Origin of the sequence: Rhodanobacter sp. OR92 (assembly GCF_000427545.1) — a bacterium.
Classification (GTDB): Bacteria; Pseudomonadota; Gammaproteobacteria; order Xanthomonadales; family Rhodanobacteraceae; genus Rhodanobacter; species Rhodanobacter denitrificans.
Genome location: NZ_KE386558.1, coordinates 317,544 through 373,033, shown reverse-complemented (window position 1 = coordinate 373,033; position 55,490 = coordinate 317,544). Strand labels below are relative to the sequence as shown.

The following is a 55,490-nucleotide window of genomic DNA, read 5'->3' as shown; positions in this document are numbered from 1 at the left end:
TCGCGGTGGTGGCGCTGGTGATCGGCCTGTGCACGTTCGGCATGGTCACGCTGGGCATCATGCTCGGCCACGTGCTGAGCGCGATGGTCGGCCGGCGCGCGGAGATCATCGGCGGCGTCATCCTGGTCGGGGTAGGCGCGGTGATCCTGTACGAGCATCTTTCCGCCTGACGGACGCCCATGAAAAACCCGGGGATCGCTCCCCGGGTTCCATGGTCCTGCCGTGTTGCCGGACGGCCTACAGCTTGTAGTTCACTCCGAGCATCACCGTGCGGCCCCAGGTGTCGTACTCCAGCGGGCGTGTTACCTGCACGCCATTGGGCAGGCCGGAGATCTGCACGCTCTTGTCCGCCGTGTTGCTGAGGTTGCTGACCTGAAGCAGCAGCGACAGGCCGTTCAGGCTGCCCTCGGAGAACGCATAGCCGAGCTGCAGGTCGGTCTGCCGGTTGGCCAGGATCTTGGTGTAGCCGAGCTGGTCGAACAGCGCCACCGCCTCGCCGGTGAAGGACGAGCGGTAGCGTTCGGCCACGCGCACCGACCAGCCGTACTTCTCATAGTACAGCGCCAGGTTGGCGACCTTGCGCGACAGGCCGGGCAAGGTCGAGGGACCGCCGGGGATCGACGAGATCGAATTCTTCGGAATGTTGCTGTTGGTCAGCGAGAAGTTGGCCTGCACGCCGAAGCCGTCCAGCGCCTGCGCCAGCAGGCCGCCTTCCAGCGCACCGGACAACTCCAGGCCCTGCATCTTGCCGCCGGTGCCGTTCAGCGGCATGGTGAACGAGCCCTTGTCGCTGGTCGCCGTCAGCGTGGGGTCGTTGTTGATGTAGTTCTTGAAATCGTGGTCCAGTACCGTCTGGTTGTAGATGTAGTTCAGCAGGTTCTTGTTGAACACCGCCGCGGCGAAGTAGCTGGACTTGCCAAAGTAGAACTCGTAGGAGAGGTCGGTGCCCACCGCCACGTACGGCTTCAGCTTCGGGTTGCCGCCGCTGCCGGACCACAGCACCTGGCCGGCGGCCGGGCCGTTCTGCACCTTCGACAGGCCGGCCGAGGTGGCGACCTTCTCGTCGTCGATGCGCCCGCGCGCCATGGTCTTGGCGAAGCCGAAGCGCAGGTACTGGCGGTCGGTAAGGTGCGCCACCAGGTTCAGGCTGGGCAGCACGTTGTTGTACTTCGTGCCGTCGTTGATGCTGCCGACCAGCGTGTCGCCATTGGTCTGCAGCGCGGTGGAGGACTGGTCGGTGCGCACGAACTGCACGCCCACGTTGCCGGTCAGCGGCACGCTGCCCAGCGTGGTCTCGATGTTGAACTTGGCGTAGGCCACCGGGACCTTCTCTTCCACCGTGTAGTTGCGGCTCCAGTCGCCCTGGCCGTTGCGCTCGGTCAGGTAGAACTGGTTCGCCAGCGCGCCCAGCACGTCGTAGCTGAGTATGCCGGGAATGCCGCCGTAGCCGAGCGAGGTCGGCGCCCACAGGAAGGCCGGGTTCACCGGCGCGCTGAAGTGGTTGTCGTAGGTGTCCCTGGTGGAGCCGTTGCCGTTCAACCAGGCGAACTGCACGTCGGCCTGCTTGGTCTTGGTGCGGTCGGAGTAGTTCACGCCCAGGTTCATGCTGCTGAAGATCCAGCCCAGCGGGTGGCTCACTTCCAGCCGCACCGCCTTGATGGTGTCCTTCTGGGTATCGAACTCCTGGCGGCCGTTGTAGCCGTAGCCATCCGGGTCGGTGAACACCACCTTGGACGGGTCGGCCAGGTTCACCGCCGGCGAGAAGTACGGGTAGCCGTTGCCGGCCGGGGTGCGGAAGTCGACGCTGGTGAACGCGCCGCCGGCCAGGCCGGTGAACAGGTAGGCGTCGTGCAGCTTCTTCTTCGCGCTGGAGTACGACAGGTCGGCGGTGGCGGTCCAGCCGTTGTCGAAGTCGTACTGGTTGTTCCAGCCGGCGGAGAACAGCTTGTCGTGTTCCTTGGTGTACTGGTTCTGCAGGATCGGCGCGATGCCGCTGATGGTGCCGGAGGTGACGATCGGGTAGGGCTGCGCCGGCGTGACGCCGACGTTAGAGTAGCTGACGTTGTCCCACGGGTTGCTCGACCACTGCGCGCCGTTGGTGAACTTCTTCTCGCCGAAGATGGAGTGGTACAGGTCCAGGGTGGAGTGGTAGTGGTCGCCCGGCGCCCACTCCAGCACGGCCATCAGGCCGCTGCGTTTCTGGTTCAGCGACTGCGCGCGCAGCTGCATGCCTTCCTGCGAGATCACGCCGTCGGGCATGCCGGGCGTGTGCGGCGCGCCCCAGTTGTCCTCGGCGCTGCCTGGGCCGTTGTTCATGCTCCACCACCAGGCCTGGTACTGCTTTTCCTGGATCGGCGAGTCGAGGTGGGCGAAGCCCACCGCCAGGCCCAGGGTGTGGTCGAAGAACTGGTTGATGTAGGAGATGCTGGCGCGGTGGCCCATGTCGCCGACGCCGCTGCCCGGGTTGAGCTTGCCGTTGGTGGTGTGCTCGCCGCGCAGGTTGACCGCGAAGGCGGGACCGGGCAGGTCCAGCGGCTTGATCGTGTGCAGGTCGACGGTGCCGGACAGGCCCTGGCCGATCAGGCTGGCATCGGGCGTCTTGTAGATCGCCACGCCGCTGATCAGCTCGGACGGGTACTGGTCGTACTCGACGCCGCGGTTTTCGCCGATGGTCGCCTGCTCGCGCCCGTTCAGCGTGGTGCCGGCAAAACCGGGGTCCAGGCCGCGGATCGAGATCATGTTGGCGCGACCGTTCAGGCGCTGCGTGGCCAGGCCCGGCACGCGCGACAGGCTTTCGGCGATGCTGGCGTCCGGCAGCTTGCCGATGTCCTCGGCGGAGATCGCCTCGATGATGTTGTCCGAGTTCCGCTTGGCCTTCAGCGAGTTCTCGATGCTGGCGCGGATGCCGGTAACGATGACCGCGTCGAGGTTGCTGACCGTGTTCTCGGATTTCTTGTTCTTCTTGTCGGCGACCTTGGCGTTGGGACTGGCCGGTGCGGCCTGGCTGTCGGTCGGCTGCGGCGCCGGCTGCGGCGGCACCTGCTGGGCCGAGGCCGGAGCGCTCAGTGCCAGGCCGAGCAGCACGGCGGCGCAGGAGGCGGCCAACGGCCGCTGACGGAAACGGACGAACGGCGCACGCGGCGCCTGCGACATGCGGCAAGAATTCATGGAGTCCCTCGATCGAGATGGCGAGTGCCCCACCCGGCACTCGGGTGCCCGCGGAGGCGGATCTACGGGCAGGCTTATGCTACCGCTCGATCGTGCCCGGGTGTGCGTGCCTGTTTTTCCTGCATACATGTTCGAGGGAGTAGGCGGCGGGCGCTGCGATGCAGCATTGCGCGGCCGCCTTGGCGCATTCCGCGGCGCGGAACGTGCCAAGGCGTGAAGCGCTATTTCGCTTCCTTCTCCATCAGTTTCTCCACCATGCCGGCCGGTACCTCCTGGTAGTGGTCGAACTCCATGCTGAAGGTGCCGCGGCCGCGGGTGGCCGAGCGCAGGAAGTTGATGTAGCCGAACATCTCGGCCAGCGGCACGAAGCCCTGCACGAAGGCGGAGCTGCCTTTCTGGCCCTGGTCGCTGACCGTGCCGCGGCGGCGATTGATGTCGCCGATGACGTCGCCGAGGTAGTCCGCTTCCATCACCACTTCCAGGTGCATGATCGGTTCCAGCAGCTTCGGCTTGCTGAGTTTCTGCGCCTCGCGGAAGCACTGCCGCGAGGCGATCTCGAACGCCAGCGCGGAGGAGTCGACGTCGTGGTACTTGCCGTCGATCAGACGCGCCTTGAAGTCGACCACCTCGTAGCCGGCGACCTGGCCTTCCTGCGATTCGGCCTTGACCGAGTGCTCGACCGCGGGGATGTACTCGCGCGGCACGCGGCCGCCGACCACTTCGTCGGAAAACACCACGCCCGAGCCCGGTTCGCCCGGCTCGAAGATCATCGTCACTTCGGCGAACTGGCCGGAGCCGCCGGTCTGCTTCTTGTGCGTGTAGGTGTGCTCGACGGTCTTGCCGAACGCTTCGCGGAAGCTGACCTTGGGCTTGCCCATGTTCGCCTCCACGCCGAGTTCAGTGCGCATGCGGTCGATGGTCACCTCCAGGTGCAGCTCGCCCATGCCCTTGAGCACGGTCTGGCCGGTTTCCTGATCCACCTCGAGCTTCAGCGACGGGTCGGCCTTGACCATCTTGTAGAGCGCGCTGGACAACTTGTCGACGTCGTTGCGGTTCTTCGGCTCCACCGACACGCTGATCACCGGGTCGGGGAAGCGCATGCGCTCCAGCAGCGCCGGGTGCGCCGGGTCGGCCAGCGAGTCGCCGGTCTCGGTGTCCTTCATCGAAACGAAGGCGCAGATGTCGCCGGCGCGCACCTCGTCGATCTCCCGGGTGTCGTCGGCCTGCACCTCGACGATGCGGCCCACGCGCTCCTTCCTGCCGCGGGTCACGTTGAGCAGGGTGTCGCCCTTCCTGATCACGCCGGAATAGATGCGGCAGAAGGTGAGCGTGCCGAACTGGTCGTTGATCACCTTGAACGCCAGCGCGCGCGCCGGCGCGTCGTCGGTGACGGCCTGCTCGCCGATGACATGGCCGTCCTCGTCGACCAGCGCGATGCCGCCGTTCTCGCCCGGGTAGGGCAGGTAGTCGACCACCGCGTCCAGCAGCTGCTGCACGCCCTTGTTCTTGTACGACGAGCCGCACAGCACCGGCACCAGCGCGCCGGTGACGGTGCCCTGGCGGATGCAGCGCTTCAGCACGGCCGGGTCGAACTCGCCGGTGTTCAGCAGCCGCTCGAAGGCGTCGTCGTCCAGCGCCAGCGCGGTTTCCAGCAGGTCCTGGCGCAGCTTCGGCAGGTCAGCGATCCACGCGGTGTCGGCGCTGGCGCCGAACGTCAGCCGGGCCTTGAGCTGCTCCAGCGGCACGCTTTCCCACACGCTGTCCTTGTCGTCGGAGGCCCACAGATAGCCCACGCCGGCGACCAGGTCGGCCATGCCGACGAATTCGTCGCTGCTGCCCAGGGGGATTTGGCACAGCAGCGCGTTGGCGCCCAGGCGCTCGCGGATGCCCTTCACGCAATGCGCGAAATTCGCGCCGATGCGGTCCATCTTGTTGACGTAGCAGATCCGCGGCACCTTGTACTGGTCGGCCAGGCGCCAGTTGGTCTCGGTCTGCGGCTCCACTCCGGCGACGCCGTCGAACACCACCACCGCGCCGTCGAGCACGCGCAGCGAGCGGTTCACCTCGATGGTGAAGTCGACGTGTCCGGGCGTGTCGATCACGTTGATCTGGTGGCCCTTCCACTCGGCGGTCACCGCTGCCGACTGGATCGTGATGCCGCGCTTGCGCTCCTGCTCCATGTAGTCGGTGGTGGTGGAGCCCTTGCCGTCCTTGGTGTCGTGCACGTCGACGATCTGGTGCTTGCGCCCGGTGTAGTAGAGGATGCGCTCGGTGGTCGTGGTCTTGCCCGCGTCGATGTGCGCGATGATGCCGATGTTGCGGTAGAGCGGTAGGGGTTTCTTGCGGGCCACGATCAGATTTCCGGAGAGTGCTGCGGCAAGCGCAGGGTGGGGGACTGCTCAGGTGCTTCCTGTCGACGGCGTTTTCAATGGGCGACGGGTGCAGGCGATCAGCTGCGGTCGGATGGATCAGTATGCAGCGGAACGACCCGGACGTGTTCCGTCTTGTTGCCGCCGAAGGCGTCGAAGATGTGCCGGTGACGGCAATACGACCAGTCGTCGTCGCGCTCGTAATAGCCGCTCACCCATGCCTGCAGATTTGTCAGCATGGCGTCTTGTGCTTCCGGCGACGCGTACTTGTGCGGTTCCCACGGGCGACGCTTATTGTTGGCAAGACAGGCATCGCGTCCGGGATTGAGGAATACCAACTCGCTGCAATGCGGCGCGGCGGCTTCCACCAGCTCTCCGTAGCAGCCTTCGATCACCCAGGCAGCGTGACTGTCGAGGAATTCGTGCAGCGACGCAGCGATGGCCTCGGCGGGACGGAGCACGGCGATCTGTCCCGGCGCCCACACGATGGTGTCGAGATCCAGGTGGGCCAGCGCGTGTCGTTTGGCCAGCCGCATGGCGAGTGTGCTCTTGCCGGAGCCGGAGTTGCCGTAGACGAGGATCTTCATGCGACGAGCAGATCCTCGTGGAACGCGCCGAACGGCTCGGTCGGATGCGCGATCTGGATTTCCAGTATCCACAAACCGCTCGATGGCGATGCTTCCAGGTCGCCGAGATCGCCGCCCTGGTGGATCGCGTGCGGGAAGTCACCGACGCGGTGGCCCTTGATCGCGTGGTTGAGCCGCCAGCCCATCGCCTCGGCGCGCTCGCCGGCAAACGCGTACAGCGCCTGCCCGCTCAGCCCCCGCGAGCGCCATGCCGTGGCCACTTCGCCGAACAGCGCACGCGCCGCCTCCGCGCAGGCCTGCCGCTCGGGCGCGTGGCCGACCACAAAGGTGTCGCCCACGTCGCCCTCGTGGCCGTCGAACACCAGGCCGAGGTCGATGAAGTAGCTGTCGTTCTCGCCCAGCCGCACACCGGGGTCGGACGCCTGCCGGTAGGTTTTCACGGTGTTGGCGCCGATGCGGATGATCACCGGATGCCACAGCCGCTCGCAGCCCAGCGCGCCGAGCACCTCGCGCGCGGCAGCTTTCGCCTCGATCTCGCTGATGCCCGGATGCATGCGCGCGCGGATGCCGTGCAGCGCGGCCCAGCTCTTCTCGCGGGCGCGCTGCATCAGGGCGGGGTCGAAGCGTGCGCCGACGGTTTCGCGCGGTAGGGAAGTCATCGGCCGGCGAGCCGTCAGGCGAGGTGGATCAGCACCAGGGCGATCGCCGCGGGCAGGGCCTGGAACAGCAGGATCTTCCGTGCCGCGGTCAGTCCGCCGTAGATGCCGGCGAGCAGCACGCAGCCGAGGAAGAACAGCTTGACGCTGAAGCCGGCTCCGCCGTTGCCGAGCAGCAGTCCCCACACCAGGCCGGCGGCGAGGAAGCCGTTGTACAGGCCCTGGTTCGCGGCCAGCGCCTTCGACTGTTCGGCGAACTCCGCCGTGGTGCCGAACGCGCGGCGGCCGGAGGGCCGCGTCCACAGGAACATCTCCAGGATCAGGAACCAGACGTGCAGCAGCGCGATCAGGCCGATCACGAGGTTGGCGGCGACGGACATGCGGTCTCCAGGGTGGTCGAGGCACGTGCCAGCGTAGCGCAGCTCGGAGCCGGTTCCCTATCTCCACGGGTCACGCGGAGACGGGGAGGGCTCAAGCGGCCTTGAACGTCACTACCAGCACGTCGCGATGGGCCGGCCGGGTGGGGTCGAGCGGCGTGACCGGGGTGACCCCGTGGAACACGCGGCGGTCGTCCACCAGCGCCGCGTCGAAGGCGTGGGCGAGGGTGAAGCTGCCCAGCTCGCGGCCGTCCGACGCGTGGATGGTGGTGGTGCCGCGCTCGATGTTCTCGCGCTCGATCAGCAGCACCAGCACGTAGTCGACGCCGTCGCGATGCACGCCTTCGGGGGTGGGCTCGCCGGCCTCGCCGGCACGCGCCTCGATGCGGAACTGGTGCACCTCGACGTGCCAGCGGAGCACGGCCGGCGCCAGCGCGCCGAAGCAGTCGCGGCAGAAGCCGAGGATGCGGCGCAGGCTGGCGCCGTCGGCGAACGCCGGCAGCACCGGTTCGAACCAGCGCTGGATGTCGCCCTGCAGCGGGTTGTACCTGAGGCTCTGGTAGTGCGGCTGATGCGCTTCGCGCCGGATGCCGCCGTCGGCATCGGCGGAGAACGTGGCATGCCGGCGCCGCCGGTGGCGGCCGCTGGCGGCGAGATAGGTGTCCGGCGCCAGCTCGTTCCAGCTGGCGGCGAACGCGGGCCAATCGGTCAGGGCCTGCGCTTGCAGCAGGTCGCGCATGATGTCGGCGGTGACGAAGGCAAAGCCGTCGCGCTGCAGCCGGGCATGCAGCGCTGACGTGTCGGGGTGGGGAGTCATCCGATCACGTTAGCAGGACGCGCATGAAGCGGCGATGGCTGCGTGCTTGCAGGATTCGCTTGTGTGGGAGGCGTTCGGGTGCAACAACAGCACGCGTAGGTTGGGGTGAGCGCAGCGAACCCCAACGACCCACCCGTGAAGGTACGCGTTGGGGTTCGCTGCGCTCACCCCAACCTACGGCGCTGGAAACGCCCGCGCCAGCCAGTCCGGCACCGGGATGCCTTTCCCGCGCAGGAAGGCCGGGTTGAACAGCTTCGCCTGGTAGCGCGTGCCGGCGTCGGCGAGCACGGTGACGATGGTGTGGCCGGGGCCGAGTTCGCGCGCCAGCCGGATCGCGCCGGCCAGGTTGACGCCGCTGGAGCCGCCGGTGCACCAGCCTTCCTCGGCCAGCAGGCGATGCAGCAGTGGCACCGACTCGTCGTCGGCAATCGACCAGGCCAGGTCGATCGGCGCGCCGTCGAAATTCGCGGTGACCCGGCTGGAGCCGATGCCCTCGCTGATCGAGTTGCCGCTGGCGATGAGCTCGCCGGTGTTGACGTAGCTGGCCAGCGCCGAGCCGGCCGGGTCGGCCAGCGCGATGCGCACGCGTGGGTTACGCGCCTTCAGCGCGCGGCCCACGCCGGCCAGGGTGCCGCCGGTGCCGGCGGCGCAGACGAAGCCGTCGACGCGGCCGCCCGCGTCCTGCCAGATCTCCACCCCGGTGGTGGCCTCGTGCCAGTCGCGGTTGGCGGTGTTGTCGAACTGGTTGGCGAACCACGCGCTGCCCGGGTCGGCCGCATTCGCCGCCTCGGCATGGGCGCGGGCCTGGTGCGCGTAGTGGTTCGGGTCCTTGTGCGGCACCGCGGGCACCAGCCGCACTTCGGCGCCGGCGATGCGCAGCGCGTCGATCTTCTCGCGGCTTTGCGTCTCCGGCATGAAGATCACCGTGCGATAGCCGCGGCTGGCGCCGAGCAGGGCCAGCCCGATCCCGGTATTGCCGGCGGTGCCCTCGACGATGCTGCCGCCGGGGCGGATCCGGCCGCGCCGCTCGGCATCCAGCAGCAGGCCCAGCGCGGTGCGGTCCTTGATCGAGCCGCCGGGATTGAGGAACTCGGCCTTGCCCAGGATCTCGCAGCCGGTCAGCGCGGAGGCATGGCGCAGGTGCAGCAGCGGGGTGTGGCCGATGGCGGCGGAGAGGTCGGGCTGGATGCTCATGGATGAAGGTTTGGCGGAGGAGTGCCGATTCTGCTCCCTTCCTGCCGCATTCCAAAGGGATTTCCTTGGGTCTCAGGGTCGCCGCGGCGGATGAAACGATCGAATAAACATATATACGCCTAGACGTTTAGACGTCTATTGACACGGCCACGTGAAGCCATCACTATCCGCTCCACTCATCGAGACCGGCTGAGGGACAGGCCCTTTGAAGCCGGGGCAACCTGCGGAGCGTTTCCGCCACGGTGCCAACTCCTGCGGAGGTGCTTCGGCATCCACCGGAAGATGGGCGTCATCCGGCTCGCGGCGGTCTGCCGCCGAATCCGCGGTTGGCGACCTCTCCGGTACTTCGCAGGGCGATGTCGACCGGAGAGAGTTCCATGACGTTCCTGCCCGAAACCCGCCGTACCGAAGCCAGCCAGGCCGCCTTTCCCGTTCTTCCCGAGCCGCGCGTGCGGCTGACCGCCCAGCGCAGCACGCGCCGGCTGCGGCTCAGCCCGAAGTACGGCAGCGGTCCGCGCGAGGTCGAGGTGAGCTACCTGTGGTGCGGCGCGGCGGGTGCGCCCACCGTGATCGTGCAGGGCGGCATCTCGGCCGACCGCGACGTCACCGCGCTGGACGGCGACGCCGCGCCGGGCTGGTGGCAGGCGCTGGTCGGCCGCGGCGCGGCGGTCGACCTCGAGCGCTGGCGCGTGCTGGCGATCGACTGGCTGACCCCCGACCAGCTCGGCGCCGGTTCGGTCTCCAGCGAGGACCAGGCCGACGCGCTGGCCGCGCTGCTGCGCGAGCTGGGCATCGCGCAGGCACACGCTTTCATCGGTTCGTCCTATGGCGCGATGGTGGCGCTGGCGTTCGCGGCGCGGCATCCGCGCAGCGTGGAGCGCCTGCTGCTGCTGGCCGGCGCGCACCGGCCACACCCGCTCAGCACCGCGCAGCGCAGCGTGCAGCGCGGCATCGTGCGGCTGGGCCAGGCCAGCGGCCAGGCCGACGAGGCGTTGGCATTGGCGCGCCAGCTGGCGATCACCACCTATCGCGGCAGCGCCGAGTTCGGCCGGCGTTTCGCCGGCGGCCCGGAGTGGCGCGAGGAGCGTTTCCATTTCCCGGTCGAGGACTACCTGGCGCACCAGGGCCGCCGCTTCGTCGAACGCTTCGACGCGGACCGCTTCCTCGCCCTGTCCGAGTCGATCGACCTGCACGACATCAAGCCCGAGCAGATTCCCACCCCGGCCACGCTGATCGGTTTCCCCTCCGACCGGCTGGTGCCGCTGGCCGACCTGTGCGAGCTGCAGCGCCGCCTGCATGGGCCGGCCACGCTGGAGGTGGTCGAGTCGCCGTACGGCCACGACGCCTTCCTGAAAGAACCCGAACAGCTCGCGCCGCTGCTGCGCGAAGCGCTGGCCTGATTCCCCGTCCCCGCACAACAAGCACTGGAGATCTCCCGATGACCGAGCCCGCCCCCTGTACCCGCGCCGTGCGCGCCGGGATCGAGAGCGACACCCAGCACGGCGCCGTGGTGCCCGCGCTGCACCTGTCGACCAACTACAGCTTCGCCGGCTTCGGCCGCAAGCGCGCGTACGACTACTCGCGCAGCGGCAACCCGACCCGCGACCTGCTCGGCGACGCACTGGCGGAACTGGAGCAGGGCGCCGGCGCGGTGGTGACCTCCAGCGGCATGTCGGCGGTGGCGCTGGCGCTGGAACTGGTGCCGGCCGGGGCCACCGTGCTGGCCGCGCACGACTGCTACGGCGGCACCTGGCGGCTGCTCGATGCGTGGGCGAAGAAGGGCCGCTTCCAGGTCGAGTTCGCCGACCTCACCGACAGCGTGGCGCTGGCTGCCGGCCTGGCACGCAAGCCCGCGCTGGTGTGGGTGGAGACGCCGTCGAACCCGCTGCTGCGGATCACCGACATTCGCCACGTGGCGCAGGCCGCGCACGCGGTGGGCGCCTTGCTGGTGGTCGACAACACCTTCCTGTCGCCGGCGCTGCAGCAGCCGTTGCTGCTCGGCGCCGACGTGGTGGTGCACTCCACCACCAAGTACATCAACGGCCACAGCGACGTGGTCGGCGGCGCGGCGGTGGCGCGCGACGCGGCGGTATTCGAGCAGCTGAAGTGGTGGGCCAACTGCAACGGCCTCACCGGCGCGCCGTTCGACAGCTACCTCACCCTGCGCGGCCTGCGCACGCTTGGCGTGCGCTTGCGCCAGCACCAGGAGAACGCTGCGCGCATCGCCGAACAGCTGGACGCGCACGCGGCCGTGCGCAAGGTGTATTACCCCGGCCTGGCCGCCCACCCCGGGCATGCGCTGGCGGCGCGCCAGCAACAGGGTTTCGGCGCCATGCTGAGCTTCGAACTGGACGGCGACGTGGCGCAGATCGAGGCGTTCGTCGACGGCCTCGAATACTTCTCGCTGGCCGAATCGCTGGGCGGGGTGGAAAGCCTGATCGCACACCCGGCCAGCATGACCCACGCGTCGATGGCGCCGGAGGCGCGCCGCACCGCCGGCATCGCCGACAGCCTGCTGCGCCTGTCGGTGGGCATCGAGGATGGCGACGACCTGCTGCGCGACCTCGACGCGGCGCTGGTCCGAGCAGTAGCTGTACAGACGTCCAAACGCCGGGTGCTCGCATGAGTGCGGTACTGGCCGAACGCGCGGCGAGCGCCAGGAGCGAAGCGTCCTCCGCCATCGCGATCGTGCTGCTCGGCACCGGGGTGGTCGGCGGCGCGCTGCTGAAGCTGCTCAACACCTCCGCCGCGGGTTCGCTGCGACTGGTCGGCGCGGCGAACTCGCGCCGCCAGCAGACCGATCCGCTCAGCCTGGCCCAGCGCAACCTGCGCGAACAGCTGAACCAGCACGGTGCGCCGCGCGACAACGCCAGCCTGCTCGCGGCGCTGGACGGCAGCGCCGCGGCGGTGAAGGTGATCGTCGACGCCACCGCCAGCACGGTGCTGGCGGCGCGTCATGCGGAGTGGCTGGCGCGCGGCTACCACGTGGTCACCGCGAACAAGGCGCTGGCCGGCGGCGAACTGTCCGGCTGGCGTGCGCTGCAGGCGGCGCTGGCGAATGGCGGCCGCTACGGCGATTCGGCCACCGTCGGTGCCGGCCTGCCGGTGCTGTCCACCTTGCGTCGCCTGCGCCGCTGCGGCGACGGCCTGCTCACGCTGGAAGGCGTGTTCTCCGGTTCGCTGTCGTGGCTGTTCAACCAGTACGACGGCAGCCGCCCTTTCTCCGAACTGCTGCGCGAGGCACGCCAGCTCGGTTACACCGAGCCCGACCCGCGCTCGGACCTGTCCGGCGAGGACGTGGCGCGCAAGCTGCTGATCATCGCCCGTAACGCCGGTTTCGCGCTGGGCACCGACGAGGTGCAGGTGGATGGCCTGGTGCCCGAGGCGCTGCGCGGGCTGAGCACCGAAGCGTTCCTGACGCGGCTGGAGGAGCTCGACGCGCCGCTGGCCGCGCGCCATGCCGCCGCCAGCTCACGCGGCTGCGTGCTGCGTTTCCTGGCGCGCCTCAACCAGCGCGGGCATGCCCGCGTCGGGCTGGCCGAAGTGCCGCTCACCCATCCCGCTGCGCGGCTGTACGGCACCGACAACCAGTTCGCGCTCACCACCACCCGTTACCACGCCCAGCCGCTGGTGATCCAGGGGCCGGGCGCGGGACCGGAGGTGACCGCGCAGGCGCTGCTGGGGGACGTGCTGGCGCTGGCCTGAGCGCTGCTCGATTCCCGTAGGTTGGGGTGAGCGCAGCGAACCCCAACACATCGCGGCGACGTTAAGCGTTGGGGTTCGCTGCGCTCACCCCAACCTACGCGTGTCCGCTCAAGCGGAGGGTTCGGCGATCGCCTCGACCTGGATGCGCAGCGTCACCGCCATGCTGAAGCCGTAGGGCTTGCCGGCGTCCATGCCGAACGCGTCGCGCTGGAACGTGGCCAGCGCATCGGCGCCGCACACTTCGCGTTTCAGCATCGGGTGCGGCACGCACTTGAAGCTGTCGATCTTCAGCGTCAGCGGACGGGTCACGCCGTGCAGGGTGAGCGTGCCGATCACACGGGTCGGCTTGCCGCCGACGAAACTGGCGAGCCGGCCCTTGTAGACGGCCTGCGGGTACTTCGCGGTGTCGAACAGCTCTGCACCCTGTGCCTTTTCATTGAGCTGGTCCTGGCCGAAGTCAGCGCTCTTCATGTCCACCACGACCTCGACCGTACCGCTGCCGGCCGTCTTGTCCAGCGTTGCCGTGCCGCGGCTGTGGTTGAACTTGCCGCGCCACACCGACAGCCCGCCGAAATGGTCGGCCTCGAAGCTGGGGTAGGTGTGGTCCGGGTCCAGCTGGTACTTCACCTCGGCGGCGTTGGCGGCGGCCAGCGACAACAGGGCGAGCAGGCCGAAGGCGTGGATGGCGGTGCGGAGCGTGGACGGCATGGGCGGTTTCCTTGGGTGGCGTGAGGGAGGTTGTGCGGGAGCGACGAACCAGGCGCCGCGATTTCGACAAGGCTACCTCGGGCGGTGGCAATGGTTCCGCGTTGCGCCGCCGGGCGGTTGCCGCCAATACTGCGGCGCATCCGGATTCCCGGACGCAGAGGAACACGACACGATGAATTTTCGTTCACCGGCCGCGCCGGCATGCCTGCCCGGCGGCCGCGCGGTCCACCCCCGCGAGCCTCGCGCATGAACATCCCGGCCAATCGCTGGTTCGCCCCCGGCGACCTCAACGGCTTCCTCGGCCTGGTGGTGGACAACCTGTCCATCATGGGCTTCCTCGCCGCGGCGCTGATCGGCTTGTTCGGATTTCCCGCGGACATCGTGTTCCTGCGCATGTTCCCCGGCACCGCGCTGGGCGTGCTGCTGGGCAACCTCGCCTATACCGTGATGGCGCGCCGGCTGGCCCGGCGCCGCGGCAGCAACACGGTTACCGCCATGCCGCTGGGGCTGGATGCGCCCACCAGCATCGGCATGGCGCTGCTGGTGCTCGGGCCGGCCTTCCTCGGCTTCAGGCAGGGCGGCATGGACGAACACGCTGCGGCGATCGCCACCTGGCAGCTGGGCATGGCTGCGTTGGTAGTGATGGGCGTGCTGAAGTTCGTGCTGTCGTTCTTCGGCGCGATGGTGCAGCGACACGTGCCGCGCGCCGGCCTGCTCGGTTCGATCGCCGGCATCGCGCTGGTGCTGATGGGCTTCCTGCCGCTGGTGGAAATCCTGAAGCTGCCGGTGGTCGGCTTTGCCGGTCTCGGCGTGGTGCTGTACGCACTGGTGGCGCACGGGCGGATGCCGTTCGGACTGCCGGGCGTGCTGGTGGCGTTCGTGCTCGGCGCGCTGCTGTACTACGGGCTCGGCCCGCTGGGCTGGCTGGGCGCGGGCTACCACGCGCCGGCGGCGTGGCAATGGCGTTTCGCGTTGCCGTGGCCGACCCTGCAGTGGGTGCAGGGGCTTGCGTACATCGTGCCGTACCTGCCGCTGATCCTGCCGTTCGGCCTGCTGATGGTGGTCGGCGGCATCAACGTCACCGAGAGCGCACGCGCCGCCGGCGACGACTACTCCACCCGCGACATCCTGCTGGTCGAGGCGCTGGCCACGCTGGCGGCCGGCTTCTGCGGCGGCGTGGCGCAGACCACGCCGTACATCGGCCAGCCGTCGTACAAGGCGATGGGTGCGCGCAGCGGCTACACCCTGCTCACCGGCATCGTGATCGGGTTGGGCGGCGTGTTCGGCTATCTGTCGAACCTGGTCGAGCTGCTGCCGCTGCCGGTGCTGGCGCCGATCCTGGTGTTCGTGGCGATCGGCATCACCGTGCAGGCGTTCGAGGCGACGCCGATGCGCTACGCGGCCGCGGTGGTGTTCAGCTTTTTTCCGGCGATCGCGCGGATGCTCACGATCAAGCTGAGCGACCCGGCCTACGTCTCGCCCGAACACTTCGCGCAGCTGTTCAACGACGGCACGCACGGCATCTCCGAGCTGGCGGTGATCACCGTGCTGGGCAACGGCTTCATCATCACCGCGATGGTCTGGGCCAGCTTCGTGGTGGCGCTGATCGACCGGCGCCCGTTGCGCGCCGCGCTGATCCTGCTGCTCGGCGGGGCGCTGAGCCTGTTCGGGGTGATCCACTCGGTGGAGCTTTCCGGTGGCATCTACCTGCCGTGGCTGCTCGATGCGGCCTCGCGCAGCATCGTGTGGCAGTTCGCTGGGGCCTACGCGGTGCTGGCGATCGTGCTGGTGTTGCTGTCGCTGGGCGGCCGCGGGCGGGCGGCCGTTCGCTGAAAACAAAAACGCGCGGCTGGTCGCCGCGCGTTCGGGTCGAACGGATGGCCGGGCTCAGTGCCCGGTGATGCGTTCCGCGGTCGCTTCATCCGGCGGTACCAGCGGCGCGTTCGGGTCGACCTTCGCCTCCAGTTCCGCCGCTTCCACCGACGGCGTGCGCCAGCCGGACTTCACGCCCCACAGGTAGAACACCAGGCCGATCGCCGCGACCACGGCCAGATCCCAGCCGTAGGACAGGTAGCCCTGGCCGCCGAAGGTGGTGCTGCCGGCCCAGGAGACGAAGGCAAGTACCGGCAAGTAACACACCAGCCACCACGCGCCACGAAGGTGATGCTTGAAACTATCCATCGCCGAGGCATCGCTGCGCATGCGAAAGACCGGTATCACAACAGCGAACATTACCCACGAATAAGCCAGCCCGGCGAGGAACAGGGGAGTGGCAATGGGTGAATCGGATGAATAGAGATAGAAAGCACCTGCAAGCATGCTCAGCAAAACAGCAGGCGCGATGCTGCTCACCAGCAGAATCATTCTTTCCAATGGCTTGAAGAAGTCATCGGCCATTGTCTGAAAATAAAAATACACCGGCAGCGCGACCACCATCAGCAGGATGATTTCGCCGGTCAGCGGCCACTTGGCCCAGTACAGCAACTCGGTGGACATGATGAAGGCGATCCCGGCCAGCACCGACAGGCCGCCCAGCCGCAGCGGACGGTGCAGCCCCGGCGCGGTGCGACGCAGCGTCATCACGCTGACCGGGCCGGTGAGGTAGGAAATGATCGTGGCGACCGAGATCACCGCCGCCAGCGAACCCCAGCCGCGGAAGAAGAACAGGAACAGGAACGACACCGCCAGGTTCACCCACATCGCCGGGCGCGGGATGCCCCACTTCGGGTGCACGCGGCCGAGGATCTTCGGCAGCGTGCCGTTGCGCTCCATGCCGTAGAGCATCCGCGCGGTGGTGGCGGTGTAGGTCATACCGGTGCCGCTGGGGCTGATCACCGCATCGATGAACAGCAGCGTGGCCAGCCACTGCAGGCCCAGGATGATCGCCAGGTCGGCGAACGGCGAGCTGAAGTTGATCCCGTGCCAGCCGACGTTGGCCAGCATTTCCCGCGGCACCGCGCCAATGAACGCCACCTGCAGCAACACGTAGACCACCGTGGCCAGCAAGATCGAGCAGACGATCGCGAACGGGATGCTCTTGCCCGGGTTGCGCGCTTCGCCGGCCAGGTTCACCGGGCTCTGGAATCCGTTGAAGCTGAACACGATCCCGGCGATCGCCACGGCCGTGAGGATCGAGGGGAAGTCGGTCTTGTGCAGTTCACCGTGGATGCCGACGCTGAAATTCTCGGCATGGAAGCCGCTGGCGATCAGCAGCACCGCGGTGAGCGCGGGGATGATCAGCTTGAACAGGGTGATCGCGGTGTTCGAGCGCGCAAACAGCTTGACGCTCCAGAAGTTGAACAGGAAATACATCACCACCAGCACCGCGGCGATCAGCAGGCCGTTGGTGCTCAGCTCGCCGTGCCCGCCGGGCATCTGGTGATACAGGTCCTTCGCCCACTGCCACTTCCACGACGACATGTACTGCGCCGAGGCCTCGGCTTCCACCGAGATCACCGAGACGATCGCGATCCAGTTCGCCCATGCCGCGATGAAGCCGACCAGCGAGCCGTGCGAGTAGTGGCCGTAGCGCACCATGCCGCCGGATTCGGGAAACATCGCCCCCAGTTCGGCATAGGTCAGCGCCACCGTCATGATGATCGCCGCGCCGATCACCCACGCCCAGATCGCCCCCGGGCCGGCGATCTGCGCGGCGCGCCACGCGCCGAACAACCAGCCGGAACCGATGATCGAGCCCAGGCCGGTGAGCATCAGGGCGAACGGGCCGACGTCGCGGCGGATCTGGCTGGCTTGGGACATGGAATCTCCTGCGGAGGCGTCGGAGGCGCGAAAAGAGGGTGATGGTTGCAGAATTCGCTGCTCTATGTCACCCCGCAAAGGTCATGCGGGCTATCGAGGGCTCCGGGTTTTCCCTCTGCTGCAGGCGACGCAGGAAGCCTTTGCTCCTCCCCCTGCTTGCAGGGGGAGGCAGGGAGGGGGTGGGCTTTTCGCTCTGCTGCTTCAAGATCAAGAGCGACCCCTCCCCAACCCTCCCCTGCAAGCAGGGGAGGGAGCAACCTCCCCGGGAGAACGCCGTCAGAGGGCCAGGCCACCTTGCGACTGCGCCGTCGGCGCGGCCCGTGCACGCGAGAACGCCAGCAGCTCGCCCAGCCTGGCGCCTTTTTCCCGCCAGTCGTAAAACAGCGATTCGCCGACCAGCGCGTAGTGCCACACGCGGCCGCCGCGCTGCTCCGCGTCCAGCGCGTTGATCCGCTCGCACCAGGTGGTGGCCGCCTTCAGCTTGCGCTGCACGTTCGGATGGCTGACCTGCTGCTGTGCCTTGGTCTCGACCAGGTAGATCGCCTCGGCCGTGCGCACCAGGAAATCCGGGATGTAGAACGCGGGCAGGCCGTCGTCCTTGATGTAGCGCAGCCGCGCGAAGTCGTGGCGGTTCTCGCTGATCTTGCAGAACGCCTCGATGCCGGCGTCCGCCTGCGCCCACTCGATGAAGGCGCGCTCCAACCCGCCGCTGCGGGTCGGGTACGGCAGGCGCGTGTAGATGCACTTGGACACCTCCAGCGAAGCGCTTTCGCGCACCATCAGCTTCGTCACTTCCGAAAGACGGCGATGGTGCACCTCGGTGCTGCCGCGCACGGTGTGCTCCTCGGCGCGCACCAGCGCCAGGGCGAAGATCTTCACGATATGGTCGAGCACCGGCTGCAGCAGCAATAGCCGCCAGCCCTCACCCTCGAACGGCTCGAAGACTTCGCCGAACAGTCGCTCGCGGATGTAGTCGTCCAGCGCCGTGGCCAGCGCCGCGGTGTTCATTTGCAGATAGGGGCGGTCCAGGTGCGGGGAAACCTTGTTGCCCTTCGGCAGCGGGTGGCTCAGCGCCTGGCTCACCCGCCGGGTCAGCCTTGAGAGCAGCTCGTTGTAGCCGCTGACGTCCATCGCCACGCCGTCGACGCGGTAGTCGCCGAACAGCGTGCTGCTCTGCAGGTCCTGCGAGGTGAAGGTGTCGCCCTTGCCCAGCAGCTCGGCCAGCTTCGCGCGGCTCATCGCGCTGAAGCTCGGCAGCGCGGCGACGTCGATCGGCAGGTGTTCGACGCTGTCGTCCGCCTCGCGCAGGATGAACGGGATGGCGAAGTCATACTGCTCGTAGCCTTCGCGCAGCTCGGCGGCGACCAGGTCGCCGATGCTGCTGCCCTCGTCGTCGTCGCCGGTGCTGCCGACCAGGCCTTCGCGCATCAGCTCGTCGTAGAAGCTCTGGAACGCCGGGTGCTCGACGATGGAGAGGATGTCGATCAGCGAGCCCGGCTCCTCGCCGCGGTTGATCCGCTCGCGGTTCTCGCGCTTGATGTCGGCGTACTCCGGGTCGCGCCACATCAGGCGCAGGCCGCGGCCGATGGTCTGCTCCAGCAGGATCTGCGCCTGGCTGGAACGCAGCGGCACGATCACGCAGATGTTGTTGACGTCGAAACCCTCGCGCAGCATCAGCACGCTGACGATCACCCGCGGCTGCGCGTGCCGGTCCACGTTGAACAGGCGCTGGCGCAGCGGCGCCCAGTCCTTCTCGCCCAGTTCGGCCTTCCTGCCGGAATCGACGGTGAGCACGTCGTCGTCATGCAGCCCTTCTTCGCACAGGAACCGTGCCACCAGCGGCGACACCGTGGTGTCCTCGCACACCACCAGCATCTTCGGGTGGCGGCCGGGATCGAGCCGGGCGAAATCCGCCTCCAGCTTGCGCAGCTTCTGCAGGCCGGCGCGCAGCATCACGCGCTGACCCTCGGCAAGCGCCACGTTGCCGTCGCCGTCGCGCTCGGCCTTGAACTCCAGCGGCAGCGCGCCGAGTTCCTTCCGCTTGTCCAGCACCAGCGACTTCACCAGGCCCAGCCGCATCGCCGCCTTCAGGTCGAAGTCCACCACGATGTGCGGAAAGTACAGCTTGGCCTTCTTCCTGCCGCTGCCGACGTCGTTGTACGGCGTGGCCGAGAAATCCATCTGCACGAAGCGGCGGCCCTTGCCCGCGGCGATGACCGACAGGCTCTTCTGCCATTCGACCTCGCTGGTCTCGCCGCCCGATTTCAATTCATGGATGTGGTGCGCCTCGTCGTTGAACACCATCAGGTCGGGCAGGTCGGCGAGGTAGCTCAGCACGTTGCCACGCGCCCAGCGCCGGTCCAGCACAGCGAGGCTGTTGCCGGTGGCGCGGCCCGGGGTCAGCGGCAGCACGTCGTAGGCCACGCGGGCGGCATCGGCGACCATGCCGGGCGTGTCGACCCGTGCGGCTTCCTCCTGCTCCGCTTCCTCCTCGGCCTCGCTGAGCAGGTGCCAGTTGGTGATCGCGATCATGCCGTTGCCGGTGGCCTTCAGGCCGATCTCCTGCTTCTGGCACACGTTGCCGCGCACGAACTGCGCAATGCGCTCGCGCCGCGCCGGTGGGGTGAACAGCTCGGCGTAACTGGCGATGTCGGAGCTGGCGAAGTCGCGGCTCTTGTCCTCGTTCTCCTTGCCGAGGAACGCATCGAGCAGGCGCTCGTACACGATCAGCCCCGGCGCCACGATCAGGAAGCGGCGGGTGAAGCGCGGGTCGTCGCGCCCTTCGTCCAGCGCCGCGGTCTTGTTCAGCAGTTGCCACACCAGCAGCGCCTGCAGCACCCAGGTCTTGCCGGTACCGGTGGCCATCTTCAGGCAGTACTTCGGGTGGCCGTGCTTGTCTTGCGCCACGTCGGCGAGCCGCGTGCCTTCGAGCAGCGCGTCGGCGCACACCTGCTGGTACAGGTCCTTCAGGTTCGGACTGGCCAGCACTTCGTGCGCCACGATCACGTTGAGGATCGCCTGCTTCTGGCCGGGGTGGAAATTGAACGTGCGCGACTGGCACGCGTCCTCCCCGAACCACCAGCGCAGCAGCGCGGCGGTCACCGGCGTCACCAGCTCGTAGAGGTCGGCGATGCCCTGTTCCAGGCCGATGCACAGTTGCTCGGTGCGGCGGGTGAGCGCGGCCGCCAGCGCCAGCGGTTGAATCGGGTCAGCCATGATCTGGCTCCTTGTGCTTGCGAGCCATAAACATTTTGTTTATGGTTGGTGAGCAAATATCGACCGTGCCGACAGGAGTCACCGGGTGATAAGGAGCTTCGCTGACAAGGAAACCGCGCGACTGTCCGCGACCGGAACAAGCCGGCGGTTTCCGCCGGACATCGTGCGGCGGGCGCTGAGTCGTCTGAAATATTTGCATCTCGCCACCTGCCCCGAAGATCTGCGCGAGCCGTTTTCCAATCGCCTGGAAATGTTGAGCGGCAATCGCGCAGGTCAATGGAGTATCCGCATCAACGATCAGTGGCGGCTGTGCTTCCGTTTCGAGGGCGGCGATGCCTTCGACGTCGAGATCGTCGACTACCATTGAGGAATCAGAACCATGTCCATCCCCGCCACCACGAACGGCCTGCCGCCCATTCATCCGGGGGAACTCCTGGAAGAAATCCTGTCCGACCACGGCATGAGCCAGGCGGCATTTGCCCGGGCGATCGGCGTTTCGCCGATGCGTATTTCGCATGTCATCCGCGAGGAGCGCCCCGTCACGGCCGAACTTGCCCTGCGCTTTGGCCGCGCCTTCGGCCAGAGCCCGCAGTTCTGGATGAACATGCAGACCGACTACGACCTCAAGATCGCCGAGCGTGAACTGAAGGCGAGTTTGCGGAAAGTTCTGCCATTGGCGGCCTGAGTGCTTTTTGCCTTCATTCCCGCGGCTCTCAACAGCCGAATGGCTGGTCAAGTGGGAATCCAGTGACACCCAGCGGCCCAAGACGCTGGATTCCCGCCTTCGCGGGAATGACGAGGATTGGGGCGTCCCGCGGGTAATCACTTCCCACCCTCCCTCACCACCTGCACCACTTCGGCCTCGAAGCCGAACACGTCGACCACGCGCACGCAGACGCGCCGTTCTCCCTTCTTGTGCGGCACGCTGAAGCTCGCGGCGGTCACCACACGCAGCGGGTCGTCGTCGTTGGCGGTGTTGCCGCGATAGTCCTGCCACACCGAACGGAACACCGCGCCGTCGTAGTCCGGGTCCACCGCCCAGTACTCGATCAGCGCCAGCGGCTCGGCGTTGGCTACCTTGAGCAGCTTCTTCCGGTTGTCCTCGTCCAGGTTGATCGCCTCGGGCGAGAGCAGCACGTAGTTGTCCAGCGTGACCTGCAACTGCTCCTCGTCGCCACTGCGCTGGCGGCGCACCGGTTTGATCGTGAGGTACTGCAGGCTGGAGAAACGCACCTGCCCGCGCAGCTTCTCGATGCCGCCCTTCTTGCGCAGGCGGTCGAGCAGGTCGGGCGGGATCACCAGCACTTCCAGCCGCGGGTCGTTGAGCGCGGTGATGCTCTGGCCGATCGACGGCTCGAAATTCCAGCCGAGCACCACCACCCGGTCCCAGCCGCCGAGCAGGTGCTCGCGCTGGGCGATCGCCTTGCGCAACGTCGCGTCGCCGGTGAGCTTGTTCGGCGAATCCACCAGCACCAGGGTCTTCTTGCCGCCGTAGACCACCGCGCCGAGATTGCGCAGCGGGTTGTCCTCCGGCTGCAGCGGCAGCGCGCCGTACAGCGACAGCACGATCCCCGACAGGTCGCCCACGCGGAAGCTGCGCCCCAGCGAACTCTTCGCCGCCTCGACCTGGTAGTCGCCGATCGCCTGGTACAGGAACGGCTTGGCGCCCTGGTCGATCAGCCGCTTGCGCATGATCATGCAGGCCGGCTTGCCGAGGTCGGTGGTGATCCAGCGGCGGCCAAGCTTTTCGGCGACGGCGGCGGTGGTGCCGGAGCCGCCATTGAAGTCGGCAACCAGTCCATCTTCTGGGCATGAGCTGCGAATGATTCGTTCCAACAGAGCCTCTGGCTTCTGTGTCGCGTAGTTCAGTCTTTCCGCACCGGACTTCGTCATCTTTATATCGGTCCATACTGACTGGACGGGCCTTCCGGGGCTTTCGTCGAGATACTGCTTGACGTAAGGCATACCAGTTTTGGAAAAGACAATTTTTCCCCTGCTGATCAGTTCATCAATAGTTTCCTGGCTGTATCGCCAATGGGTGCCCTGTGGCGGAGTTCTTGGCTCTCCGTTGAAGAAGCGGGCAGGCCCAGGTCCGGCCGCAGTTGCGGTGTTGAGCCAATAGCGCCGGCCTGTTTCTTCTTCTGCATTTCTGAAACGCTCTTGTATGTATTCGTCGTCGTATGGGGTATGCGTTTGAAAGAATGGGCGAGAGTTGGTCTTGCCGTAAAAAAATATAATGTCGTGGACGTTGCCAAATCTGTTGGAGTCGTTATGAGCGCCGGTGCGTTGCCATACGATTTCGTTGGCAAAAAAATCTTTGCCAAAAATTTCGTCCATCACGACCTTGACGTAATGCCCTACGTGCCAATCCAGATGTGCATACATCGAGCCGGTGTCGGCGAGTAGCTCCCGCATCAGAATCAACCGCGGTGTGATCATCGCCAGATACGACGCCGTGCCATCCGACCAGGTATCGGAATACGCGAACTGCTCGATCACCGTCGGCTTCTGCTCCAGCTCGACGCCAGGCAGCGACACCTTGGTGCGGTAGTCGGCCTTGGAGTCGAACGGCGGGTCGATGTAGATCAGGTCGACCTTGCCGCGCAGGCTGGGCGTGTGTTCGTCGCCGGCCAGCAGGGCGGCCATTGCCAGCAGGTTGTCGCCGTAGATCAGCCGGTTGGTCCAGTCGGCCGTGCCTTCGTCGCCCAGGTGCGCCTGCCGGTTCGCTGCGGCGATCCAGTCGCTGTCGCGCGTGTCCTTCGACGGCAGCACCCACTCGCGCGTCTGCAGGCTGACCCGGTGGCGCCCTTCCAGGCTTTCCAGAATCTTCTCGGCCTGCTTGCGGCCTTCCCTGACGATCTCCGGCAGCTGTTCCAGCAGTGAATTGGTCACGCGGCCGTTCCCCATACATTAACTACAAACGTTAATCATAGTGAACTCTATACGTGAACCGATAGATCGGACGGCCGCTAAGTTGCCAAGGGATGAGCAATGAACGCGCCGAATTCTCGAAACGCCTGGCTGCCGCGATGCTCGCGCAGGGCCATGAGCCGCGCCCGGGGGTGCTGGTCACGCAGTTCAACTTGCGCTTTCCGGGCACCTCGGTGGTGTTCCAGACGGCTTCGCGCTGGTTGAACGGCAAGGGGATTCCCGAGCAGGACAAGCTGGTCGTGCTGGCCGACTGGCTGAAGGAAAGCCCGGATTTCCTGCGGTTCGGCGATCGGGCCGTGCACGGAAAGCGTGGCGCCAGACAGGTCAAGGAAGAGGCGCCGACCTACGACGACCAGAAGGTCTTCGATATCTACCGGGCACTGCCGGCTGCGCAGCAGAAGGTCGTGTGCGACGTGATCCTTGCCTTGGCGGCACCGCCTTCGAGACGGTCGACCTCAATCAAGCGCCGCGCTGGCGCGAAAGCGGATAGCCGCCGATAGCCGAGTGGCCTCAAGTCGTGTAGGGCGGACACTGTCCGCCGCTCTGGATTCACAAAGCAAGAGCCGGCGGGCCGTGCCCGTCCTACGAAGCGTCGCTCACCGGCAGGGCTTCAGCACTCGATGACGTTGACCGCCAGCCCGCCGCGGCTGGTTTCCTTGTACTTGTCCTTCATGTCGCGGCCGGTGTCGCGCATGGTCTTGATCACCTTGTCGAGGCTGACGCGGTGCTTGCCGTCGCTCTTCAATGCCATGCGGCTGGCGTTGATGGCTTTCACCGAGCCCATCGCGTTGCGTTCGATGCAGGGGATCTGCACCAGCCCGCCGATCGGGTCGCAGGTGAGGCCGAGGTTGTGTTCCATGCCGATCTCGGCGGCGTTCTCGACCTGCATCACGTTGCCGCCGAGCGCGGCGGTGAGGCCGCCGGCGGCCATCGAGCAGGCCACCCCGACTTCGCCCTGGCAGCCCACTTCGGCACCGGAGATCGAGGCGTTTTCCTTGTACAGGATGCCGATCGCGGCGGCGGTGAGCAGGTAGTCGATGATGCCGTTCTCGTCCGCCTTCGGGCAGAAGCGCAGGTAGTAGTGGCCGACCGCGGGCACGATGCCCGCGGCACCGTTGGTCGGTGCGGTGACCACGCGGCCGCCGGCGGCGTTCTCCTCGTTGACGGCCAGCGCGTACAGGTTGACCCAGTCCAGGATGGTCAGCGGGTCCTTCAGCGCGGCCTCGGGCTGGTTGCGCAATTCCTCGGCCATCGCCGGCGCGCGCCGCGCCACGTGCAGGCCGCCAGGCAGGGTGCCGGGCGAGCGCAGGCCGCGGGTGACGCAATCCTGCATGGCCTGCCAGATGGTCAGCAGGCCGGCGCGGGTTTCCGCCTCGGAGCGCCACACGCTCTCGTTCGCCATCATCAGCTGGGCGATGGTCAGGCCGTGCTGCTTGCACAGCGCCAGCATCTCGTCGCCGCTGCTGAACGGGTAGGGCTGCGCGGTGGTGTCGGCGACGATGCGGTCTTCCGCCGCCTCGTCGGTGTTGACCACGAAGCCGCCGCCGACCGAGTAGTAGTCGCGGCTGGCCAGCTCGCTGCCGTCGGCGTCGTACGCGGAAAAACGCATGCCGTTGGTGTGGAACGGCAGCTTCTGGCGCTTGTTGAAGACCAGGTCGGCCTTCTCGTCGAACGCGATCTCGCGCTTGCCGAGCAGGCGGATGCGGCCCGTGCCGCGGATGCGCTCGAGCGTGGCGGGGATCGCGTCGGGATCGACCGTATCCGGGTGCTGGCCCTCGAAGCCGAGCAGCACCGCCTTGTCGGTGCCGTGGCCGCGGCCGGTCATCGCCAGCGAGCCGTACAGTTCGGCGCGCACGCGCACGACGCGGTCGAGCACGCCCTTCTCCTCCAGCCAGTGTTCGGCGAAGCGCGCGGCGGCGCGCATCGGCCCCACCGTGTGCGAGGAGGACGGCCCGATGCCGATCTTGAACAGGTCGAATACGCTGACGGCCATGATGTGCTGCGAATGGGGAAGGGAAGCCGCTATTCTACGCGGGCCCCTTTCATTTGGCAGTCCGTTCGCCACCGCATGTCCGACCTGATCCTGTACCAGCGCGACTACTGCCATCTGTGCGACCTCGCCCTGGCCGTGATGGCCGAGGCACGCGCGCCGGATTTCGACAGCGCATGGGTCGATGATTCGCCCGAGCTGGAGCAGCGCTACGGCACGCGCGTGCCGGTGCTGCGCGATGCGCGCGACGGCCGCGAGCTGGACTGGCCGTTCGACGCGGCGGCGGTGCGTGCGTTCCTCGCGAGGTGAGCTCCCTCCCCTGCGCAGCAGGGGAGGGCCGGGGTGGGGTTCGCTCTTGATCTTGATTGAAGGTCAAAAGCCTTACCCCCTCCTAGCCTCCCCCTGCGAGCAGGGGGAGGGACATGGAGCTATGCGCGGCGCGACTTCAACCGCCTGAGGATTTCCTCGCGCGCCTCGCGCAGGATCGAGTCGCGGTCGAGACTGGCCACGATGTCGGCGACGGCGCGCTTGGCACCGGCGTCGCCCCAGGATTTGCCGCCGACCAGGTAGCGTTCGGCGGCGCGGCCGATCAGCACGGTGGCGTACCAGCCCAGCGCACCCTGCGCCGCGGCGGTGAGCACGACCGACAGGCCGGCGCTGACGCCTTTCAGTGCCGAGGCGACCAGTTGCATGCCCCAGATCGCGCCCATCAGCGCGGCCAGCTGCGCCGAGATCACCGCGACCAGCCGACCGGATTCGGCGCGGGTCAGCGGCAGGCCGTAGACGCGCGACAGCTGCACCACCATCGCTGCGTCCAGCCCCGCGGCGGCGAGCAGGTCGGCGACCGGGATCGGGTTCAGCGCCACCGCCACGCCCTTGGCGATGCAGTAGTTGTGGATCAGCTTCGCCGCCACGCTCTTGCGGGTTTCGGCGATGCGCGCGCTGACCTGGTCGGTGAGCCGGCCGGCATGGAGGCCGGCGTTGATCGCCGACAGCGTCTTGCCTTCGCGTTGCGCGATCGCCAGCAGGCGTTCGCGCAGGGCGGCGACGTCGGGCGCGCGCGCTTGTTCGCGCACGTGTTCGTGGCCGCGCGCATCGACCTCGACCAGCCGTTGCGGCGCGGGCCGCGCGGCCACCGCCAGCACGTCTTCCGCGCGCACCAGCCCGGCCACGCGCTGGCGCAGGTGCGCCAGCAGGTCGGCCAGCTCGTCGGCACCGTAGCGGTCGGCCTTGTTCAGCGCCAGCAGCAGCGGGCGCTGGGTGGCGGCGAGCGTCTTCAATGCGTCGAGTTCCTCGCGGGTGAGGTCGCCGTCGCCGACGAACACCACCAGGTCACTGACCTCGGCGACGTCGAACGCCAGCTTCTCGCGCGCCTCGCCGTCGAGCTCGTTGATGCCGGGCGTGTCGATCAGCACCAGGCCGTCGTGCTGCGCCTCGTCGAGCACCGCGTGGTCGGCGCCGGTGGTGGTGCCGTGCAGGACGCCCACCGTGAATGCGTCGCGGCCGAGCAGGGCATTGCCCAGCGCCGACTTGCCGGTGGAGACGCGGCCGAACACGGCCACATGCAGCTCGCCGCGCTCGAGCCGGTCCAGCATGGCCTCGATGCGCGCGAACTCGCCGGCCAGCTCGCTGCGCACCGCGGCCGGGATGGTCGGGTCGTCCAGTAGCGCGCGCAGGCTGTCGGCCACCCGGGTCGAGCCGCTGGGCTCATCTCGCGGCGGCGTGGCCATGCGGCGGTCGGGAACGACCCAGCCGCGCAGGCGTTGCCACAGCGTTTCGCGCGCCATCGCGGCGGCGTTACTTCGGTGCCAGCTGCAGGTGCGCGGTGACCTTCACGTCGCCGCCGATCACCGAGGTGTCGGCGTAGTCGCCGGTGCCCACGCCGAAATCCAGTCGCTGCAGCGTGGCGGCCACGTCCAGCATGGCGCCGCGGCCCTGCGGCTTGAACGTCACCTCGAGGCTCATGGGTTTGCTCACCCCGCGCAGGGTGAGCGTGCCGTCGGCGATCACCTTGCCGCCGCTCTGGCGGAAGCCGGTGGTGACGAAGTGCGCCTTGGGGAATTTCGCCACGTCGAAGAAATCCGCGCCGGGCAGCGCGCCGTCGCGGTCGCGGTCGCCAGTCTTCACGCTGGCCAGGTCCACTTCCACGTCGAACTTCGAGGTGGCGAGATTGGCCGCGTCGTAGCTGATCGCGGCGGTCCAGCGGTCGAAGCGGCCGTCGAACGATTCGCCCTGGAAGGTGTTGCTGAAGCCGAGCGTGCTGGATGCCGGCTGCACGGTGTAATCGGTGGCCGCGGCGAGGCCGGGCAGGGCGAGCGCCAGCAGCATGGCGAGACGTTTCATGAGGGATCTCCTTCGGAAGGGCCGCGTTCGCGCAGGCGGCCGAACGGCAGCATCCGGCGCAGCACGTTGTCGTGGTCGAACACATGGTGCCTCAGCGCGCCGCCGACGTGCGCCACCAGCACCAGGAGGAGGAACCAGAACAGGTACTCGTGCACGCCGTGCGCGAGATGGCGCAGCTCGTCGTTCTTCCCGACCAGCGCGGGCAGGTTGAACAGCTTGAACCACTGCAGCGGCTTGCCGGTGACCGAGTTGAACCACCAGCCGCTGAGCGGCAGCAGCACGATCAGCACGTACAGCACGCCGTGCGCGGCACGCGCCGCGAGTTGCTGCCAGCGCGGCATGGGCGCCTCGGGCGGGCGGCGGTCGGCCCAGCGCCACGCGATGCGCAGCAGCGCCAGCGCCAGCACGGTCAGGCCGATCGACTTGTGCAGGGCCAGCCAGTTGATCTTCTGCATCGGCGAGCGAGCCAGGTCCATCAGCAGGCCGAACAGGCCGTTGCCGAGGATGCCCAGCGCGATGATCCAGTGGAAGAACTTGGCGACCGAACCCCACTGGCGGTCGTTGCTGCGCAGGCTCATGGCGTTTCCTTGCGTGGTGGAACGGCGTGGTCGTCGCGGATCGCTTCCAGCTCCAGCCACACGCTGACGCTGGCGCCGATCGAGTTGGGGTTGGCGGTGATGCCGAAGTCGTTGCGGTCCAGGCTGGCAGTGGCCGAGAAGCCGGCTACTTCGTGCAGCTCGTAGATGGTCTTGGCGGCGCGGTTGAAGGTGAACGCCAGGTCCAGCGGACGGCTGACGCCGTGCAGGGTCAGTTGCCCGTGCAGCACGCCATGCCGGTCGTCCCTGCGCTCCACGCCGGTGCTGCGGAAGTGCGCGTAACGATGGCTCGCGCAGTCGAGCAGGACCGGTTTGCACACGGCCTGGTTCCAGTCGGCGTCGCCCATGTCCAGGCTGGCCAGGTCGACGTCCAGCTCGGTGGCCGCCGTGCTCCAGTCGTCCGGGTCGAAACGCAGCCAGCCGCGCGCGATGTGCAGCCGTCCGAACGGCCGCGAGTAGCCGTTGTGGCTGATGCTGAAGACGACCTGGCTGTGCACCGTGTCGTAGCGCCAGCCGGTTTCGCCGGCATGCGCCGCCAGCGGCAACAGGATCGCCGCAAGACACCACAGCCAGCGAATTGGGCACAGTCGCAACATGCGGTGAAGTCTGGCCGATCGGCGGCGTGGCTGCCAGCGCTGGCGGCTGAACAATGGGTTGCCGTGGGGGATCCAATGGGGAACGGTCGGTGGATGCACGCCTCGGCCTCTGCTCTCCTTTTGAGCACGGGGCTTCAGCTCGCCGGGTACCTCTGCAGGGGCGCACCTTGTGCGCGATGCTGTTGCTCTTGGCGCATTCGAAGCGAATGGCATCGGAGGCAAGAGCTTTCGCCCTCCTTCGGAGGACGAAAGCTCTTGCTCCTGCTCACCACAACCGAAGGAACCCTGCGACAGGGTGCGCTCCTGCAAGCGTATTGAAGGTGGAAACTCCCCGCTTCAGAAGAGCCCCGCGGCCAAGTTCCGGCAACCGTCAGAACGTGCGCTGCACCGAATACTCGGCCAGGGTCGCCAGGGCATCGCGGTGGGCCGAGGGTGGCAGGGCGGTGAGCGCTTCGCTGGCGGCGCGGGCGTGCCGCAGGGCGCGGTCGCGGGTGCGTTCCAGCGCGCCGGAGTCGCGGATCGCGGCGACGATGCGGTCCAGCGAGTCCAGCCCGCCGTGTTCGATCGCGTGGCGCAGCGACTGCGCCTGTTCCGGGCTGGCCTTCTCCAGCGCGTAGATCAGCGGCAGGGTGGGCTTGCCTTCGGCGAGGTCGTCGCCGATGTTCTTGCCGAGCGTGCCGGCGTCGCTGGTGTAGTCGAGCAGGTCGTCGGCGATCTGGAACGCGTAGCCCAGCTGCATGCCGTACTCGCGCAGCGCGGCCACCCGGCTGGCGGGCAGGCCGCCGAGCAGGCCGCCCAGTTCGGTGGCGGCGGCGAACAGCACCGCGGTCTTGCGTTCGATCACCGCCAGATACGCCGCCTCGCCGACGTCGGCGTTGCCGATGTTGAGCAGCTGCAGCACCTCGCCCTCGGCGATGGTGTTGGTGGTGTCGGCCAGGATGCGCATGATGCGCATGTCGTCCAGTTCCACCATCAGCTGGAACGAGCGCGAGTAGAGGAAGTCGCCGACCAGCACGCTGGCGGCGTTGCCCCACAGCGCGTTGGCGGTCTTGCGGCCGCGGCGCAGGTCGGATTCGTCGACCACGTCGTCGTGCAGCAACGTCGAGGTGTGGATGAACTCGATGATCGCGGCCAGCTTGACGTGATGTTCGCCGCGGTAGCCGGCGGCACCGGCGGCCAGCACGTGCAGCATCGGGCGCAACCGCTTGCCGCCGCCGGCGATGATGTGGTCGGCGATCTGGTTGATCAGTACCACGTCGGAGGACAGCCGCCGGCGGATCAGCGCGTCGACGCGCTGCATGTCGGCGGCGGCGAGGTCGCGCACCTGGGCGAAGTCGGCGGGGCGGGTGGCGTCGGCAGGCATCGAGTTCATGGGTGCATCGCAGCGGCGTAGGGCGTGATTATAGGGGCTGCAGGAATTTGCGCCGCGACATGTCACCACAGTCGTTGCAGGTGGCGCCCTCTATAATGCCGGGCATGTCTTTGGCGATGTGCACCCTCCAGTGAGCAAACTCTCCAGCCTCGAACGGCGCAGCGCGTTGACGCTGGCCTGCGTGATCAGCCTGCGCCTGTTCGGGCTGTTCCTGATCATGCCGGTGTTTTCGCTGTACGCGAAGGCGATGCCCGACGCCACCGGATTCATGATCGGACTGGCGCTGGGTGTCTACGGCATCGGCCAGGTGCTGCTGCAGATTCCGCTGGGGCTGCTGTCGGACCGGATCGGGCGCAAGCCGGCGATCACCCTGGGCCTGCTGCTGTTCGCGCTGGGCGGATTGATCGCGGCGATGTCGCACACGCTGGCCGGCATCGCGGTCGGCCGGGCGGTGCAGGGCATGGGCGCGGTGGCCGGCGCCGGCATCGCGCTGGCGGCGGACCTGACCGCGGAGGAAAACCGCGGCAAGGCGATGGGCATCATCGGCGTGTCGATCGGGCTGGCGTTCCTGCTGGCGCTGATCCTGGGGCCGCCGCTGGAGGCCGTCGCCGGGCTGCCCGGGCTGTTCGCCGCCACCTCGATCCTGGCGCTGGCCTCGCTGGCGTTGCTGTGGCTGATCGTGCCCACGCCGACGCGTGCACGCGCGCCGGCCGCGGCGGGTGTCGCTGCCGTGCTGGCGATGCTGCGCGACGGTCGCATGCTGGTGCTGAACGGCTCCGTGTTCTTCCTGCATGCGCTGCTCACCGCCAGCTTCGTCGGTCTGCCGCTGCTGCTGGCGAACACCCTGCAGCTGCCGGTGAACCGGCACTGGGAGCTGTACCTGCCGGTGATGACGGTGGCCGCGTTCGTGATGGGCGCGAGCCTGCACCACATGCGCGAGGTCGCGCAGAGCCTGCGCATCGTGATGGTGTGCGTGGTGGCGATCGGGCTGGCGCTGCTCGGCTTCGCGCTGTCCGGCAGCCACCTGGTGGCGTTCGGCGTGGCCGCGGCGGTGTTCTTTTCCGCCTTCAACCTGCTGGAAGCGGCGCTGCCCAGCCTGGTCTCGCGGCTGGCGCCGGAGCATCTGCGCGGCGCGGCGATGGGCGCCTATTCGACCAGCCAGTTCATCGGCGCGTTCGTCGGCGGCGCGCTTGGCGGCATCGCGCTGGGCCGGCTCGGGCCGGACGGCGTGTTCGCCAGCGCCGCGGCGCTGACCTTGCTGTGGCTGCCGCTGGTGGTGGCCGGGGCGCGCCGGATCGATCGCGCCGCCGCGGTGGCGGGCGTCGCCGCGTAAGCCGGTACGGCGGCGGTTTGCAAAGGCCGCCGGGCGGCCCAATCATGAGCCTCGGCGGCGTGGCCGCGGCCTGCATCGGGTACCGCTTTGATGGCTCATGAAATGCTCGCGCTGATCGCGCACTACGGCGTGCTGCTGGTGTTCCTCAACGTGCTGGTGACCCAGCTGGGCGCGCCGGTGCCGGCGGTGCCGACGCTGGTGGTGGCCGGTTCATGGGCGGCGGTCGGCGGGCCGTGGGTGCTGGCCGGCACGATGGCGGTGGTGGTGGCCGGTTGCCTGCTCGGGGATTCGGCCTGGTACGCCGCCGGCCGGCGCTACGGCGCCGGCGTGATGCGCCTGTTGTGCCGCGTCTCGCTGTCGCCCGACTCGTGCGTGCAACGCTCCGAGCTGCGTTTCCAGCGCTGGCGTGGGCAGGTGCTGCTGGTTGCCAAGTTCGTGCCGGGGTTGTCGACCGTGGGCTCCTCGCTGGTCGGCGCCATGGGGCTGCGCTGGCCGCTGTTCGTGCTGTTCGACGGGTTGGGCTCGCTGCTGTGGGCCGCGCTGTGGACCGGGTCGGGTTATGCCTTCGCCGCGCAGGTCGACAAGCTGCTGTCCGCCGTGGCCAGCGCCGGAGCGCTGGCGATCCAGCTGCTGCTGGTGCTGCTGGCGCTGTACGTGCTGGCGCGCTGGTGGCAGCGGCACCGCCTGCTGCGCACGCTGCGGATGGCGCGCATCACGGTCGAGGAACTGCACCGGGCGATGGCCGCCGAACGTGCCCCGGTGGTGGTCGACGTGCGCCCGCAAGCCTCGCGCCAGCTTGATACGCGCGTCGTTCCCGGCGCACTGCTGGTCGATGCGCAAGGCATCGACCGCACCGTGCACGACATCCCGTTCGACCGCGAACTGGTGCTCTACTGCAACTGCCCGAACGAAGTGTCCGCGGCCAGGGTGGCCAAGATCCTGATGGCGCAAGGTTACCGCCGGGTGCGCCCGTTGCTGGGCGGGCTGGAGGCGTGGGATGCGGCCGGTTATGGGGTCGACCATCTGCCGACCGCCGGCGATTCGGGCGACTCGCCGGCGGCGGGTGCGACGCTGGCCTGAAGCGTCGCCCGGTACGCACGACGGCCCGGGCAGGCACCCACGCCGGCGTCAGCTTCCGGCTGCTGGACTGGGTCCGTCCCGCGGTTATGATAGCCAGCCTGATCCACCACTCCGGCCGCAACCCCTCGCAGAATTTGCGGCCGGCTCAACCGAGGACACATCCATGGCACGTGGCGTCAACAAAGTCATCCTGATCGGCAACCTGGGCTCGGACCCCGAGGTGCGCAGCACCGGCAGCGGCACCACGGTGTGCAGCTTCAGCCTGGCCACTTCCGAGTCGTGGACCGACAAGCAGAGCGGCGAAAAGCAGGAACGCACCGAGTGGCACCGGATCAAGATCTTCGGCCGCCTCGGCGAGATCGCCGGCGAGTACCTGAAGAAGGGCCGCCAGGTCTACATCGAGGGTTCCATCCGCACTGACAAGTTCACCGGCAAGGATGGCGTGGAGAAGTATTTCACCGACATCATCGCCAGCGAGATGCAGATGCTCGGCAGCAACGAGGGCGCCGGCGCTGGCGGCGGTTACCAGCGCGAGCGCCCGCAGGGCGGCCAGCGCCAGGGCGGCGGCTACGGCGGCGGCCAGTCGCGCGGCAACGACGACCGCGGTCCGTCGCGCCCCTCGCCATCGGCCCCGGCCGACAACGGTTTCGCGGATGACGAGATCCCGTTCTAGCGAACACCCTGCGAGGCTTGTCGCCTTTCCCTGACGGCCCGCCTCTGGCGGGCCGTTTCCGTCAGGGGGCGGCCTTCTCTTCGTCGCGCAGGCGCGCCACGGCCGATGCGGCATTCACCTGCAGCGTGCCGTCGGAAAGCCGGCTGCTTTGCAGCAGCAAGTCGTGCATCGAACGCGCGTCCAGTCCGGGCGCCATGGCGAGCAGCAGGGCAGCGATGCCGCTCACGTGCGCGGCGGCCATGGACGACCCGGAAGTGAAGTCGTAGCCGCCGTCCGGCTGGGTGGTCAGGATGTCGCTGCCGGGTGCGCTCAGCACCCCCGGCGGCGCTCTCGATGCGTTGCTGCTGCGCACGACGATGACTCCCGGTGCACGGTCGGGAAAGCCGGCGGCGTTGCCGTCCGGCGGCAGGGCCGTGATCACGATGCGGCCCTGCTCCAGCAGCCGGGCAAGCAACTGGTCGAGCAGCGGATCGGCCGGGCCGCCCAGGCTCAGGTTGATGATGCGGGTATCGGTGTCGATGATCGCCGCCAGGGCCTTGGCCAGGGTGAAGGTGTTGCAGCGGGCGCCGGCACCGGGCGAGGGCGGATACCAGCATGCCTTGTAGATGCTGAGCCGGGCCTTGGGCGCCATCCCCACGATGCCCTGGTGGTTGTCGGCGTCGGCGGCGATGACGCCGGCGACCTCGGTGCCATGATTGTCGCGGTCGAACGCCGCGCGATCCGCGTCGACCAGGTTGCGGGTGTCGCGAATGCGTCCGCGCAGGTCGGGGTGGGTCAAGTCGACGCCCGTATCGACGATCGCGACATCGACCTCGGCGCCCTGGCTGAGGTCGTGCGCGAGTGCCGCATCGGTTTCGACGAAGCCGCGCTGCAAGTCGGCATAGGGATCGTTGTAGTGGTGGGCGCCCTGCCGTGGCGGATCGGCGTAGACGGAATAATCCTGCAGTGGCTGGGCAAGCCGCACCCGGGCGTCTGCCGCAAGTGCCTTGAGCAGGGCGGCGCGGGGCATGCCGGGGGCCGGCGTCAGCACGATGCAGTACAGGTCCAGCGCCTTGACCGGCCAGCCGGTGACCTCCTGCCAGCCGTAGGTTCTCTTCAGCACCGCGAGCGTCGATGCCGCCCGCTGGCCGACCCCATAGTTTGCGGACGGGACATAGCCCAGCACGCTGGAACCGGCATGCGTGGCGGGAGGGGCCAGCGGGTTGGCGACGGCCAGCACGATGTCGCGCCGGCTGTCCATGGCGGATGCGCTGGCCACGGATGAACGGTGCGGATCGGCGGGGTCATCGGCCGGCGCCGCGGGCCGCAGGTGCGCACAGGCACTCAGAACCATCGCCGCGGCGAATACGATGGCCCCATGCTTCATGGCGTGGTGGCGACGGGCTCCGCCAGGCGGATGCCGTGGGTGGCGCGCAACTGCTGCAGCACATGCTGCTGCGTCGTGGTGGTGCTTCGCGGTACGACGGTATAGGCGCCGATGTCGTTGGGGCCATCCACCACCTGCAAGCCGAGGGTGTGCAGCAGCGCGTCCCAGTCGGACAGCTTCATGGCCGCATCAGGCACCACGCGGATCGAACCCGGGGTGGCCGGCCGGGGCGACTCGCTGAGGGTGCGGTAGTGCGGGCGGCCGCCTTCCGACCACAGCTTCGTGCCCAGCGCACCGATGCCGATGGCCTGGATCAGCACCATGGCGGCCAGGGCGCGGGTCAGCCGGCTTGCCGTGCGTGAACGAAACGGCGCCTCCAGCGGAGCCGGCGCGTCGAGGCGGCCCAGCAAGTGTTTCAGCCCGACGTTGGCGTCGAGGGGGATATCGGAGGGCAGCGACATCGCCAGTTGCACGCGGCTCTGCTGCGCAAACTCGGCGCGGCACGCTTCGCAGTGCACGAGGTGGCTCATCAGCGCTTCGCCCTGCTCCCGCGGGGCGCTGCCCTGCAGCACCCAGGGCATGGCTTCCCAGGCGCGGGCGCAGTCGCGATCGGAACTCGTCTGGAACATCATGGCGCGCCCTCCTTGCGTATCGGCGATTCTCCAGCCAGGGAGGGAAGCACGTTACGCAGTTTCACGCGCGCGTGGAACAGCCGCGCCTTCACCGTGCCCACGGGGCATTGCATGATGGCGGCCACTTCATCCAGGGAATGCCCCACGCCGTAGACCAGCTCGACCACGACCCGCTGGTCCACCGACAGGCAGCCGAGGCCCTTGCCCAGCCAGTCGCGCAGTTCGCGGTCTTCGCCCGGGTCGTGGGCGGGGACGCGATCTTGCCCCAGCGTGTCTTCGGCGACGGGTTCGTCGCCATGCTGGCGCAGTGCCTTGAGCCCGCAGCGGTAGGCAATGCCCATGATCCAGGTGGAAACGCGCGAGTCGCCGTGGAAATTGTCCGCCTTCTGCCAGGCGATCCAGAAACAGTCGTTGATGACCTCCTCGATGACGTCGGGACGCCGCGTCAGTCGGGACAGGAAGCGGCACAGCCTGCCGTGGTAGCCGCGGTAGAGCACCGCCAACGCGGCACGGTCGCCCATCGACATGCGCTGGAGCAGCATGCGGTCGGTGGCGTCAGCGTCGGTATCAGCGTCGTTCATGTAGCTTCGCGGGGTGGTCGGAACGCGGTCGGTCCATGCGTGAGTACCGTTTCGGCCGGTAAAGGTTGCCGGCGGATCAGAAGGACCGCGAGAGCGTGGCGATCCAGGGCTGCGCGCCCATGTCTCGCGTCGACCATCGCGATCCCAGGTCGGTCATGACGCGATCGAGTTCCAGCCGCCATGCGCCATCGACCCACATCAGCCCGACGTGGCCGTAGCGGTAGAAGCCTTCGCCGTCGCCGGACCGGTAACGCCCATATTGGCGGTAGTGGCTGTACCGCGCGGGCGGGACGTGGGCAACGCCCGCTCCGGCGGAAACGAAGGCATGCTCCGTCAACGGCCAGTGGAAATCGAGATCGGCGGCGGCACGCGTGCGCCGATCCGCGGAGCCGATGCTGCGGCTGACCGACAGGCCGAACGTCAGGATGTCCCGGTACAGCCAGTTGACCCCGGCTTCGCCGCGGTTGTAGGCGGTCGAGCGGGCGTCGCCGGAATAGCGGTAGTAGAGCACGCTGGCCTGCATCTGCCAGTCGCCGGAAAGCGGCCAGTGGCGCGAGCCCTGGAGCAGGGTTTGGACGATGCGCCCCGGCGAACGGACTTCGGCACTTGCGGACAGGCCCACCGACCAGCCTGTCGACGAGATCCACGAGGCAGCCGCCTGAACGGTGGGCGTGGCCGGCGTGATCGCCAAGCCGCGGTCGACCAGCTGCGAACCGAGTGCGACCGTACCGGCCATCCTGGCCGACTGGGCGTGCAGCAGGGCGGGATGGGCTGCGGCCACCGCCACGGCAAGCAGGCCCAGCCCCATGCGGGCAAGGCAGCGGCCGCGGGTGCCGACGTCGAGGCGGGAGGGCCGGACCCGGTGCCGGTGCGGCACGATTCCTGCGCTGCGTGGACCACATGCCGCCGTGGAATCTACCTGCGGCTCGAACGCAGGCGGGCGCGCACCGTCGCGGCGACGTGCGCCAGAGGCCTTGAGCGCGGGACAGGTGAGCCACATCGCGTCATTGTTCGATTGGTCGAGTACGGCGGCGCCCCATGGCATGGCCGCACCACGAAAGGCATGCACGCCTTATAACCGAATCTGCGCGGGAAGGGGTGCCCTCTCTCCATGGACGATGCCCGGAGGTGGCACGGGTATCGTCGGCCGGCTGCGGGAACGGCGCCGGCCTCCGCACGGGCAAGGCGGACGGCCCCGTGGGTGCCCGGCGAACGGGGCCGGCCACGCGGCAATGCCCTTGCGCGCGTTCAGAACGCCGCGCTCACGGAGATCGTGAAGGCGTTCAGATCCCTCGCGTTGGTCACCGGCGCCCCGGGCGGCGCGCCGAAGATGTTGCTGCGGGCGCCGTTGAAGCGGCTGAAACGGAACCAGGTGGCGTAGATCCTCAGATTGGCCAGGGAGCTGAAGGATTCCTTGCCGAAAGGCACCCAGAACACGCTGACGAGGTTGCTGGTGGTATCGGGACTGCCGTACGGGACGTAGCGGGCGGGGTCGCGCGAACCCGTGCTCACCATGCGGGACAGCGCGATGCCGTAGCTTTGCCTGAAGGTGTAGATGGCGGTGGCGATCTGGTCGCGGGCCGAGCCCTGCGGCAGCGCGAGCAGGCCCGGAACGACGGAACTGGCAGGCGTGCTGCCGTAATCGCGCTTCTCGAAGATGTTCACGTAGCTGAGCTGCAGGATGTTCTGCCGGTTGCCCAGATACTGGTAGGTGAGGTCGTAACCCAGGTCGGTGATGTCGTCGGCGGGGCCCAGACGGGGCCGCTGGCGCCGGGTCGTCAGGCCCACCACGCCGGCCGAGACGAACTGGGCCTTGAACTCCTTCATGTACGCGAAGCGGAAGTATCCCGTGTCGCTGAACTTGCCCGGATCGCCGCCGACCGAATAACCCAGCCGATCCTGCACGGACGTCTGCAACGCGTTGTAGGTACCGACTTCGCCGTACCAATCCGAGTCGTACAGGGCGTAGACCGTGGCGCCGATGACGCGGTTGGCCGGTGCGCCGGGGCTGGACAGGTTCAGCAGGGTCCCGGTGACGCCGGGTGGACCCAGGGTCGAAGCGGCCGGCAGCACGGCGAGGGGGTCGTTGAACCCCGGATTGTTGTTGACGCTCACGCCGAGCGTCAGATCCTTGCCGCCCAGCTTGAGCGCCTTGGCGACGAAGCGCAGGTCGAGGTTGCTCAGCCTGGTGTTGTACTTGCCGTTGCCGACATTGTCGGTCTCGATCTTGACGAAGCCGCCCACGTGATCGGTCAGTCGCCCGGCCAGGTAGATGTCGGCTTCGGTCAGTCGGCTCTTGCTGTCGCCGCGCGCCGGGTTGGTGCGGGCCGCCACGAGTTGCGCGGCCACCGGCAGCGCGTCGCCGATGTTCGCGTCGGTGTATCCGTTGAGCTTGAAACGCATGCCGACCGGCGTCAGTCCCGGCCCGTTGTCGCCGCCGCCATAGGCGCTGGAGTGGCAGACCGCGCAGACGTAGCCGGTCTGCCGGGCAAACGAGGGAACCGCCTGGACGGCGTTGCTGGCGAACAGCAGCAGGATCGCGAGGCCGTGCCACAGAAGGTTCCCGCGGCGGCCGGTTTCGGGTCGGGTCGGAAAAGGCAGCATGGGCTCTCCTTGGGGCCTGATCGGATGCGGCGATGCACGGGCCACGCGCCCGTCAGCGATGCTGCCCCGGCCGTACCGGCAGACCGCTGCAAGATGCGGGTAAGTGCCGGCCGGGCCGCCAAAGGTTGCGCACGGCGCCTGGCCGCGCCGGTGACGGCACCCGACCCGGCGGCAGGCCGTGCGGCGCCGGCGATCCGCCGCCCGCTGCCCGGCGCAACCTTTGTCCAGTCGGGCGGCACTCAAGCCTGTAAGTCGCCATCCCATGATTTGCAGCCGGGTCCGACCCATGGAAATCCAACGCATCCAGTTGCACAAACATGGCGACAGCCGCGGCATGCTCGTCGCGCTGGAACAGGACGGCGATGTGCCCTTCGCGATCCGGCGCGTGTACTACATCTTCGCCACGAAGAACGGCGTGCATCGCGGCCGGCACGCGCACCGCCATCTCAGCCAGCTGGCGGTGGCGGTGCGCGGAGCGGTCACTTTCCTGCTGGATGACGGCAGCGGCGCGACGGAGATCGTGCTCGACGATCCGGCCCAGGGCCTGCTGCTCGGCAGCATGGTGTGGCGGGAGCTCTACGACTTCAGCGACGACTGCGTGCTGATGGTGCTGGCCGACCACCCGTTTGATCCGGACGACTACATCACCGACTACGACCAGTTCCTGCGCGAGGTGAACGGCGCCATGCAACTGGAGGGTGCGACGGCATGTCAAGGCCGCTAGTCCTGATCGGCGCCGGCGAGTTCGCGCAGATCGCCTGCGAGTACTTCGAGCACGACAGCGACTACGACGTGGCGGCCTTCGGCGTCGAACGCGCCTATCTGACGCAGCCGCGGCTGGCGGGCCATCCCGTGGTGGCCTGCGAAACGCTGGAGACGGACTACCCGCCGGGCGAGGTGGAGGTGTTTGTCGCGATCCCCGCCAGCCAGCTCAACCGGCTGCGCACGCGCCTTTACCAGGAGCTGAAACGCCGGGGCTACCGCTTCGCCACCTATGTCAGCACGCGCGCGTTCGTGTGGCGCAATGCCGAAGTGGGCGAGAACAGCTTCATCTTCGAAGGCAACGTGATCCAGCCTTTCGTGCGCATCGGCAACAACTGCATCCTGTGGAGCGGCAACCACGTGGGGCACCGCACGGTCGTGCACGACAACGTGTTCATCGCCTCGCACGCGGTCGTTTCGGGCTACTGCGAGATCGGCGCCGGCAGCTTCGTCGGCGTGAACACCACCTTCAACGACCATGTGAAGGTGGCGCCCGACAACGTGATCGGCTCCGGCGCGCTGGTGACGCGCGATACCGAGCCGGGCCGGATCTACGTCGGCTCGCCGGCGCGCGCCGTGCCGGACAAGTCCAGCTTCGACGTGAAGCTTTGAATGCCCATGGCCGCGTGGAGGAAGAAGGGGCTGGTATTCGACACCGCGCGGCATGGCGTGGGCGGCTGGATGCGCCACTCGGCGCTCACGCCGACCCCGTATCGCATCGACGGCGAGCGCATCCGCGTCTACGCGGGCTTTCGCGATGGCGATGGCGTCAGCCGCATCGGCTATGTCGACGTGTGCGCGGACGACCCGGCCACGATCGTGCGCGTCAGCGCCGAACCGGCGCTCGACGTCGGCCGGGGCGGGTGTTTCGACGACAACGGCATGATCCTGGGCGACGTGGTCGACGCGCCGGGCGGCCTGCACCTGTTCTATGTCGGCTTCCAGCACGTGGCCAGGGCCAAGTTCCTGGCCTTTACCGGTCTGGCGATTTCGACCGATGGCGGCGAGCACTTCCGGCGCGTGCAGGAGACGCCGATCCTGGATCGCGCGCCCGGCCGCAGCACGATCGGCGCAGTGCATTCGGCCATCCATGAAGGTGGCCGCTGGCGGCTGTGGTACGCCGTGGGCGACGACTGGGAAATCATCGGCGGCAAGCCGTTTCCGCGTTACCACATCCGTTACGCGGAGACCGATGATCTGCGCGCCATGCCGCACGAAGATCGGGTCTGCCTGCTGCCGCGCGGCAGCGAGTACCGGATCGGGCGGCCGCGGGTGTACCGGCTCGGCGGCGGCTACGTCATGTACTTCACGCGAGGCAACCTCAGCGGCGAATACTTTCCCGGCATGGCCTGCAGCGACGACGGCATCCGCTGGGAACGCCGCGACGATGCGCTGGGCCTGGGCCTGTCCGACAGCGGCTGGGACTCGCGGACCATCTGCTACCCCGCGCTGATCCGTCAGCGCGACAAGCTGCTGATGTTCTACAACGGCAACGACATGGGCGTGGATGGCTTCGGCGTGGCCGAAGCCCTCGTGTCGCACCTCGACGGTGGCGCCGATGCTGGCGGTTAGGCGCTACGTTCCCGCCGATGCCGACGCCTGGGACGCCCTGGTCGAGCGCTCCAGGAACGGCAACCTGCTGCACCGGCGCGGCTACATGGATTACCACGCCGATCGCTTCGTCGACTGCTCGCTGGTCGTCGAGCAGCATGGCCGGATCGTGGCGGTGTTCCCGGCGGATATCCGCGACAAGCTGGTGACCAGTCATGGCGGGCTCACCTATGCCGGACTGATCCGCGGCCAGGCCCTGCGTGCCGACGCGACGCTCGCCGTGTTCGGACAGATGGCCGATGCCTACCGTGCGCTGGGCGCGCAGCGCATCGTCTACAAGGCGGTGCCGCACGTGTTCCATGCGTACCCGGCCGAGGAGGATCTTTACGCGCTGCAGCGCATGGGTGCCCGGCTGACGCGTCGCGACCTGTCCTCGGTGATTGCGCTGCAGGAACCGTTCCAGTTCACCGAACCGCGCCGGCGCGCGGTCAGGAAGGCGGGGCGGGCAGGCATCAGCCTGCAGGTCGGCACCGATCCGGCGTCGTTCCACGCGCTGCTGTCGGAGGTGCTGCGCCAGCATCACGTCGCGCCTACCCACAGCCTGCAGGAGCTACGCCTGCTGCAGGCACGCTTCCCGCGGCAGATCGTGCTGCACGAGGCGCGCCGGGAGGGTGTCCTGCTGGCGGGCGCCCTCGTCTACGATCTCGGCCGGGTGGTGCATACCCAGTACCTGGCCGCAGCGGAGGAGGGGCGCCGGCTGGATGCGCTGAGCTTCCTGCTCGCCGGGCTGATCGGCAGCACGTATGCGGACCGGCGCTACTTCTCTTTCGGCATTTCCACCGAACAGGCCGGGGCGGTGCTCAACAGCGGGCTGGTGACGCAGAAGGAATACTTCGGCGCGCGCGGCATCGTGCACGATTGCTACGAGTGGCCGCTGTGATGGGTCCCGACGTGATGCAGAACGCACCGGCGGAAGCCGCCCCGGGTGACGTCCCGTTCCTGAGCCTCCGGGAAGTCAATGCGCGTTACGCCGACGAGCTGAAGGCTGCCGCGGCACGCGTCATCGATTCGGGCTGGTATGTGCTCGGCGACGAGCTCGTCGCCTTCGAGCGGGAGTTCGCCGGCTGGTGCGGCGTGCGCCATGCCGTGGGCGTGGGCAACGGCCTGGATGCGCTGTCGCTGATCCTGCGCGGCTACAAGGAACTCGGCGTTCTCGGCGAGGGCGACGAGGTCGTGGTGCCCGGCAACACGTTCATCGCCAGCTTCCTGGCGATCAGCGAGAACCGGTTGGTGCCGCTGCCGGTGGAGCCCGATGCGGCGACGTTCAACCTCGATCCGGCCTGCGTGGAGGCGGCGATCGGACCGCGCACGCGCGCGATCATGGCGGTGCATCTGTATGGCCAGCTGGCCGACATGCCGGCGCTGGCGGCGCTGGCCCGGCGGCGCGGCTTGCTGCTGATCGAAGACGCGGCGCAGGCGCACGGCGCGCTGCGCGACGGGCGCAGGGCCGGCACGTTCGGCGACGCGGCGGCCTTCAGTTTCTTCCCGGCCAAGAACCTCGGCGCGCTGGGCGACGGCGGCGCGGTGGTGACCGGCGACGTGGCGCTGGCGCGGCGGGTCGCGGCGCTGCGCAACTACGGTTCCGAGGTGAAGTACCGCCACCTCTGCCAGGGGCTGAACTCGCGGCTCGACGAGATGCAGGCGGCGATGCTGCGGGTGAAGCTGAAGTATCTCGATGCGGACGTGGCCTGGCGCCGCCGGGTGGCGCATCGCTATCGCGACGGCATCCGCCACCCGCGGATCAAGTTGCCCGACGCGGTGCGCGAGGAACAGCACGCCTGGCACCTGTTCGTGGTGCGCTGCGCCGAGCGCGATGCGCTGCAGCGGCACCTGCGCGCACACGGCATCCAGGCCCAGGTGCATTACCCGGTGCCGGCGCATCGGCAGCCCGCGTATCCCGCATTGCGCAGTGCCCGCCTGCCGCTGACCGAGCGACTGTGCGACGAGGTGTTGAGCCTGCCGCTGGGGCCGACCCTGGGCGATGACGGCGTGGCGCGGGTGATCGATGCCTGCAACGCGTTCGGAGGCGGGGCATGAACATCGTGCGCGCCGGTTTCTACACCAGCCTCGCGACCGCCGCGCGGCTGCTCGCCGGGCTGGTGGCGATCAAGCTGGTGGCGTGGTTCGCCGGCCCCGAGGGCGTCGGCCGGCTCGGCCAGTTCATGAGCCTGATGTCGCTGCTGGCGGTGCTCGCCGGCGGCGGCATCAGCGCGGCCATCGTCAAGTATGTCGCCGAGTACCGCGACGATCCGCCCCGGCTGTCGCGCCTGCTGTCCGCCGCGCTGTGCTACGCGTTCTGCGCCTCCTGCCTGATGGGCGGCGCGGCGCTGCTGCTCAGTCGGCAGCTCGCCGCGTGGCTGCTGGGCGACCCGGGCTATGCCGGCCTGATCCGCGTGCTCGCCGTCGCGCAGCTCGGCATCGCGCTGCTCAACTACATCCTCGCGGTGGTCAACGGCTTCATGGACGTGCGCCGGCTGGCCTTGATCCAGGCGGGCGGGGCGCTGGTCGGCATCGTGATGATGATCTGGCTGGCGCGCTGGCTGCATCTGTATGGCGCGCTGCTGGCGCTGGTGCTGGGCCAGCTGCTGTGGCTGGCGATCGCCTTGCCGGCGTGGTGGCGCAGCTCGTACTTCCGCCGCCGCATGCTGCGGCTGCACTACGACCGCGAGATGACCTTGCGGCTGGCCACGTTCTCGGTGATGACCCTCACCTCCGCCCTGCTGCCGCCGCTGGTCAACATCGCCGTGCGCGACCATCTCGCGCTGCAGTTCGGCTGGGAACGGGTCGGCTACTGGCAGGCGGTCAGCAAGGTGTCGGACGCCTATCTGCTGTTCTTCACCGCGGCCATCAACATCTACTACCTGCCCAAGCTGGCCTCGACGCACGGCCGCGAGGCGCTGCTGGCCGAGCTGCGCAGCGCCGGTCGCCACGTCCTGCCGGCGGTCATCGTGCTGGCGGCCATGGTGTATGCGCTGCGCGGATGGGTGACCCGGCTGCTGTTCACGCCGGAGTTCGCCGCCGCCAACGCGCTGTACGGCCCGCAACTGGTCGGCGACGTCATCAAGGTCGCCTCCTTCGTCCTTTCCTACCTGATGCTGGCCAAGGCGATGACGGCGCTGTTCGTCGTCTCCGAATGCGTGTTCGCGGCCAGCTACCTCGCGCTGGTCTGGGTGTTTGCCGCGCGCTACGGCCTGGTCGGCGCGATGTACGCCTTCGCGGTCAACTACCTGCTGTATCTCGCCTTCAACCTGCTGGTTGCCCGGCGTTACCTGGGAGGGCTGCGACGATGAGCGGCGACGTACCGGCGAACACGGCGGCGCTGCCGCTGGTGTCCGTGCTGATTCCCGCGTTCAACCACGAGCGTTTCGTGCGGCGCTGCCTGGACAGCGTGCTGGAGGATCCGTATCCGGCCAAGGAGCTCATCGTCATCGACGACGGCTCGACCGACCGCACCGCCGAACGGATTGCCGACTGGGTGGCAACGCATTGCATGGATATCCCGATCGAGTACGTGCATCGGGACAACCGCGGCATCGCGGCGACGCTGAACGAACTGGCGGCGCGCGCGAACGGCGAGTTCCTGCGCCCCGGCGCCAGCGACGACTACCTGCTGCCGGGCGGTCTCGATGCCCAGGTGCGCTACTTGCTGGCGCATCCGGACAAGGGCGCGGTGATCGGCGATTCGGTCGTCGTCGACCAGGACGGCAACCGGCTGCACGACAGCGGCATGGGCCTGCTTCGCGGCGGCAGCAAGAGCCTGTACCGCTCCGACGACGGCATCCGCCGCGCGATCATCAGCCACTGGGCCATCGGCGGGCCGGTGGCCTTGATGCGGCGGAGCGCGCTGGACACCGTCGACCGCTGGAGCGAAGGCTTGCGCATCGAGGACTGGGATTTGTTCCTGCGCCTGGCGGCCCGCGACGCGCTCGGCTTCATCGACGTCAGCGTCTGCGCCTACCGCATCCACGGCGCGAACCTGAGCCGGACGCGGCACACCGCCACGCGGATCGGCAACCTCGCCGAGTCGCGCCAGGTGGCGCTGCGCCGGGCGTGCCTGTTCGACGAGCCGTACCGGACCCTGCTGCGGGCACAGGCGCACCACATCGGCGCCAAGATCGCGTTCCTGCAGGGACGGCCGTGGTCGCTGGCGCGGCATCTGCTCGCCTGGTCGTGGCTGCGACTGCTGTCGAAGCTGCGGCCTTCATCCGGACGCCATGGCGTGGAGGCGGCATGAAACGGTTGCTGTGCCTGCCGTCGGCCTATCTCGCGCTGCCGCTCCTGTTGGCCTGCGCGCTGACCCTGCTCACCTACGATCTCCCGGTCGACTACCTGCAGGGCCTGCTGCTGCTGGCGGTGGTTGCCGCGGCGATCGGCTGGTTCGACGTGCAGGCGCGGATCAGGATTCCGCCGGCCTCGCGCTTTCGCGCGCACAGCTACGCCGGCACCCGCGATGCGTTCGTGGCACTGGCCTTCGCGGAGCTGGTCGCGGCTTTCTGCGTGCTCGACCTGGCGCTGTTCCCGATTCCGCTGTTCGGCAACCCGTCGTCCTACGCCGTGATGAAGGATGGGCACGAGCACGTCCGGCACGTGTCGGACATCTGCTGGGTGCTGCCGCCGATCGGGCTGTTGTGCGCCAGGAAGCGGTGGCTGCGCAACACGCTCATCGGCATCGGCTTCCTGTTTCCGATCCTGGTGATCGACCGCAACCGGGTGTTCGCCACGGTGTTCGCGTTCGCGCTGGTGATCCTGCTGCGCCGGGACGAGGCCAGGCCGGTGCCGTGGAAGGCCGTCGGTTTGCTCGGCTTCGCCGGCGTCAGCGTGTTCTCGCTGCTCGGCATGCTGCGCTCCGGGCCGCTGGACTACCTCACCTTGCCGTTCAGCGCGATGTACCGCGCGGCGCCGGAAGGCATCAAGTGGCTGCTCCTCTACGCCACCGCCGGGCCGTACAACTTCAGCGCGATCCTGGCCAAGCACTACGGCAACGCCAGCTTCCTCATCCACCAGGTCGTGCCGCTGAGCGGTTCCGTCGCCACCGCGGGCACGGGCATTCCGCTGGATGCGCCGACCATCAACGTGGGCACGGAGTTCTTCCCGTTCCTGATGGCGTTCGGCCCGGCCGGCGCGGTGGCCGCCGCCGTCGTGCTGTACGTGATGCTGCGCTGGAGCGTGTCGCGGCTGCGCGCCACGGTGTCGCTGTTTTCCCTGCTGATCTTCCTGCGTGTTTCCTACGTCTGCGTGATGGCGCCGTTCGCGCCGCAGGCCTATACGTGGACGAACGCCGGCTTCATCGGCCTGTGCCTGGTCATGCAGGTTGTCGCGGCCTGGCTGCCGAACCGGCGGACCCGCGCGCCGATCGTGTCTCCTTCCTCTCCCCAGTGAGTGCCCGACCATGGAACAAGACGAAATCTACCTGATCGACCTCTGGCGGATCTTCACCCGCGGCTGGATCTGGTTCGCGGGCGTGCTGATCCTGACCCTGGCCGGCACCTATGCCTTCGCGCACCTGGTGAAGCGCCAGTGGCAGGCGACCGCGTGGATCCAGATCGCCCAGGTCGGGCAGGTGCCGCCGGGCCAGGATCCGAAGGTCGAGCCGCTGTTGCGCGTGATCGAGCGGCTGGAGCTGGTGCCGTTCGAGAACGAGATCCTGGAAGGCGCCGGCCATGCGCGCGATTCGTCCGTGGCAAGGCTTTATCGCAAGAGCCTGAAGCTGGAGCCGATGCCCTATGCCGGCCCGCTGGTCCGCCTGACCGTGCGGGCCTATTCCCGCGAGCAGGCGGCCGAACTGGCCACGGCGACGGTGGCGCGGTTGGCCGCGGTCCACCGGCGCCTGGAAGAGGCGCCGCTGCAGGCGGCGCGCGCGCGACTCGCCCGCATCGAGGCCGACCTGCAGGTCGCCGAGGGCGACCTGGCCCGCTATCAACGGGCGGCCGCACCGGGCAGCAGGGATGCGCAGGGCGCGCTGCTGGCCAGCCTGCTGCTGGCGAACAAGAACGAGGAGATCCGCGGCTTGCGGCAGGCGCGGATGGATCTCATGGAACGTCTCGGCCCGAGCTACACCTATGCGACGTCGATGATGTGGCCGGTCTACGTGCCCGACAAGCAGGCCTTCCCGAATCCCGAACTGACCTGGGGCATCGGCCTGCTGCTGGGCTTGCTGCTGGGCGCATGCGCGGCCGTGGCGAGGGCCGGTCGACGGCAGGGGGCCTGAACCCGGCGATGCATGCGCGGCCGGCGCCGTTCAACCAAACCGGCGCCGGCGCGCACTCACGGAGCGAATCCATGAAGTGCCGGGGCCGACCCGTGACGGGGTCGGCGGTATTGCGGTGAAGGGAAGTCTGCCTCACGGTGGGACGGAGTTCGTTCGATATGCGTGGACTGCACAAGCTGCGCCCCGGGCACCGCGCCGTGCCCGCCGGAAGCGCCCGCCGGCACCTGCGGCACTCGCCGCCGGACGAGGCACAGCTGCTCGACACGCAGCGCGCGTTCGACAGTGTCGCCGCCGACTACGACGGGCCCCGCGGCAACAACGAGCTGATCCAGCGCATGCGGCTGATCCTGTGGGATACCGTGCACAGCGTCGTGCCGCCTGGCGCGCGCCTGCTGGACCTGGGCTGCGGCACCGGCATCGACGCGCTGGAGTTTGCGCGGCGCGGCTTCCATGTCGTCGCCACCGACTGGTCGCCGCTGATGGTCGAACGCACGCGGGCGCGGGCGGCGGCCGCGGCCATGCAGTCGCGCGTGACGGTCGCGCACCTCGGCATCCAGCAACTCGCCCGGCTCGACGACGAGTTCGACGGCATCTATTCGAACTTCGGTCCGCTGAACTGCGTGCCGGACCTCGGCGCCGTCGCCACCGAATGCGCGCGCCTGCTGCGCCCCGGCGGCAGCCTGGTGTTCTCGGTGATGGGCCGGATCTGTCCGTGGGAGCTGGGGCACTACGCCCTGCGCGGCCGCTTCAAGCGCGCCGGCGTGCGCGCCGCGCGTGGCGCGACGGCGGTGGGCATGAACCGCCACACGATCTGGACCTGCTACTACCTGCCGCGCGAGTTCTACCGTGCCTTCAGCGGGCAGTTCTCGCTGCAGGGCTATCGCGCGCTGGGCCTGTTCCTGCCGCCGCCCTACCTGGTGGACTACTACCGCCGCCGGCGCCGCTGGTGCGAGCGCCTCGGCCGGCTCGACGATCGCCTGGGCGCGCTGCCGCTGCTACGCGACATGGGCGACCATTTCCTGATCGTGCTGCGACGGCGCTGAGTCGATGGACGTCCTGCAGGCCGCGATGGATGTCAGCTTGTGCCGGGCCGTCTCGGTCACGCCCGCGGGCCGCTCGCGCATGCCGCTGCCGATCCGGGGCGGGCGGATCGGCGCGTCGCTGGCGGCGCGGGCGTACCGGCTCGACCTGCACGACCATCTGCTCTTCCCCGGCCTGATCAACGCGCACGAGCATCTGCACGTCAACACGGTGCCGCCGCTGCCAGCCCGCGCGCCATTCCCGAACAGCTACGCCTGGATCGCCGCCTTCCGGGCGCACTTCGAGGAGCCGGCGGTGATCGCCGCGCTGCGGGTGCCGAAGGCGCTGCGGCTGCGCCACGGGGCACTGAAGAACCTGCTTGCCGGCACCACCTGCGTGGCGCATCACGACCCCTGGCACCCGGCGCTCGACGAGCCGGATTTCCCGGTCGCCGTGCTGCGCGACTACGGCTGGAGCTATGCGCTGGGCTGGCCCGATTACGGCCCGCCGGCGCAGTCGAGCTTCGCCGCCACGCCCGCCGACCGGCCCTGGCTGATCCATCTGGCCGAAGGCACCGATGCGACGGCGCAGGCGGAACTGGCCCGGCTCGACGAGATGGGTTGCCTGGCGGCGAACAGCGTGCTGATCCACGGCGTCGGCCTGCGCGAGCACGACGTCGACCGGGTGATCGAGCGCGGCGCGGCGGTGGTCTGGTGTCCGACCAGCAACCGCAACCTGCTCGGGCGCTCGCTGGACCCGCGGCGCCTGTGCGCGGCCGGCCGGCTCGCGCTGGGCAGCGACTCGCGGCTCAGCGGTGCGCGCGACCTGCTCGACGAAATGCGCGGCATCGTCGCCCGCGGCGAGCTGGGCGCCGGGCTGTTGCTGGACCTGGTCACCAGCCAGGCCGCGCGTATCCTGCGGCTGCCCTCCGGCGGCAGCCTGGCGCCGGGCGCGCTGGCGGACCTGGTGATCGTCGAGGACCGCGGCGGCGACGAGCGCTGCGGCCTGGTCGGCATCGAGCGCAGCCGGATCCGGGCGGTGGTGCGCCACGGCGTGCCGCGCATCGCCGATCCGGATTTCGCCGAATGGTTCGACGTCGCCGGCATGGACGCGGTGCCGGTGACGCTGGACGGCAGACCGAAACTGCTGGCCAGGCCGCTGGCCGACCCCGCGCTGGTGGCGCTCGAACCGGGGCTCGAACTGGCCGCCGCGCACCGCGCGCACGACCTCGCCATGGAGGCCGGCCAGTCGTGACGACGCGTCCGCCGATGCTGCTGCCGGCCGAGGCGTATGCCTTGTGGGCAGCCAGTTACCCCGCGCATGCGCACAACCCGGTGATGCAGGCGGAGGAGCGCGCCATGCTCGGGCTGATGCCGGCCACGCTGCATGGGCAAGCCGTGCTCGATGTCGGTTGCGGCAGCGGACGCTACATGCTGCATGCGCTGCGCCGTGGTGCGGCGCGCGTGATCGGCGTGGATCTGTCGTCGCCGATGCTCGCGCGCGCCGGCGTCGAGCTGGCCGCCTGGCAGGCCGCCGCGGACATCGACCTGGTGCAGGGCAGCCTGGAAGCGCTGCCGGTGCCGGATGCGCGGGCGAGCCTGACCGTGTGCGGCCTGGTCGTCGGCCATCTCGACGACCTGCAGCACGCGCTGGCCGAGCTGTGCCGGGTGACCCGGCCCGGCGGCACGCTGCTGTGCAGCGACGTGCATCCGATCGGAGATGCGCTGGGCTGGCTGCGCGACTTCAAGTCGGACGGCCGGCACTACGCCGTGCGGCACACGCGGCACCTGTACGGCCACTGGCACGCGGCCTGCGCCGCGCTCGGACTGCGCATCGAGCAGGTGCTGGAGCCGATGCTCGACCCGGCCGACATCCCCGCCGGTGCGCGTTTCGATCGCGCCGCGCTGGCGGTTCCCGTGGCGCTGGTGTTCCGGCTGCGGCGCGAGCCGTGATCCCCTCGTCCTGCAGGCCCTTGCCATGACCGATGCGGCACGCACGCTGTTGATCAACCCGACCATCACCTCGCGCCGCAGCGCGCGCTTCCCGTTGTCCCTGCTGCACCTGGCGGCCGCGCTGGAGCGCAGCGGCAACGACAGCCGGATCATCGACGGCAACGTCGACCGCGATTTCGTCAACGACGCCCTGCGCGCGCTGGAGCAGGGCGCCTTCGACGCGGTCGGCGTCAGCGTCATGGGCGGTCCGCAGCTGGCGCCGGCGATCGCCGTCTCCAGCGCGATCCGCGCACGCTTTCCGGCGCTGCCGATCGTCTGGGGCGGCTATTTCCCCACGCTCAACCCGGACGCGGCGCTGGCCGCGCCCTACGTCGACTACGCGGTGCGCGGGCAGGCCGGGGAGACCCTGCCGGAGCTGATCGCCGCGCTGGGCGGCAGCGCCGAGGCGAAGCTGGCGGCCATCGGCGGGCTGTCGTGGAAGCAGGGCGGCGCGGTCGTGCACAACCCGAACCGCCGTTTCACCCTGGCCGACCACGGCCGGGTGCTGCCCTACGACAAGCTCGGCGACCCGCGGCGCTACCTGGCGCGCACCTATCTCGGCCGCCGCACCGTGGCGCACCAGGCGTCGGTCGGCTGCCGCTTCCGCTGCACCTTCTGCGGCGTGGCCGCGATGTTCGGCGGCACCACCGTGCTGCCGGCGGCGCAGCAGCTCGAACGCGATCTGAGCTACCTCAAGCACACGCTGGGCGCGGACTCGGTGCAGTACTTCGACAACAATTTCTTCGATCGCGAGCGGGACATGCTGCCGCTGCTCGAAGTGATGGCCCGGTTCGAGATGCCGTGGTGGTGCTTTGCCCGCGCCGACGCCCTGCTCAACCTGTCGGAACAGGCGTGGAAGCTGGTGCGCAAGAGCCGGCTGCGGATGGCGTACATCGGCGCGGAGTCGCCCAATGGGCAGATGCTCAAGGAGATCCGCAAGGGCACGCGGCCGGACCAGACCATGGCGGTGGTGGAGTTGTGCCGCCGCCACGGCGTGATCCCCGAGCTGTCCTTCATGGTCGCGCCGCCGGAGAACACGGCCGAGGAGACCGAGCACACCTTCGAGTTCATCCGCGCGCTGAAGCGGGTCAATCCGCAGTCGGAGGTCGTCATCTACGTCTACACGCCGCTGCCGGAAAACAGCCGGCACGAGCAGGACCGCGCGCGGCGTCCGGCGAAACCGCTGTTCGGTCTCGACGGCGAACCGGTGGTGTTTCCGACCACGCCGGAGGAGTGGGCGCAGCCGCGCTGGGTCGACTACACCTGCCATGCCGACGCGCCCTGGCTCGACGACCGGCTGCGCCGGCGCATCCGGGATTTCGTCACCGTGCTGCGCTGCCGCTTTCCCACCGTGCAGGACCTGCGCTCGCCGCCGTGGGCCAAGCGCAGCCTGAGCGCGATGGCGCTCTGGCGCTATCGCTACGGCAGGTACGACCGGCCGTGGGAACTGGAGCTGGCCAACCGGCTGGTGCGCCTGCGCATGCCGCAGGTGTCGGGCCTCTAGCCGGGTGCGCGCCGTGCACGTCGCGCAGCTCAACTTCCTGCCCGCGCCGGCAGGACTGGCGCCAGCCGAGGTGCTGGAACGCTGGCACTCGCTGGCGGACATCGCCGAGGCGGCCGCCAGCGCCGGCACCCGCGTGTCAGTGATCCAGGCGGCGGCACGCGAGGAGCGGATCACGCGTGGCGGCATCGACTATCGCTTCGTCGACATCCGCGGGCTGGCGACGGCGGCCGACCGGAGCCGCCGTTTCGCCGGCGTGCTCGCCGAGATCCGCGCCGACGTGCTGCACGGGCACAGTCTCGGTTTTGCCGAGGACGCCTTCGCCATCGCGCAGTGCCTGCCGCGGCTGCCGATCATCCTGCAGGACCACGCCGATCGGCCGCCGCGCCGGTGGCGGCGGCCGCCGTGGCGGCGCTGGTATGCGGCGCTGGCCGGCGTCGCCTTCACCGCGCCCGAACTGGCGCGGCCGTTCACCCGGGCCGGACTGTTCGCGCCGCACACGCGGCGGTTTGCGATTCCCGAATCCAGCAGCCGCTTCAGTGTCGGCCATCGTGCCGACGCCCGCGCCGGAACCGGCCTGCATGGCGATCCCTGCGTGCTGTGGGTGGGGCATCTGAATGCCGGCAAGGACCCGTTGAGCGTGCTCGACGGCGTCAGCCTGGCGGCGCGGCGGCTGCCTGGCCTGCAGTTGTGGTGCGCCTTCGGCAGCGCGCCGCTGCTCGGCGCGGTGCGGGCGCGCATCGCGCGCGACCTGCAGCTTGCCGGGCGCGTGCACTTGCTGGGCACGGTGGCGCACGCGCGGGTCGAGCTGCTGATGCGCGCGGCCGACCTGTTCGTCTCGGGCAGCCGCGCCGAAAGCTGCGGCTACGCCGCGCTCGAGGCGCTGGCTTGCGGCGTCACTCCGGTGCTCACGGATATTCCCTCCTTCCGCGCGCTGATCGGCGACCGCGGCATCGGTCGCCTGTGGGCTTGCGGCGAGGCGACGCAGCTGGCCGAGGCGCTGGTTGCTGCCGCTGCCGGCCGGCCGCCGGCGGCACAGGTGCGCGCCCATTTCGACGCCGCGCTGTCGTTCGCCGCGGTGGGCCGGCAATGGGCCGATGCCTACGTGCAGGTGTGCGACGAGCGGTGCCGGAGGGCGTCGTGAAACTCGCGCTGGTGGTGCCGGGCGGAGTGGATCGCAGCGGCGAGTACCGGGTGATCCCGGCCTTGCTGGCGCTGATCGAACGACTGGCGCGCAGCCACGAGGTGCATGTGTTCGCGCTGCAGCAGGAAGCGGCGGCGGGCCGCTGGGAGCTCGCCGGCGCGAGCATCCACAACATCGGCGACGGCCGGACCCGGCTGCGCGCGATCGCGGCGATCCGCGCCGAGCATCGCCGCGCGCCGTTCGATCGGATCCAGGCGATCTTCTCCGGCTCGTGCGGCCTGGTGGCCGTGGCCGCGGCCAGGCTGCTGCGGCGGCCGAGCCTGGTGCATGTCGCCGGCGGCGAGCTGGTCGCGCTGCGCGCGATCGGCTACGGCGGGCGGCTGCGATGGAAGGGGCGGCTGCGCGAGGCGTGCGTGCTGCGTGCCGCCGATGTCGTCACGGCGGCCAGCGCGCCGGTCATCGAGGCGCTGCGCGCACTCGGCGTGGCGGCCCGGCGCGTGCCGCTCGGCGTCGACCTGCAGGCCTGGCCGCCGCTCGCGCCGCGCGTGCGCCGCGCCGGTCCGGCGCGGCTGATCCACGTGGCCAGCCTCAACCGGGTGAAGGATCAGCCGACCCTGCTGCGCGCGCTGGCCGTGCTGCGCGACGGCGGGCTGGCCTTCCGCATGGATGTGGTCGGCGTGGACACCTTGCAGGGCGAGGTGCAGCGGCTGGCCGGCCGGCTGGGGCTGGAGCACTGCGTCCGCTTCCTCGGGTTCCGGACGCAACGCGAATTGCGCCCGTTGATGGAAGCGGCCGACCTGCTGGTGATGTCCTCGCTGCACGAGGCCGGTCCGCTGGTGTTGCTGGAGGCGGCGGTGGCCGGCGTGCCGACGGTCGGCACGGCGGTCGGGCATCTGGTGGAATGGGCGCCTGCGGCGGCGCGTGCGGTGCCCGTCGGCGACTGGGCGGCGCTGGCCGAGGCGATCGGGCAGCTGCTTGCCGACGAAGCGCTGCGCCTGCGACTGGCCGCGGCTGCGCAGCGCCGGGCGCTGCCGGAGGACGCCGACTGCACGGCGCGGTTGTTCGAAGCGCTGTATCGGCACTCGCCCGCCGACGCGCAGGGTCAGGCCGGTTTGCGGGCCACGTAAAGTCGGAACTTCGAAGGCTCGCGCCGGCCGCGGAGCTTCGCCGCGAAGGGGCGCAACGCCCAGCGCAGGCCGTACCACGGGTGGTGCACCTCCCAGCGGATCGACAGCGCAGCGGCCATCTGCTGCAGGCGCTCGTCGGTGAGGTAACCCAGGCTGGCGAGGGCGTCGGCCGCCGTGCCGTGGCGGCGCAGGAAGGCTTCGCGACGCTCGGCCAGCATCTGCCGGCCGCTCGCGTCGCGGGCGTACCACGGCGTGTCGCTGATGATCACCATGCCGCCCTTGCGCACGCAGCGCAAAGCTTCGCGCAGGCACGCTTCGCCGTCTTCGGCGTAGTGGAAGGAGGCATTGAACACGGCGGCATCGAACTGCGCGTCGGCGAACGGCAGGCGACGGATCTCGGCCTGGAAGCGCGCAAACAGCGCCGGCAGGCGCGCCCGGTAGTGCCGGGCCGCGCCCAGCCCGTCGCGATCGTTGCCGAGCAGGTCGACCGCGGTCGGCCGATACCCGGCCAGCGCCAGGCGAAAACTCATCCAGCCGTTGCCCGCGCCGAGGTCGAGGATGCGGCCCCCTTGCGGCAGCTGCCGCACGATGCAGTCGTAGCTGCGCGCGCGCATCCGCCACTGGTCGCGATTCCTGCCGCTGGCGTCGCGGTAGGGCAGGGCGAGGTAGAAATCCGCGCTTGCGCTGCCGCGGCCTTCGGCGGCCCTGATCCGCTCGTAGTCGGCGATGAAGCGCGCGTGGCGGGCGGCCGATTCCGGCGCCAGGGCGTGCGCGATGCCGTCGTCGATCACGATGGCGAAGCCGCAGGCCGGACAATCCAGCGTGTCGATGGCGCTTCCGCAGCGAGGGCAGCGCAGCCGCAGGCCCGCCAGCGCCGCCGCGTCCGCGGCATGGCTGGCCGGTGACGGGTCCGAGGCTGGTTGCGCCCGCGACATGGGCCGGCGCTACGGCGCGCGCGCCGGGCCTTCCAGCGCCGCGCGCACCGCGAACAGGGTGTCCATCCGCGGCACCGGCCGGGTCAGCCAGGCAAGGATGCGCCGCCCGTGCGACAGGCCGGCCCAGTCCGGCCCCTGCTGCAGCCAGAGCTGCGTGCGCAGCATGTCGGCGCGCTCCCGGCTGGCTTCCCGCGTGGGCCTGATCCGCTGACCGAGGCAGCGTCCGAGCTCGCCGACGGAACGCGACCATTCGATGCCGTGCAGCGCATGCAGCCACAGATCGGAGCACGAAACGCGGGTCAGGGTATGGCGGCGCGACGCCATCCGCAGCAGGGCGGGGCAACCGGTGGCGAGCCGTGCCAGCACGTCCGTCGCGATCGAGTCCGGGTAGTAGCGCGCGGTCAGCAGCAGCGGCGGCAGTGCATACCAGGGAGCGTCGCCGGCGGGGTCGTCCCACAGCACGTTCCAGTCGCCCGCGGACAGGCGTGCCGACAGCAGCGCGATGTCGTGCAGATGGAGCAGGCGCAGGCTGCGGTTG

51 protein-coding genes and 1 riboswitch (2 of these 52 cut by a window edge) are annotated in these 55,490 nt (G+C 69.0%); of the genes, 27 read left to right on the top strand and 24 right to left on the bottom strand.

Going from position 1 to position 55,490, the window contains the following annotated elements; genetic code table 11:
- Positions 1 to 170: the final stretch of a manganese efflux pump MntP family protein gene (locus RHOOR92_RS0117915; RefSeq protein ID WP_007510803.1), read on the top strand. The gene continues 397 nt to the left of window position 1, outside the view; only the last 170 of its 567 coding nucleotides appear in the window; its start codon lies beyond the left edge, outside the window; its stop codon occupies positions 168 to 170.
- 67 nt (positions 171 to 237) lie between these two features.
- Here the strand turns inward: RHOOR92_RS0117915 and RHOOR92_RS0117910 are convergent, their stop codons facing one another.
- The 7 genes from RHOOR92_RS0117910 to RHOOR92_RS0117880 form a co-directional block, all read right to left on the bottom strand.
- The gene (locus RHOOR92_RS0117910; RefSeq protein ID WP_085999882.1) at positions 238 to 3,153 is read right to left on the bottom strand and encodes a TonB-dependent receptor; all 2,916 of its coding nucleotides are present in this window, start codon (positions 3,151 to 3,153) and stop codon (positions 238 to 240) included.
- 236 nt (positions 3,154 to 3,389) lie between these two features.
- A complete protein-coding gene (gene fusA, locus RHOOR92_RS0117905; protein ID WP_027490869.1) occupies positions 3,390 to 5,519 on the bottom strand; it encodes an elongation factor G in 2,130 nt (709 codons plus the stop codon).
- Between the two features lie 98 nt (positions 5,520 to 5,617).
- Positions 5,618 to 6,124, bottom strand: a complete 507-nt coding sequence (locus RHOOR92_RS18925) for a shikimate kinase (protein ID WP_037115683.1) — start codon at positions 6,122 to 6,124, stop codon at positions 5,618 to 5,620.
- Complete coding sequence (locus tag RHOOR92_RS0117895) at positions 6,121 to 6,783, bottom strand: M24 family metallopeptidase (protein WP_027490868.1); 663 nt, start codon at positions 6,781 to 6,783, stop codon at positions 6,121 to 6,123. Before RHOOR92_RS0117895 ends, RHOOR92_RS18925 begins: the two co-directional genes overlap by 4 nt.
- Before the next feature lie 14 nt (positions 6,784 to 6,797).
- Entirely contained in the window at positions 6,798 to 7,160 is a 363-nt protein-coding gene (locus RHOOR92_RS0117890; RefSeq protein WP_007510794.1) for a DUF1304 domain-containing protein, read from the bottom strand.
- A gap of 91 nt (positions 7,161 to 7,251) precedes the next feature.
- A complete protein-coding gene (locus tag RHOOR92_RS0117885; protein WP_027490867.1) occupies positions 7,252 to 7,974 on the bottom strand; it encodes a 2OG-Fe dioxygenase family protein in 723 nt (240 codons plus the stop codon).
- Between the two features lie 174 nt (positions 7,975 to 8,148).
- Complete coding sequence (locus RHOOR92_RS0117880) at positions 8,149 to 9,168, bottom strand: cysteine synthase A (protein ID WP_027490866.1); 1,020 nt, start codon at positions 9,166 to 9,168, stop codon at positions 8,149 to 8,151.
- 173 nt (positions 9,169 to 9,341) lie between these two features.
- A riboswitch (SAM riboswitch) is annotated at positions 9,342 to 9,457 on the top strand.
- Between the two features lie 88 nt (positions 9,458 to 9,545).
- On the opposite strand from RHOOR92_RS0117880, the gene RHOOR92_RS0117875 reads away from it, so the two are divergent.
- From RHOOR92_RS0117875 to RHOOR92_RS0117865, 3 genes are read left to right on the top strand one after another with little or no spacing between them, the layout of a single operon-like run.
- Positions 9,546 to 10,568: a homoserine O-succinyltransferase gene (locus RHOOR92_RS0117875; protein WP_027490865.1), complete on the top strand. Its 1,023-nt coding sequence runs from the start codon at positions 9,546 to 9,548 to the stop codon at positions 10,566 to 10,568.
- A 38-nt stretch (positions 10,569 to 10,606) separates the two neighbouring features.
- Complete coding sequence (gene metB / locus RHOOR92_RS0117870) at positions 10,607 to 11,794, top strand: cystathionine gamma-synthase (protein WP_027490864.1); 1,188 nt, start codon at positions 10,607 to 10,609, stop codon at positions 11,792 to 11,794.
- On the top strand, positions 11,791 to 12,873 hold the full coding sequence (locus RHOOR92_RS0117865; protein WP_027490863.1) for a homoserine dehydrogenase: 1,083 nt from the start codon (positions 11,791 to 11,793) through the stop codon (positions 12,871 to 12,873). Before metB ends, RHOOR92_RS0117865 begins: the two co-directional genes overlap by 4 nt.
- 108 nt (positions 12,874 to 12,981) lie before the next feature.
- On the opposite strand, the gene RHOOR92_RS0117860 is transcribed toward RHOOR92_RS0117865, so the two are convergent.
- On the bottom strand, positions 12,982 to 13,581 hold the full coding sequence (locus RHOOR92_RS0117860; protein WP_007510756.1) for a YceI family protein: 600 nt from the start codon (positions 13,579 to 13,581) through the stop codon (positions 12,982 to 12,984).
- A gap of 246 nt (positions 13,582 to 13,827) precedes the next feature.
- Here RHOOR92_RS0117860 and RHOOR92_RS0117855 point away from each other — a divergent pair, with 246 nt between their 5' ends.
- Positions 13,828 to 15,414 carry a hypothetical protein gene (locus RHOOR92_RS0117855; protein WP_027490862.1) on the top strand — a complete coding sequence of 529 codons (1,587 nt, stop codon included), beginning with the start codon at positions 13,828 to 13,830 and terminating at the stop codon, positions 15,412 to 15,414.
- 54 nt (positions 15,415 to 15,468) lie between these two features.
- Here RHOOR92_RS0117855 and RHOOR92_RS0117850 read toward each other — a convergent pair whose 3' ends face one another.
- On the bottom strand, positions 15,469 to 17,340 hold the full coding sequence (locus RHOOR92_RS0117850; protein WP_027490861.1) for an APC family permease: 1,872 nt from the start codon (positions 17,338 to 17,340) through the stop codon (positions 15,469 to 15,471).
- Positions 17,341 to 17,616: 276 nt separating this feature from the next.
- On the bottom strand, positions 17,617 to 20,556 hold the full coding sequence (locus RHOOR92_RS0117845; protein WP_027490860.1) for a DEAD/DEAH box helicase family protein: 2,940 nt from the start codon (positions 20,554 to 20,556) through the stop codon (positions 17,617 to 17,619).
- Between the two features lie 85 nt (positions 20,557 to 20,641).
- On the opposite strand from RHOOR92_RS0117845, the gene RHOOR92_RS0117840 reads away from it, so the two are divergent.
- On the top strand, positions 20,642 to 20,923 hold the full coding sequence (locus RHOOR92_RS0117840) for a type II toxin-antitoxin system RelE/ParE family toxin (protein WP_027485489.1): 282 nt from the start codon (positions 20,642 to 20,644) through the stop codon (positions 20,921 to 20,923).
- Between the two features lie 12 nt (positions 20,924 to 20,935).
- On the top strand, positions 20,936 to 21,241 hold the full coding sequence (locus tag RHOOR92_RS0117835) for a HigA family addiction module antitoxin (RefSeq protein WP_007510746.1): 306 nt from the start codon (positions 20,936 to 20,938) through the stop codon (positions 21,239 to 21,241).
- 137 nt (positions 21,242 to 21,378) lie between these two features.
- On the opposite strand, the gene RHOOR92_RS0117830 is transcribed toward RHOOR92_RS0117835, so the two are convergent.
- Entirely contained in the window at positions 21,379 to 23,328 is a 1,950-nt protein-coding gene (locus RHOOR92_RS0117830) for a site-specific DNA-methyltransferase (protein WP_231378428.1), read from the bottom strand.
- A gap of 212 nt (positions 23,329 to 23,540) precedes the next feature.
- On the opposite strand from RHOOR92_RS0117830, the gene RHOOR92_RS0117825 reads away from it, so the two are divergent.
- Complete coding sequence (locus RHOOR92_RS0117825) at positions 23,541 to 23,987, top strand: hypothetical protein (RefSeq protein WP_027490858.1); 447 nt, start codon at positions 23,541 to 23,543, stop codon at positions 23,985 to 23,987.
- 110 nt (positions 23,988 to 24,097) lie between these two features.
- On the opposite strand, the gene RHOOR92_RS0117820 is transcribed toward RHOOR92_RS0117825, so the two are convergent.
- Positions 24,098 to 25,480, bottom strand: coding sequence for an L-serine ammonia-lyase (locus RHOOR92_RS0117820; RefSeq protein WP_027485492.1), 1,383 nt, complete (start codon positions 25,478 to 25,480; stop codon positions 24,098 to 24,100).
- Between the two features lie 75 nt (positions 25,481 to 25,555).
- Here RHOOR92_RS0117820 and RHOOR92_RS0117815 point away from each other — a divergent pair, with 75 nt between their 5' ends.
- Entirely contained in the window at positions 25,556 to 25,786 is a 231-nt protein-coding gene (locus RHOOR92_RS0117815) for a glutaredoxin family protein (RefSeq protein WP_015446844.1), read from the top strand.
- Between the two features lie 119 nt (positions 25,787 to 25,905).
- Here the strand turns inward: RHOOR92_RS0117815 and RHOOR92_RS0117810 are convergent, their stop codons facing one another.
- The 5 genes from RHOOR92_RS0117810 to RHOOR92_RS0117790 form a co-directional block, all read right to left on the bottom strand.
- Positions 25,906 to 27,264, bottom strand: coding sequence for a GTP-binding protein (locus tag RHOOR92_RS0117810; protein ID WP_007510735.1), 1,359 nt, complete (start codon positions 27,262 to 27,264; stop codon positions 25,906 to 25,908).
- A 10-nt stretch (positions 27,265 to 27,274) separates the two neighbouring features.
- The gene (locus RHOOR92_RS0117805) at positions 27,275 to 27,820 is read right to left on the bottom strand and encodes a YceI family protein (RefSeq protein ID WP_027490857.1); all 546 of its coding nucleotides are present in this window, start codon (positions 27,818 to 27,820) and stop codon (positions 27,275 to 27,277) included.
- A complete protein-coding gene (locus tag RHOOR92_RS0117800) occupies positions 27,817 to 28,398 on the bottom strand; it encodes a cytochrome b (protein ID WP_027485496.1) in 582 nt (193 codons plus the stop codon). The genes RHOOR92_RS0117805 and RHOOR92_RS0117800 overlap by 4 nt, the downstream gene beginning before the upstream one ends.
- A complete protein-coding gene (locus RHOOR92_RS18920; RefSeq protein WP_015446848.1) occupies positions 28,395 to 29,012 on the bottom strand; it encodes a YceI family protein in 618 nt (205 codons plus the stop codon). The genes RHOOR92_RS0117800 and RHOOR92_RS18920 overlap by 4 nt, the downstream gene beginning before the upstream one ends.
- A 370-nt stretch (positions 29,013 to 29,382) precedes the next feature.
- Positions 29,383 to 30,384 carry a polyprenyl synthetase family protein gene (locus tag RHOOR92_RS0117790; RefSeq protein ID WP_027490856.1) on the bottom strand — a complete coding sequence of 334 codons (1,002 nt, stop codon included), beginning with the start codon at positions 30,382 to 30,384 and terminating at the stop codon, positions 29,383 to 29,385.
- Between the two features lie 130 nt (positions 30,385 to 30,514).
- On the opposite strand from RHOOR92_RS0117790, the gene RHOOR92_RS0117785 reads away from it, so the two are divergent.
- From RHOOR92_RS0117785 to ssb, 3 genes are all read left to right on the top strand, one after another.
- Entirely contained in the window at positions 30,515 to 31,717 is a 1,203-nt protein-coding gene (locus RHOOR92_RS0117785) for an MFS transporter (RefSeq protein WP_027490855.1), read from the top strand.
- A 102-nt stretch (positions 31,718 to 31,819) separates the two neighbouring features.
- A complete protein-coding gene (locus tag RHOOR92_RS0117780) occupies positions 31,820 to 32,797 on the top strand; it encodes a DedA family protein/thiosulfate sulfurtransferase GlpE (protein ID WP_196802031.1) in 978 nt (325 codons plus the stop codon).
- 163 nt (positions 32,798 to 32,960) lie between these two features.
- Positions 32,961 to 33,470 (top strand): single-stranded DNA-binding protein, encoded by a 510-nt coding sequence (gene ssb / locus RHOOR92_RS0117775; protein WP_007510721.1) that lies wholly within the window; start codon positions 32,961 to 32,963, stop codon positions 33,468 to 33,470.
- A gap of 61 nt (positions 33,471 to 33,531) precedes the next feature.
- Here the strand turns inward: ssb and RHOOR92_RS0117770 are convergent, their stop codons facing one another.
- The 5 genes from RHOOR92_RS0117770 to RHOOR92_RS0117750 form a co-directional block, all read right to left on the bottom strand.
- Positions 33,532 to 34,836, bottom strand: coding sequence for a S8 family serine peptidase (locus RHOOR92_RS0117770; protein WP_027490854.1), 1,305 nt, complete (start codon positions 34,834 to 34,836; stop codon positions 33,532 to 33,534).
- Entirely contained in the window at positions 34,833 to 35,468 is a 636-nt protein-coding gene (locus RHOOR92_RS0117765) for a hypothetical protein (RefSeq protein ID WP_027490853.1), read from the bottom strand. Before RHOOR92_RS0117765 ends, RHOOR92_RS0117770 begins: the two co-directional genes overlap by 4 nt.
- A complete protein-coding gene (locus RHOOR92_RS0117760; protein ID WP_027490852.1) occupies positions 35,465 to 36,049 on the bottom strand; it encodes a sigma-70 family RNA polymerase sigma factor in 585 nt (194 codons plus the stop codon). The genes RHOOR92_RS0117765 and RHOOR92_RS0117760 overlap by 4 nt, the downstream gene beginning before the upstream one ends.
- Before the next feature lie 76 nt (positions 36,050 to 36,125).
- Positions 36,126 to 37,094 (bottom strand): hypothetical protein, encoded by a 969-nt coding sequence (locus tag RHOOR92_RS0117755; protein WP_231378427.1) that lies wholly within the window; start codon positions 37,092 to 37,094, stop codon positions 36,126 to 36,128.
- Positions 37,095 to 37,297: 203 nt separating this feature from the next.
- Positions 37,298 to 38,653, bottom strand: a complete 1,356-nt coding sequence (locus RHOOR92_RS0117750; protein ID WP_027490850.1) for a hypothetical protein — start codon at positions 38,651 to 38,653, stop codon at positions 37,298 to 37,300.
- 286 nt (positions 38,654 to 38,939) lie between these two features.
- On the opposite strand from RHOOR92_RS0117750, the gene RHOOR92_RS0117745 reads away from it, so the two are divergent.
- The 15 genes from RHOOR92_RS0117745 to RHOOR92_RS0117675 all read left to right on the top strand — a co-directional run bounded on the left by RHOOR92_RS0117745 (position 38,940) and on the right by RHOOR92_RS0117675 (position 54,017).
- A complete protein-coding gene (locus tag RHOOR92_RS0117745; protein ID WP_007510708.1) occupies positions 38,940 to 39,377 on the top strand; it encodes an FdtA/QdtA family cupin domain-containing protein in 438 nt (145 codons plus the stop codon).
- A complete protein-coding gene (locus tag RHOOR92_RS0117740; protein ID WP_007510706.1) occupies positions 39,362 to 40,027 on the top strand; it encodes an acetyltransferase in 666 nt (221 codons plus the stop codon). Before RHOOR92_RS0117745 ends, RHOOR92_RS0117740 begins: the two co-directional genes overlap by 16 nt.
- 6 nt (positions 40,028 to 40,033) lie before the next feature.
- The gene (locus RHOOR92_RS0117735; RefSeq protein WP_027485502.1) at positions 40,034 to 40,987 is read left to right on the top strand and encodes a hypothetical protein; all 954 of its coding nucleotides are present in this window, start codon (positions 40,034 to 40,036) and stop codon (positions 40,985 to 40,987) included.
- Complete coding sequence (locus RHOOR92_RS0117730) at positions 40,974 to 41,906, top strand: GNAT family N-acetyltransferase (RefSeq protein WP_027485503.1); 933 nt, start codon at positions 40,974 to 40,976, stop codon at positions 41,904 to 41,906. Before RHOOR92_RS0117735 ends, RHOOR92_RS0117730 begins: the two co-directional genes overlap by 14 nt.
- The gene (locus RHOOR92_RS0117725) at positions 41,906 to 43,063 is read left to right on the top strand and encodes a DegT/DnrJ/EryC1/StrS family aminotransferase (RefSeq protein WP_007510699.1); all 1,158 of its coding nucleotides are present in this window, start codon (positions 41,906 to 41,908) and stop codon (positions 43,061 to 43,063) included. The genes RHOOR92_RS0117730 and RHOOR92_RS0117725 overlap by 1 nt, the downstream gene beginning before the upstream one ends.
- Entirely contained in the window at positions 43,060 to 44,316 is a 1,257-nt protein-coding gene (locus RHOOR92_RS0117720; RefSeq protein WP_007510696.1) for an O-antigen translocase, read from the top strand. The genes RHOOR92_RS0117725 and RHOOR92_RS0117720 overlap by 4 nt, the downstream gene beginning before the upstream one ends.
- Positions 44,313 to 45,260, top strand: coding sequence for a glycosyltransferase (locus RHOOR92_RS0117715; RefSeq protein ID WP_007510694.1), 948 nt, complete (start codon positions 44,313 to 44,315; stop codon positions 45,258 to 45,260). Before RHOOR92_RS0117720 ends, RHOOR92_RS0117715 begins: the two co-directional genes overlap by 4 nt.
- Complete coding sequence (locus RHOOR92_RS0117710) at positions 45,257 to 46,405, top strand: hypothetical protein (RefSeq protein ID WP_007510691.1); 1,149 nt, start codon at positions 45,257 to 45,259, stop codon at positions 46,403 to 46,405. The genes RHOOR92_RS0117715 and RHOOR92_RS0117710 overlap by 4 nt, the downstream gene beginning before the upstream one ends.
- Positions 46,406 to 46,415: 10 nt before the next feature.
- Positions 46,416 to 47,234 carry a Wzz/FepE/Etk N-terminal domain-containing protein gene (locus RHOOR92_RS0117705; protein WP_007510689.1) on the top strand — a complete coding sequence of 273 codons (819 nt, stop codon included), beginning with the start codon at positions 46,416 to 46,418 and terminating at the stop codon, positions 47,232 to 47,234.
- 158 nt (positions 47,235 to 47,392) lie between these two features.
- Entirely contained in the window at positions 47,393 to 48,277 is an 885-nt protein-coding gene (locus RHOOR92_RS0117700) for a class I SAM-dependent methyltransferase (RefSeq protein WP_007510687.1), read from the top strand.
- A 4-nt stretch (positions 48,278 to 48,281) separates the two neighbouring features.
- Positions 48,282 to 49,508, top strand: a complete 1,227-nt coding sequence (locus RHOOR92_RS0117695) for an amidohydrolase family protein (protein WP_007510686.1) — start codon at positions 48,282 to 48,284, stop codon at positions 49,506 to 49,508.
- A 14-nt stretch (positions 49,509 to 49,522) separates the two neighbouring features.
- Positions 49,523 to 50,206 (top strand): class I SAM-dependent methyltransferase, encoded by a 684-nt coding sequence (locus tag RHOOR92_RS0117690; protein ID WP_037115676.1) that lies wholly within the window; start codon positions 49,523 to 49,525, stop codon positions 50,204 to 50,206.
- Positions 50,207 to 50,231: 25 nt separating this feature from the next.
- Positions 50,232 to 51,749, top strand: coding sequence for a radical SAM protein (locus RHOOR92_RS0117685; protein ID WP_007510684.1), 1,518 nt, complete (start codon positions 50,232 to 50,234; stop codon positions 51,747 to 51,749).
- Positions 51,750 to 51,762: 13 nt separating this feature from the next.
- Positions 51,763 to 52,890 (top strand): glycosyltransferase family 4 protein, encoded by a 1,128-nt coding sequence (locus RHOOR92_RS0117680; RefSeq protein ID WP_027490848.1) that lies wholly within the window; start codon positions 51,763 to 51,765, stop codon positions 52,888 to 52,890.
- Positions 52,887 to 54,017 (top strand): glycosyltransferase family 4 protein, encoded by a 1,131-nt coding sequence (locus RHOOR92_RS0117675; protein WP_027490847.1) that lies wholly within the window; start codon positions 52,887 to 52,889, stop codon positions 54,015 to 54,017. The genes RHOOR92_RS0117680 and RHOOR92_RS0117675 overlap by 4 nt, the downstream gene beginning before the upstream one ends.
- Here the strand turns inward: RHOOR92_RS0117675 and RHOOR92_RS0117670 are convergent.
- Positions 53,993 to 54,952 (bottom strand): class I SAM-dependent methyltransferase, encoded by a 960-nt coding sequence (locus RHOOR92_RS0117670; RefSeq protein WP_027490846.1) that lies wholly within the window; start codon positions 54,950 to 54,952, stop codon positions 53,993 to 53,995. The two genes, RHOOR92_RS0117675 and RHOOR92_RS0117670, sit on opposite strands and share 25 nt — an antisense overlap.
- 9 nt (positions 54,953 to 54,961) lie before the next feature.
- Positions 54,962 to 55,490: the 3' end of a nucleotidyltransferase family protein gene (locus RHOOR92_RS0117665; RefSeq protein ID WP_007515102.1), read on the bottom strand. Its footprint extends 692 nt past the window's final position; 529 of the gene's 1,221 nt are visible here — the last part of the coding sequence; the start codon falls outside the window, past its right edge — the gene reads right to left on this strand; it ends in the stop codon at positions 54,962 to 54,964.

Coding starts and splice junctions, on each gene's coding strand:
- RHOOR92_RS0117835 (WP_007510746.1), top strand. CDS start 20,936: ATGTCCATCCCCGCCACCACGAACGGCCTGCCGCCCATTCATCCGGGG.
- RHOOR92_RS0117875 (WP_027490865.1), top strand. CDS start 9,546: ATGACGTTCCTGCCCGAAACCCGCCGTACCGAAGCCAGCCAGGCCGCC.
- RHOOR92_RS0117710 (WP_007510691.1), top strand. CDS start 45,257: ATGAAACGGTTGCTGTGCCTGCCGTCGGCCTATCTCGCGCTGCCGCTC.
- RHOOR92_RS0117735 (WP_027485502.1), top strand. CDS start 40,034: ATGGCCGCGTGGAGGAAGAAGGGGCTGGTATTCGACACCGCGCGGCAT.
- RHOOR92_RS0117750 (WP_027490850.1), bottom strand. CDS start 38,653: ATGCTGCCTTTTCCGACCCGACCCGAAACCGGCCGCCGCGGGAACCTT.
- RHOOR92_RS0117865 (WP_027490863.1), top strand. CDS start 11,791: ATGAGTGCGGTACTGGCCGAACGCGCGGCGAGCGCCAGGAGCGAAGCG.
- RHOOR92_RS0117745 (WP_007510708.1), top strand. CDS start 38,940: ATGGAAATCCAACGCATCCAGTTGCACAAACATGGCGACAGCCGCGGC.
- RHOOR92_RS0117790 (WP_027490856.1), bottom strand. CDS start 30,384: ATGAACTCGATGCCTGCCGACGCCACCCGCCCCGCCGACTTCGCCCAG.
- RHOOR92_RS0117890 (WP_007510794.1), bottom strand. CDS start 7,160: ATGTCCGTCGCCGCCAACCTCGTGATCGGCCTGATCGCGCTGCTGCAC.
- RHOOR92_RS0117725 (WP_007510699.1), top strand. CDS start 41,906: ATGGGTCCCGACGTGATGCAGAACGCACCGGCGGAAGCCGCCCCGGGT.
- RHOOR92_RS18920 (WP_015446848.1), bottom strand. CDS start 29,012: ATGTTGCGACTGTGCCCAATTCGCTGGCTGTGGTGTCTTGCGGCGATC.
- RHOOR92_RS0117825 (WP_027490858.1), top strand. CDS start 23,541: ATGAGCAATGAACGCGCCGAATTCTCGAAACGCCTGGCTGCCGCGATG.
- RHOOR92_RS0117690 (WP_037115676.1), top strand. CDS start 49,523: ATGCTGCTGCCGGCCGAGGCGTATGCCTTGTGGGCAGCCAGTTACCCC.
- RHOOR92_RS0117855 (WP_027490862.1), top strand. CDS start 13,828: ATGAACATCCCGGCCAATCGCTGGTTCGCCCCCGGCGACCTCAACGGC.
- RHOOR92_RS0117670 (WP_027490846.1), bottom strand. CDS start 54,952: ATGTCGCGGGCGCAACCAGCCTCGGACCCGTCACCGGCCAGCCATGCC.
- RHOOR92_RS0117705 (WP_007510689.1), top strand. CDS start 46,416: ATGGAACAAGACGAAATCTACCTGATCGACCTCTGGCGGATCTTCACC.
- ssb (WP_007510721.1), top strand. CDS start 32,961: ATGGCACGTGGCGTCAACAAAGTCATCCTGATCGGCAACCTGGGCTCG.
- RHOOR92_RS0117820 (WP_027485492.1), bottom strand. CDS start 25,480: ATGGCCGTCAGCGTATTCGACCTGTTCAAGATCGGCATCGGGCCGTCC.
- RHOOR92_RS0117755 (WP_231378427.1), bottom strand. CDS start 37,094: ATGCCATGGGGCGCCGCCGTACTCGACCAATCGAACAATGACGCGATG.
- RHOOR92_RS0117740 (WP_007510706.1), top strand. CDS start 39,362: ATGTCAAGGCCGCTAGTCCTGATCGGCGCCGGCGAGTTCGCGCAGATC.
- RHOOR92_RS0117765 (WP_027490853.1), bottom strand. CDS start 35,468: ATGATGTTCCAGACGAGTTCCGATCGCGACTGCGCCCGCGCCTGGGAA.
- RHOOR92_RS0117845 (WP_027490860.1), bottom strand. CDS start 20,556: ATGGCTGACCCGATTCAACCGCTGGCGCTGGCGGCCGCGCTCACCCGC.
- RHOOR92_RS0117685 (WP_007510684.1), top strand. CDS start 50,232: ATGACCGATGCGGCACGCACGCTGTTGATCAACCCGACCATCACCTCG.
- RHOOR92_RS0117770 (WP_027490854.1), bottom strand. CDS start 34,836: ATGAAGCATGGGGCCATCGTATTCGCCGCGGCGATGGTTCTGAGTGCC.
- RHOOR92_RS0117910 (WP_085999882.1), bottom strand. CDS start 3,153: ATGTCGCAGGCGCCGCGTGCGCCGTTCGTCCGTTTCCGTCAGCGGCCG.
- RHOOR92_RS0117885 (WP_027490867.1), bottom strand. CDS start 7,974: ATGACTCCCCACCCCGACACGTCAGCGCTGCATGCCCGGCTGCAGCGC.
- RHOOR92_RS0117895 (WP_027490868.1), bottom strand. CDS start 6,783: ATGACTTCCCTACCGCGCGAAACCGTCGGCGCACGCTTCGACCCCGCC.
- RHOOR92_RS0117715 (WP_007510694.1), top strand. CDS start 44,313: ATGAGCGGCGACGTACCGGCGAACACGGCGGCGCTGCCGCTGGTGTCC.
- RHOOR92_RS0117805 (WP_027490857.1), bottom strand. CDS start 27,820: ATGAAACGTCTCGCCATGCTGCTGGCGCTCGCCCTGCCCGGCCTCGCC.
- RHOOR92_RS0117720 (WP_007510696.1), top strand. CDS start 43,060: ATGAACATCGTGCGCGCCGGTTTCTACACCAGCCTCGCGACCGCCGCG.
- RHOOR92_RS0117810 (WP_007510735.1), bottom strand. CDS start 27,264: ATGGCGCGCGAAACGCTGTGGCAACGCCTGCGCGGCTGGGTCGTTCCC.
- RHOOR92_RS0117730 (WP_027485503.1), top strand. CDS start 40,974: ATGCTGGCGGTTAGGCGCTACGTTCCCGCCGATGCCGACGCCTGGGAC.
- RHOOR92_RS0117780 (WP_196802031.1), top strand. CDS start 31,820: ATGCTCGCGCTGATCGCGCACTACGGCGTGCTGCTGGTGTTCCTCAAC.
- RHOOR92_RS0117760 (WP_027490852.1), bottom strand. CDS start 36,049: ATGAACGACGCTGATACCGACGCTGACGCCACCGACCGCATGCTGCTC.
- RHOOR92_RS18925 (WP_037115683.1), bottom strand. CDS start 6,124: ATGAAGATCCTCGTCTACGGCAACTCCGGCTCCGGCAAGAGCACACTC.
- RHOOR92_RS0117860 (WP_007510756.1), bottom strand. CDS start 13,581: ATGCCGTCCACGCTCCGCACCGCCATCCACGCCTTCGGCCTGCTCGCC.
- metB (WP_027490864.1), top strand. CDS start 10,607: ATGACCGAGCCCGCCCCCTGTACCCGCGCCGTGCGCGCCGGGATCGAG.
- RHOOR92_RS0117815 (WP_015446844.1), top strand. CDS start 25,556: ATGTCCGACCTGATCCTGTACCAGCGCGACTACTGCCATCTGTGCGAC.
- RHOOR92_RS0117695 (WP_007510686.1), top strand. CDS start 48,282: ATGGACGTCCTGCAGGCCGCGATGGATGTCAGCTTGTGCCGGGCCGTC.
- RHOOR92_RS0117800 (WP_027485496.1), bottom strand. CDS start 28,398: ATGAGCCTGCGCAGCAACGACCGCCAGTGGGGTTCGGTCGCCAAGTTC.
- RHOOR92_RS0117880 (WP_027490866.1), bottom strand. CDS start 9,168: ATGAGCATCCAGCCCGACCTCTCCGCCGCCATCGGCCACACCCCGCTG.
- RHOOR92_RS0117850 (WP_027490861.1), bottom strand. CDS start 17,340: ATGTCCCAAGCCAGCCAGATCCGCCGCGACGTCGGCCCGTTCGCCCTG.
- RHOOR92_RS0117700 (WP_007510687.1), top strand. CDS start 47,393: ATGCGTGGACTGCACAAGCTGCGCCCCGGGCACCGCGCCGTGCCCGCC.